The organism is Dyella acidisoli (assembly GCF_030160295.1).
GTDB lineage: Bacteria > Pseudomonadota > Gammaproteobacteria > Xanthomonadales > Rhodanobacteraceae > Dyella_B > Dyella_B acidisoli.
Genome location: NZ_BSOB01000004.1, coordinates 170,878 through 228,548 on the forward strand (window position 1 = coordinate 170,878; position 57,671 = coordinate 228,548).

Annotated in this window: 42 protein-coding genes and 1 riboswitch (2 of these 43 only partly in view); of the genes, 26 read left to right on the forward strand and 16 right to left on the reverse strand. The window is 60.6% G+C overall.

Annotated elements, in window-relative coordinates; genetic code table 11:
* The 6 genes from QQJ86_RS01715 to QQJ86_RS01740 form a co-directional block, all read left to right on the forward strand.
* Positions 1 to 155 carry the 3' portion of a YbhB/YbcL family Raf kinase inhibitor-like protein gene (locus QQJ86_RS01715; RefSeq protein ID WP_284319166.1) on the forward strand. It extends 469 nt beyond the left edge of the window, so the window shows 155 of its 624 coding nt (coding positions 470-624); the start codon falls outside the window, past its left edge; its stop codon occupies positions 153 to 155.
* Positions 156 to 254: 99 nt separating this feature from the next.
* Complete coding sequence (locus QQJ86_RS01720) at positions 255 to 410, forward strand: DUF1328 domain-containing protein (protein WP_284319167.1); 156 nt, start codon at positions 255 to 257, stop codon at positions 408 to 410.
* A 75-nt stretch (positions 411 to 485) separates the two neighbouring features.
* The gene (locus tag QQJ86_RS01725; RefSeq protein WP_284319168.1) at positions 486 to 848 is read left to right on the forward strand and encodes an ElaB/YgaM/YqjD family protein; all 363 of its coding nucleotides are present in this window, start codon (positions 486 to 488) and stop codon (positions 846 to 848) included.
* A gap of 25 nt (positions 849 to 873) precedes the next feature.
* Positions 874 to 1,344 (forward strand): ABC transporter ATP-binding protein, encoded by a 471-nt coding sequence (locus QQJ86_RS01730; protein WP_284319169.1) that lies wholly within the window; start codon positions 874 to 876, stop codon positions 1,342 to 1,344.
* Position 1,345: 1 nt separating this feature from the next.
* A complete protein-coding gene (locus QQJ86_RS01735; RefSeq protein ID WP_284319170.1) occupies positions 1,346 to 1,648 on the forward strand; it encodes a hypothetical protein in 303 nt (100 codons plus the stop codon).
* Positions 1,645 to 2,829: an AI-2E family transporter gene (locus QQJ86_RS01740; RefSeq protein ID WP_284319171.1), complete on the forward strand. Its 1,185-nt coding sequence runs from the start codon at positions 1,645 to 1,647 to the stop codon at positions 2,827 to 2,829. The genes QQJ86_RS01735 and QQJ86_RS01740 overlap by 4 nt, the downstream gene beginning before the upstream one ends.
* Before the next feature lie 59 nt (positions 2,830 to 2,888).
* Here QQJ86_RS01740 and QQJ86_RS01745 read toward each other — a convergent pair whose 3' ends face one another.
* From QQJ86_RS01745 to QQJ86_RS01755, 3 genes are all read right to left on the reverse strand, one after another.
* Positions 2,889 to 4,322 (reverse strand): efflux transporter outer membrane subunit, encoded by a 1,434-nt coding sequence (locus QQJ86_RS01745; RefSeq protein WP_284319172.1) that lies wholly within the window; start codon positions 4,320 to 4,322, stop codon positions 2,889 to 2,891.
* 1 nt (position 4,323) lies between these two features.
* Positions 4,324 to 7,509 carry an efflux RND transporter permease subunit gene (locus QQJ86_RS01750; RefSeq protein WP_284319173.1) on the reverse strand — a complete coding sequence of 1,062 codons (3,186 nt, stop codon included), beginning with the start codon at positions 7,507 to 7,509 and terminating at the stop codon, positions 4,324 to 4,326.
* Between the two features lie 191 nt (positions 7,510 to 7,700).
* Positions 7,701 to 8,963, reverse strand: a complete 1,263-nt coding sequence (locus QQJ86_RS01755) for an efflux RND transporter periplasmic adaptor subunit (protein WP_284319174.1) — start codon at positions 8,961 to 8,963, stop codon at positions 7,701 to 7,703.
* Between the two features lie 168 nt (positions 8,964 to 9,131).
* Between QQJ86_RS01755 and QQJ86_RS01760 the strand changes: the two genes are divergently transcribed.
* Positions 9,132 to 10,112, forward strand: a complete 981-nt coding sequence (locus QQJ86_RS01760) for a LysR family transcriptional regulator (RefSeq protein WP_284319175.1) — start codon at positions 9,132 to 9,134, stop codon at positions 10,110 to 10,112.
* Between the two features lie 161 nt (positions 10,113 to 10,273).
* On the opposite strand, the gene QQJ86_RS01765 is transcribed toward QQJ86_RS01760, so the two are convergent.
* Positions 10,274 to 11,071: an undecaprenyl-diphosphate phosphatase gene (locus QQJ86_RS01765; RefSeq protein WP_284319176.1), complete on the reverse strand. Its 798-nt coding sequence runs from the start codon at positions 11,069 to 11,071 to the stop codon at positions 10,274 to 10,276.
* Between the two features lie 274 nt (positions 11,072 to 11,345).
* On the opposite strand from QQJ86_RS01765, the gene glnA reads away from it, so the two are divergent.
* Positions 11,346 to 12,755, forward strand: a complete 1,410-nt coding sequence (gene glnA, locus QQJ86_RS01770) for a type I glutamate--ammonia ligase (RefSeq protein ID WP_284319177.1) — start codon at positions 11,346 to 11,348, stop codon at positions 12,753 to 12,755.
* A 73-nt stretch (positions 12,756 to 12,828) separates the two neighbouring features.
* On the opposite strand, the gene QQJ86_RS01775 is transcribed toward glnA, so the two are convergent.
* Positions 12,829 to 14,694: a M60 family metallopeptidase gene (locus QQJ86_RS01775; protein ID WP_284319178.1), complete on the reverse strand. Its 1,866-nt coding sequence runs from the start codon at positions 14,692 to 14,694 to the stop codon at positions 12,829 to 12,831.
* A gap of 461 nt (positions 14,695 to 15,155) precedes the next feature.
* Between QQJ86_RS01775 and QQJ86_RS01780 the strand changes: the two genes are divergently transcribed.
* Both QQJ86_RS01780 and QQJ86_RS01785 read left to right on the forward strand, forming a co-directional pair.
* Positions 15,156 to 16,901, forward strand: coding sequence for an alpha-L-fucosidase (locus QQJ86_RS01780; RefSeq protein ID WP_284319257.1), 1,746 nt, complete (start codon positions 15,156 to 15,158; stop codon positions 16,899 to 16,901).
* Between the two features lie 200 nt (positions 16,902 to 17,101).
* Complete coding sequence (locus QQJ86_RS01785; protein WP_284319179.1) at positions 17,102 to 17,674, forward strand: lipocalin-like domain-containing protein; 573 nt, start codon at positions 17,102 to 17,104, stop codon at positions 17,672 to 17,674.
* A gap of 27 nt (positions 17,675 to 17,701) precedes the next feature.
* Here QQJ86_RS01785 and QQJ86_RS01790 read toward each other — a convergent pair whose 3' ends face one another.
* Entirely contained in the window at positions 17,702 to 18,556 is an 855-nt protein-coding gene (locus QQJ86_RS01790) for a LysR family transcriptional regulator (RefSeq protein WP_284319180.1), read from the reverse strand.
* Between the two features lie 106 nt (positions 18,557 to 18,662).
* On the opposite strand from QQJ86_RS01790, the gene QQJ86_RS01795 reads away from it, so the two are divergent.
* From QQJ86_RS01795 to QQJ86_RS01840, 10 genes are all read left to right on the forward strand, one after another.
* A complete protein-coding gene (locus tag QQJ86_RS01795) occupies positions 18,663 to 19,199 on the forward strand; it encodes a lipocalin-like domain-containing protein (RefSeq protein ID WP_284319181.1) in 537 nt (178 codons plus the stop codon).
* 271 nt (positions 19,200 to 19,470) lie between these two features.
* A complete protein-coding gene (locus QQJ86_RS01800; RefSeq protein ID WP_284319182.1) occupies positions 19,471 to 21,117 on the forward strand; it encodes a multicopper oxidase family protein in 1,647 nt (548 codons plus the stop codon).
* A 207-nt stretch (positions 21,118 to 21,324) separates the two neighbouring features.
* Positions 21,325 to 23,346 carry an alkaline phosphatase family protein gene (locus QQJ86_RS01805; RefSeq protein ID WP_284319183.1) on the forward strand — a complete coding sequence of 674 codons (2,022 nt, stop codon included), beginning with the start codon at positions 21,325 to 21,327 and terminating at the stop codon, positions 23,344 to 23,346.
* A gap of 75 nt (positions 23,347 to 23,421) precedes the next feature.
* Entirely contained in the window at positions 23,422 to 23,880 is a 459-nt protein-coding gene (locus QQJ86_RS01810; protein WP_284319184.1) for a hypothetical protein, read from the forward strand.
* Between the two features lie 215 nt (positions 23,881 to 24,095).
* Complete coding sequence (locus tag QQJ86_RS01815; RefSeq protein ID WP_284319185.1) at positions 24,096 to 24,680, forward strand: GNAT family N-acetyltransferase; 585 nt, start codon at positions 24,096 to 24,098, stop codon at positions 24,678 to 24,680.
* A gap of 53 nt (positions 24,681 to 24,733) precedes the next feature.
* Positions 24,734 to 25,087, forward strand: a complete 354-nt coding sequence (locus QQJ86_RS01820) for a DUF6916 family protein (RefSeq protein WP_284319186.1) — start codon at positions 24,734 to 24,736, stop codon at positions 25,085 to 25,087.
* Positions 25,088 to 25,122: 35 nt separating this feature from the next.
* Positions 25,123 to 25,737 carry a phage tail protein gene (locus tag QQJ86_RS01825; protein WP_284319187.1) on the forward strand — a complete coding sequence of 205 codons (615 nt, stop codon included), beginning with the start codon at positions 25,123 to 25,125 and terminating at the stop codon, positions 25,735 to 25,737.
* 471 nt (positions 25,738 to 26,208) lie between these two features.
* Positions 26,209 to 34,095, forward strand: coding sequence for a YDG domain-containing protein (locus tag QQJ86_RS01830; RefSeq protein ID WP_284319188.1), 7,887 nt, complete (start codon positions 26,209 to 26,211; stop codon positions 34,093 to 34,095).
* Between the two features lie 43 nt (positions 34,096 to 34,138).
* A complete protein-coding gene (locus QQJ86_RS01835; RefSeq protein ID WP_284319189.1) occupies positions 34,139 to 35,815 on the forward strand; it encodes a ShlB/FhaC/HecB family hemolysin secretion/activation protein in 1,677 nt (558 codons plus the stop codon).
* A 1-nt stretch (position 35,816) separates the two neighbouring features.
* Positions 35,817 to 36,647 (forward strand): sulfotransferase family protein, encoded by an 831-nt coding sequence (locus tag QQJ86_RS01840; protein ID WP_284319190.1) that lies wholly within the window; start codon positions 35,817 to 35,819, stop codon positions 36,645 to 36,647.
* A gap of 69 nt (positions 36,648 to 36,716) precedes the next feature.
* Here QQJ86_RS01840 and QQJ86_RS01845 read toward each other — a convergent pair whose 3' ends face one another.
* Positions 36,717 to 37,706 carry a LysR substrate-binding domain-containing protein gene (locus QQJ86_RS01845; RefSeq protein WP_284319191.1) on the reverse strand — a complete coding sequence of 330 codons (990 nt, stop codon included), beginning with the start codon at positions 37,704 to 37,706 and terminating at the stop codon, positions 36,717 to 36,719.
* Positions 37,707 to 37,763: 57 nt separating this feature from the next.
* Between QQJ86_RS01845 and QQJ86_RS01850 the strand changes: the two genes are divergently transcribed.
* Positions 37,764 to 38,405 (forward strand): hypothetical protein, encoded by a 642-nt coding sequence (locus QQJ86_RS01850; RefSeq protein WP_284319192.1) that lies wholly within the window; start codon positions 37,764 to 37,766, stop codon positions 38,403 to 38,405.
* A gap of 127 nt (positions 38,406 to 38,532) precedes the next feature.
* On the opposite strand, the gene QQJ86_RS01855 is transcribed toward QQJ86_RS01850, so the two are convergent.
* The 7 genes from QQJ86_RS01855 to QQJ86_RS01885 all read right to left on the reverse strand — a co-directional run bounded on the left by QQJ86_RS01855 (position 38,533) and on the right by QQJ86_RS01885 (position 50,832).
* Positions 38,533 to 39,510: a glycoside hydrolase family 26 protein gene (locus QQJ86_RS01855; RefSeq protein ID WP_284319193.1), complete on the reverse strand. Its 978-nt coding sequence runs from the start codon at positions 39,508 to 39,510 to the stop codon at positions 38,533 to 38,535.
* Between the two features lie 198 nt (positions 39,511 to 39,708).
* Positions 39,709 to 42,897: an efflux RND transporter permease subunit gene (locus QQJ86_RS01860; RefSeq protein ID WP_284319194.1), complete on the reverse strand. Its 3,189-nt coding sequence runs from the start codon at positions 42,895 to 42,897 to the stop codon at positions 39,709 to 39,711.
* Positions 42,898 to 43,164: 267 nt separating this feature from the next.
* Positions 43,165 to 46,362 (reverse strand): efflux RND transporter permease subunit, encoded by a 3,198-nt coding sequence (locus QQJ86_RS01865; RefSeq protein WP_284319195.1) that lies wholly within the window; start codon positions 46,360 to 46,362, stop codon positions 43,165 to 43,167.
* A gap of 257 nt (positions 46,363 to 46,619) precedes the next feature.
* Positions 46,620 to 48,521 (reverse strand): TonB-dependent receptor domain-containing protein, encoded by a 1,902-nt coding sequence (locus QQJ86_RS01870; RefSeq protein ID WP_284319196.1) that lies wholly within the window; start codon positions 48,519 to 48,521, stop codon positions 46,620 to 46,622.
* 134 nt (positions 48,522 to 48,655) lie between these two features.
* A riboswitch (cobalamin riboswitch) is annotated at positions 48,656 to 48,882 on the reverse strand.
* A gap of 149 nt (positions 48,883 to 49,031) precedes the next feature.
* Positions 49,032 to 49,349, reverse strand: coding sequence for a type II toxin-antitoxin system RelE/ParE family toxin (locus QQJ86_RS01875; RefSeq protein WP_284319197.1), 318 nt, complete (start codon positions 49,347 to 49,349; stop codon positions 49,032 to 49,034).
* Positions 49,346 to 49,630, reverse strand: coding sequence for a type II toxin-antitoxin system ParD family antitoxin (locus QQJ86_RS01880; RefSeq protein ID WP_284319198.1), 285 nt, complete (start codon positions 49,628 to 49,630; stop codon positions 49,346 to 49,348). Before QQJ86_RS01880 ends, QQJ86_RS01875 begins: the two co-directional genes overlap by 4 nt.
* Before the next feature lie 449 nt (positions 49,631 to 50,079).
* A complete protein-coding gene (locus tag QQJ86_RS01885; RefSeq protein WP_284319199.1) occupies positions 50,080 to 50,832 on the reverse strand; it encodes a GntR family transcriptional regulator in 753 nt (250 codons plus the stop codon).
* A gap of 284 nt (positions 50,833 to 51,116) precedes the next feature.
* Here QQJ86_RS01885 and zwf point away from each other — a divergent pair, with 284 nt between their 5' ends.
* The 4 genes from zwf to eda all read left to right on the forward strand — a co-directional run bounded on the left by zwf (position 51,117) and on the right by eda (position 55,968).
* Complete coding sequence (zwf, locus tag QQJ86_RS01890; RefSeq protein ID WP_284319200.1) at positions 51,117 to 52,607, forward strand: glucose-6-phosphate dehydrogenase; 1,491 nt, start codon at positions 51,117 to 51,119, stop codon at positions 52,605 to 52,607.
* On the forward strand, positions 52,604 to 53,299 hold the full coding sequence (gene pgl, locus QQJ86_RS01895; protein WP_284319201.1) for a 6-phosphogluconolactonase: 696 nt from the start codon (positions 52,604 to 52,606) through the stop codon (positions 53,297 to 53,299). Before zwf ends, pgl begins: the two co-directional genes overlap by 4 nt.
* 139 nt (positions 53,300 to 53,438) lie before the next feature.
* Complete coding sequence (edd, locus tag QQJ86_RS01900) at positions 53,439 to 55,250, forward strand: phosphogluconate dehydratase (protein ID WP_284319202.1); 1,812 nt, start codon at positions 53,439 to 53,441, stop codon at positions 55,248 to 55,250.
* Between the two features lie 67 nt (positions 55,251 to 55,317).
* Positions 55,318 to 55,968 (forward strand): bifunctional 4-hydroxy-2-oxoglutarate aldolase/2-dehydro-3-deoxy-phosphogluconate aldolase, encoded by a 651-nt coding sequence (gene eda, locus QQJ86_RS01905; protein WP_284319203.1) that lies wholly within the window; start codon positions 55,318 to 55,320, stop codon positions 55,966 to 55,968.
* Positions 55,969 to 56,118: 150 nt separating this feature from the next.
* Here eda and QQJ86_RS01910 read toward each other — a convergent pair whose 3' ends face one another.
* Together QQJ86_RS01910 and QQJ86_RS01915 are read right to left on the reverse strand one after the other, a co-directional pair.
* Positions 56,119 to 56,571: a GNAT family N-acetyltransferase gene (locus QQJ86_RS01910; protein ID WP_284319204.1), complete on the reverse strand. Its 453-nt coding sequence runs from the start codon at positions 56,569 to 56,571 to the stop codon at positions 56,119 to 56,121.
* Between the two features lie 13 nt (positions 56,572 to 56,584).
* Positions 56,585 to 56,980 carry a rhodanese-like domain-containing protein gene (locus QQJ86_RS01915; protein WP_284319205.1) on the reverse strand — a complete coding sequence of 132 codons (396 nt, stop codon included), beginning with the start codon at positions 56,978 to 56,980 and terminating at the stop codon, positions 56,585 to 56,587.
* 79 nt (positions 56,981 to 57,059) lie between these two features.
* On the opposite strand from QQJ86_RS01915, the gene ftrA reads away from it, so the two are divergent.
* Positions 57,060 to 57,671, forward strand: partial view of a transcriptional regulator FtrA gene (ftrA, locus tag QQJ86_RS01920; protein ID WP_284319206.1) — the 5' portion only. 378 nt of this gene lie beyond the right edge of the window; only the first 612 of its 990 coding nucleotides appear in the window; the start codon lies at positions 57,060 to 57,062; its stop codon lies beyond the right edge, outside the window.

Below are 57,671 nucleotides of genomic sequence, written 5' to 3' on the forward strand. Positions count from 1 at the left end.
ACTATCACTTCCGTGTTTACGCGCTGGACGTGCCGCGCCTGCCGTTGGAAGAAGGGTTCTCGCTGGAAGAGTTGCGCGCGGCCATGGCCGGCCATGTGCTGTCGGAAGCGTTGCTCACCGGTACGTACAGTCTCAATCCCAACGTGCCGGCGTAAGACAACCTGGGCGAACCCTTCACGCCGGCACAGCGCGCTGTGTGGCACATGGAACCGAGGGCCGCGACGGGACGCCCTCGGTTTCGGAGGCATGCCGCCATGCTGCATTACGCCTTGGTCTTCCTGGTTATTGCTGTCATCGCTGCTCTGCTAGGTTTTACCGGCATTGCCGGTACCGCCGCGTGGATCGCCAAGGTGCTGTTCGTGCTGTTTCTGATCCTGGCTGTGATCGCATTTTTTCGCCGAACCAGCTGAACGACGCGAAGGTCTATTCAGCCAGCAGCCCGGCAAACCGTTAGAGTGAACATTCTTGAGTTCTCGGAGAACGTCATGAACAAAGAAGTCCAGGCGAACGAAAACACCGTGCACGAGCGCATCGATCACGGTGCGGAACGCATCAAGCAGGCCACTTCCGATGCCGTGGCCAGCAGCAAGGAAAAATTCGACCGCGCCGCCGACCGTGTCGAAGAGCGCGTGCATCACGCCACTGATCGCGCCGCGGATGCCGCCAATCGCGCCAGCGACAAAGTCAGCGAAGCCACTGAGCGTGGGCGCGCTGCTTACGACCAGGCCAGGGATCGCGCTGACGAGTGGCTGGAAGAAGTGCGCGAATACGTGCGCGAAAAACCTGTCCAGGCGGTAGCCATCGCACTTGGTGCTGGCTGGTTGCTCGGCCGCATCCTGCGTCGTTGATTAGATCCAGGCACGGGGGCGGGTGATGCACGATTCCGTGCACGACAACGAAACAGCGGAGCAGCCGGAGCCATCCGGCGAGCCGGCATCGGGCACGAACAATCTGCTCGACGACATCGGCCGACTCGCCCGTGGCGTACGCAGCCTGTTCGGCGCCCAACTTACTTTGTTGGCCGCCGAACTGGGGTTGGCACGTAGCGCGGTTTCCTGGCTGCTGGCAGCTGGCCTCGGCGCCACCGTCGCCGGCGTGGGTCTGGGTTTGACGCTGCTTGGCCTGATCGGCCTGGTGCTCGCCAAATGGTTCGATTCCTGGATCTGGGCCTTCGTGGTGCTTGCCGTGCTGGAAGCGCTGGCCTTGTTTGGCGCGATCTTCCTGTTCCGCCGTTGTATGCACTGGATGAGCCTGCCGGCCACACGCCAGGAGTGGCGTGCGATCATGCGCGACACGGTGCGGCGAGCCGAACAGGACATCGACGCCGGCAAGGGGGAAGTCTGAGATGAGTCTGTTCAAGCAACTCGAAAAGGTGCGCGTCGCGCGCGAGCGCGTGGCGCACCATCGCAACGAAGTGGCCGCGCCCGCCGCCGCGCTGCTGGAACGCGGTTACCACCATCCGCTGACAACGGTGGGTGCAGCTGCCGGCGCCGGTTTCGTGCTCGGCAGTCTCGGCGTCGGCCCATTGCGCGTGCCGGGACTGATTTCAACAGTAAGCGCCGGACTGGCGGAGGCGGTGGCGTACGGCACGCGCCTGATCGCCGAACTGGGCATCATGGAGGATGGTGATACCGGCGAAGCGCCATGACCGCCATCGAACCGACGGCGTTGCCGAGTACGACGCCCGTGGACGAAACACCGCACAAGACGACATCGACCTCCGCGACCTCGCCGCCCTCGACCTCGGCGGTCGCCGCACAGGTGAAAGAAGCGACGCGTGGTGTCTACCGGCTACGCGGCCATCTGCGCGCCATTCGCATGACGCTCAACGCGTTGCTGACGCTGGCCCTGCTCTACACCCTCACGCTCGTCAAAGCGCTGATCATTCCGCTGGTGCTGGCTGCATTCATCGGCTTGGCATTGAACCCCATCGTGGCGCGTGGCACTCGCCATCACATCCCGCGCTGGCTGGGCGCAAGCGTGTTGATGGCGAGCCTGATCGCGGGTATCGCGACCGGCATCAGCATGCTCACGGAGCCGGCCATCGGATGGCTGCATAGTGCGCCGTCGCAGATCCACAGTTTCGTCCCCAAGCTCCAACACTTCACTCGCCCGCTGGAAGCAGCCGGACGCGCCACGCAGACGCTGGTCAACGGCCATCCGGCGTTATCGGCCCAGAATCCCAGCGATGTCGCCATCAGCGTATGGGATGTGCTGGCGAACGCACCCAAAGTGCTTGCGGCGGTGTTGACCGTGCTGCTGCTGGTGTTCTTCTTCCTGGTCTACGGCGATCTGATCCTGCGCCGCCTGGTCGAGATCGCACCCAACTTCGGCTACAAGCGTCACGCAGTCAGCATCGTGCGCGGCATCCAGACCGAAGTATCGCGCTACATCCTCACCACCGTGCTGATCAATGCATCGCTCGGCATCACCACAGCGGTCATGCTGTATCTGCTGCACATGCCCGATCCGCTGCTGTGGGGAACGGTGGCGACGTTCGCCAATTTCATTCCTTATGTGGGTGCAATCGTCACGACTACGACGCTGCTGTTCGTCGGGTTGATCCACTTCGACGTCGTGCCCAACGCTTTGTTGCCTGCCCTATGTTTTGCCTGCATCACGGCGGTCGAAGGCAACTTGATCGCGCCAATGATTCTCGGTCGGCGCATGCGCGTTAGCCCCATCGCGATCCTGATCTGGTTGTTGATCTGGGGCTGGCTATGGGGTGTGCCCGGTGCGTTGCTGGCGGTGCCGATGCTCACCAGCGCGAAGTTGATTGCGGAGCGCGTGCGCGGGTGGGAGTGGTTTGCGCGGATGGTGGAGCGCTGATTCCTTGATCTTGCGCGGACCATTCCCTCCCCTACGTGTAGTAGGGGAGGGAGTCTGCATCACTGCGCTTGCGCAACATTCGAGCAATTCGCATCACCACAAGCCTGCCAGCCACCGCCAAGCGCCTTGTACAACGCCACCGCACGCGTATCGATCGCACTTTCCGACTGCGCCAACGCATCTTCCGCCGCCAACTGCACGCGCTCGGCATCCAGCAATTCCAGATAACCGGTCGCACCTTCCTGGTAGCGAATACGCGCAAGCTCCGCCGCACGACGGCTTTGCTCGGCCTGGGCGATCAACTGCTCCACGCGAGCATGCTCGGCGTTGTAGTTGGTGACGGCGTTGTCCACGTCTTCGATCGCCTCCAGCACAGTGCGTTGATAATTCGCTTCCGCGGCATCAGCACGTGCTTCGCTGGCGTGCAGATTCGACCGCACGCGTTCCACGTTCAAACCGTTCCAGGTGATGCTTGGCGTGAATGAAAAAGCACGCGATGCAGGACCGCCGAAGTCATTTGGACGTCCGGCCAGGAAACCCACGAAACCGCCGAGCGAGATATGCGGAAAGAAATCTGCCTTCGCCACACCAATGCGTGCGGTGGCCGCAGCGTATTGCCGTTCCGCGATGCGCACGTCAGGTCGACGCGACAGCACCTCACCCGAATCGCCGATCGGCAACACCGTAGCAATCGGCTTGAACGTGATGGGCGAAACGTCGACGTCCAGTTCGCCAGGACGCTCACCCAGCAATACCGCCAAACGGTATTCATAGCCGCGGGCGGCTGCATCGAGCACGGGCAGCTGAGCTTTGGCTGCGCTGAGCTGTGCGCTGGCGCTAGCCACATCCTGCTCGGACGCCGTACCGATCTCCGCACGCGCGCTGATTAGCTTTAATGAATCGGCCTGATTGGCGATATTGCGCTGGGCGATGGCCAAGCGATCCTGCGTGCCGCGCAATTCGAAGTAATTGCGCGCCACTTCCGCAAACAAGCTCACTTGCGCGTCATGCAGGGAAGCTTCGCTCGCGCCCAGGTCGCCCCGCGCGGCTTCCACCGAACGGCGGATGCCGCCGAACAGATCGAGTTCCCACGAAGCATCAAAGCCGGCCTGATACGTGTCGACGCCCACACGTTGCGTACCGAAGCCGGGTTGCTGCTCAAGCGATCGACTGGCAGAGATGGTGGTGTCGATAGTGGGAATCTGATCGGATTTTGCCGTGCCCAGCAGCGCACGCGATTCGGAAAGCCGCGCGCGTGCAATACGCAAATCGAGGCTGCCCTTCGCCGCGCGCTGAATCAGCGTATCCAGCACCGGATCGTTGAACTGCTTCCACCAATCGGCCTGGAACTGCGCATTGCTTTCGCGCGCGGCGTCGACGTTCTGCACCTTCGCCGGCGCCGCGTTCGGCGTTTTGTAGTCCGGCCCCACGCTGACGCAACCGGCCAGCGCGAGTGCGGCGAACAACGCGGTATTACGAAGAAAACGTGTCATCTCAATGGCCCTCCAAAGCGGGCATGTTGGATGCGTGCTGCTTCTTGCGCGCTTCGCGGCGTTCCACCACGGCACGGATCAGCACGTAGAACAGCGGGGTATAGATCAAGCCGAAGATGGTCACGCCCAGCATGCCGGAGAACACCGCCACGCCCATCGCATGACGCATTTCCGCACCGGCGCCGTGCGAAGTCACCAGCGGCACCACGCCCATGATGAAGGCGATCGACGTCATCAGGATCGGGCGCAGACGCAAGCGAGCTGCTTCCAGCACCGCGTCGTAGCGCGTCATGCCCTCATGCTGGCGTTCGCGCGCAAACTCCACGATCAGGATCGCGTTCTTGCACGCCAATCCCACCAGCACGATCAAACCGATCTGGGTGAAGATGTTGTTGTCGCCACCCGACAGCCACACACCGGCAATCGCGGACAGCAGCACCATCGGCACGATCAGGATGACCGCCAGCGGCAGCGACCAGCTCTCGTACAGCGAGGACAGCACCAGGAACACCAACAGCACGCACAAGGGGAACACGAGGATGGCGGTGTTGCCGGCCAGGATCTGCTGATACGTAAGCTCGGTCCATTCGTAGCTCATGCCGTTCGGCAGGTTGTCGTGTGCCAGCTTCTCCATCGCGGCCTGCGCCTGGCCCGAGCTGAAGCCCGGCGCCGGACCACCGTTGATTTCCGCGGTGATGTAGCCGTTGTAATGCTGCACGCGTTCCAGGCCAGCCGTGCGGCGCACGGTGACGAACGAACCGAGCGGCACCATGTCACCCTTGGCATTACGTGTCTTGAGCTGCGTGATGTCTTCCGGCTCATGACGGAACGACGGCTCCGCCGACACGTTCACCTGATACACGCGGCCGAAACGGTTGAAGTCGTTGACGTACAGCGAACCCAGATACGCCTGCAGCGTTTCGTTGGCGTCGTTGAGATCGATACCTTCCGCCTTCGCCTTCTCGCGATTCACGTCCGCGTCGATCTGCGGCACGCTTACCTGATAGCTGGAGAACAACCCAGCCAGCTCCGGCGTCTTGCGGCTCTGCATGACCAGGTTCTGCGTCTGCTTGAACAGCTCATCGAAACCGAGCTGGCCGCGATCTTCGATCTGGATGCGGAAACCGCCAATCGTGCCCAGACCCTGCACAGGCGGCGGCGGGAACGTCGCAATGTACGCATCCTGGATCGTCGCGAACTTCTGGTTCAACGCCATCGCAATCGCACCGGCGGACAGCGAGGGATCGCGACGCTCCTCGAACGGCTTCAGTGTCTCGAACACGATGCCTGCGTTAGTTGCATTGGTGAAACCGTTGATCGACAGGCCAGGGAATGCCACCGCGCTCTGCACGCCAGGTTGCTTCAGTGCGATTTCCGACATGCGGCGGATCACGTCTTCCGTGCGATCCAACGACGAGGCATCCGGCAGCTGCGCAAACGACACCAGGTACTGCTTGTCCTGCTGCGGTACGAAACCGGTCGGAACGTGAGAGAAACCGAAGCCGGCGAGTGCGATCAGACCAACGTACACCACCAACGCGGCCGGCCCCTTGCCCACGATGCGGCGCACGCCGCCGACGTAACGGTCCGCGCTGCGATGGAAAAAGGTGTTGAAGGGACGGAAGAGCCAACCCAGTGCCTTGTCCATCAGGATCGACACGCGATCCTTCGGCGCATCGTGGCCACGCAGCAGCACGGCGGCGAGCGCAGGGCTCAGGCTCAACGAGTTGAACGCGGAGATCACCGTGGAGATCGCGATGGTCAGCGCGAACTGGCGATAGAACTGGCCGGTGAGGCCGCTGATGAAGGCCGTCGGGATGAACACCGCGCACAGCACCAAGGCCGTGGCGATGATCGGTCCAGTCACTTCATTCATCGCGCGGCGAGTGGCCTCGCGCGGTGTGTAACCCAGTTCGATATTGCGCTCGACGTTCTCCACCACCACGATCGCGTCGTCCACCACGATGCCGATCGCCAGCACCAAGCCGAACAACGACAGCGCGTTGAGTGAGAAGCCTGCCAGATACATGACCGCGAACGTACCGACCAACGACACCGGCACGGCAACCAGCGGAATCACCGATGCACGCCAGGTCTGCAAGAACAGGATCACCACCAGCACGACCAGGAAGATCGCTTCCACCAGCGTGTGCGCCACCGCTTCGATCGAGCCGCGCACGAATACGGTCGGGTCGTACACGATGTGGTATTCAATGCCCTGCGGGAACTCCTTGCTGAGCTCCTTCATCGTGGCGCGTACTTCGTTGGAGATCTGAATGGCGTTGGAGCCCGGGCGCGCAAAGATCGGAATGGCCACTGCCGGCTGGTTGTCCAGCATGCTGCGCAGCGCATATTGATTCGAGCCCAGTTCGATACGCGCGATGTCACGCAGGTGCACCACGCTACCGTTGGCATCGGTGCGCACGATGATGTTGCCGAATTCATCGGTCGTGCTCAGGCGGCCCTGCGTGTGGATGTTGAGCTGAAAGTCGGTATTGCCTGGCACCGGCGGCGCATTCAGCGCACCGGCCGCCACCGCGACGTTCTGCTCCTGGATCGCGTGCACCACATCACCGGTGGTCATGTTGCGCTGAGCCAGCTTGTTCGGATCCAGCCACACACGCATGCTGTATTCGCCAGCGCCGAACAACTGCACGTCACCAACGCCGTCGAGTCGGGCGAGGATGTCCTTGATGTGCAGGCGCGCATAGTTCGACAGGTACAGCATGTCGTAGCGCTTATCCGGCGAAGTAAGGTGCACCACCATGGTGAGGTCGGGCGAACTCTTCTGCGTGGTCACACCCAGGCGCTGCACTTCTTCCGGCAGACGCGGCAAGGCTTGCGACACGCGGTTCTGTACTTCCACCTGTGCATTGTTGAGATCGGTACCCAGCGCGAAGGTGACGGTCAGCGTCATCTGGCCATCGCTGGTCGCCTGCGAGGACGAATACAGCATGCCTTCCACGCCATTGATCTGCTCTTCCAGCGGCGTGGCGACGGTTTCACCGATCACTTCCGGGCTGGCGCCTGGATAGTTGGCGCGCACCACCACGGTGGGCGGTACCACTTCGGGATATTCGCTGATCGGCAGCTTGAACACCGCGATGCTGCCGGCGATCACGAAGATCAGCGAAAGCACCGCGGCCATGATCGGCCGGTCGACGAAAAACTGTGCGATGTTTTTCATGGAAAGTTCTCTCTCATTCTTGCCGCAAAGTGCTCCCTCTCCCCTCCGGGGAGAGGGTTGGGGTGAGGGGAGCACACTCGCGAAGATGTAGATGTCAGGCCGCTCTTGACGTGACTTAGTCGCAAGATTGGCCCCTCACCTCAGTCCTCTCCCCCGTCCTCAATCAAAGACGGGGAGAGGAGGCAAAAGCTTCAACCCTGTGGCTTCTGCGGATTCCTGTTATCAGCCTGCGCCGTGCGCGAATCATTGCCATCCGGATTCGTCGCCGCCGCATCTACCAGCGCCTTGTCCTGCGCATCCAGGCGGTGTTCCATCGTCACTTGCTGCGGATTCACTTCCGCACCCGGACGCACGTGCTGGAGGCCATTCACCACCACCACATCACCGGCGGCGAGACCGTCATTGATCACACGCAAACCGTGGAACAGCGGACCCGGCGCCACCTTGCGGTACTGCACCTTGTGCTGGCCATCCACCACGTAGACGAACTGATTGCTTAGATCAGTGCCGAGCGCGCGATCGTCGATCAGCACGCGCGGACGCGGCTGTCCTGCTTGCAGATGCACGCGTGCATACAAGCCCGGTGTGAGCAGACCGTTTTCTTCATCGAACACGGCGCGCAAACGCATCGTGCCCGAGCCCACACGCACCTGGTTATCGACGAAGTCGATGCGGCCTTCATGTGGATAGCCTTGCTCGTCCGCCAAACCCATGGTGGCTTCGATGCGCGGCGCGTGACCGTTCTTGATGGTCTCGCGACGCAGGCGATCGAGCTTCAGCCAGGTCTGTTCGTCCACGTCGAAATACACGTAGACCGGATTCACCGACACCACGGTGGTGAGCACGTCCGCGCTGGAAACCAGGTTGCCCGGCTGGATGCGCGCATTGCTTACGCGGCCATCGATGGGTGCGCGCACGTCGGTCCACCCGAGATCGAGCTTGGCCGTAGCCAGCGCCGCGGTGGATGCCGCCAGGGTTGCCTTGGCACTTTGCTCGCCAGTGTTCTGGCTGTCGGCTTCTTCCTGCGAAATCGCATGCTGAGCCAGCAGTTTCCGTGCGCGCGCGGCATTGGCTTGCGCCAGGCCGAGTTGCGCCTGTGACTGCGCCACGTTGGCGGTCAGCCGATCGACCTCGGCCTGGAACGGACGCGGATCGATGCGAAACAACACGTCGCCCTTATGGACTTCAGTGCCTTCCTTGAACTGCACGGTTTCTACGTAACCGTTCACCCGCGGGCGTACGTCGACCGAATCGACCGCCTGCAGTTGGCCGGTGAAGTCCGCGCTGTCGCTAATGGGGCGCACCACCACTGTGGCGACGGTGACCTCGGGCGGGCCGCCTTGTCCGCCGCCGGCGCCTTGGGCTTGGGCGCTTCCGCCGTGGCTGCCCAGCAGCGCCCAACTGCCGGCAATAGCTGCTATGACCAGACTGGCCAAGATGGCTTTCTTTAACATCGTTCGCTCCCTTGGATCGTTCATTGCCGCATTGCAGCAAGATTTTCTAGGGAACGAATAATGGGTATACCGTACAGTTTAGAAAATCCGTTTCTTGCGCAAGCCACTCGTGACTCTCAATCACGAATGGGTGCATAATCACCAGCAGAACGTCTTTTGGAACGTGCTATGGAAGACTTTTCTGCCATTTCTGCTTTTGTCCGCGTCGTGGAAGCGAAGAGTTTTGCGTCCGCGGCGGCCCAGCTCGGCATGACCCCGTCCGGCGTCAGCCGCGCCGTCTCCCGGTTGGAGGAACACTTGGGCGTCCGCCTGCTGTTCCGCTCCACCCGCACCTTGCGCCTTACCGACGATGGCGCCTCGTTCTATACACGTTGCAAGGAGATCCTGACCGATCTCGCCGAAGCGACCGAATCCCTGGGCTATGCCCACCGCAAGCCGCAAGGCAAGCTGCGGGTGGGCATGTCGGCCTCGATCGGCCGTACCACGATCGTGCCCAAACTGAGTGAATTCCAGCATCGGTATCCGGAGATCCGCCTGGAATTGATGATGTGCGACTTCCCGTACGACCTGAACGAGGAAGGCGTGGACTGCGCCATCCGCATGGGCGAGCTGGAAGATTCCAGCCTGATCGCGCGCAAGATCGGCCACCTGCGCAACGTACTGCTGGCCTCACCGGAATACCTCGAACGCTACGGCACGCCGGCCAGCATCGACGAGCTCAAGAACCATCGCTGCATCAACTACGTCTACCAGAACGGCAAGCCGCGACAGTGGTCGTTCGACATGCCCGATGGCCGCATCGAAGTGGACGTCAACGCGCATTTGCTGATCAACGACGGCGAATCGGTAATCCAGGCAGCCATGGCGGGCTTGGGCATCATCCAGGCGCCGCACGTGATGGCGACGTGCGCGCTGGAGGTGGGCAAGCTCGAGCCGATCCTCACCAACACGGTGTCCACCGGCAAGAACGTGTGGATCGTGTATCCGCAGAAGAAACATCTGTCGGCGCGCGTGCAGGCCTTTATCGAGTGGGCGCGCGAGTTGTTTGAGCGGCCCTTCGAATCGGTGTGTCCGATTGCGCCGGTGGTGGAGGCGTTCAGGCCGCCGTTGCCGACGGCACGGAAAGAAAAGGCGGTACGTACGCAGTGACGCGCTTTAACCCCCTCTCCCCTTCGGGCAGAGGGCTGGGGTGAGGGGCCAACCTCGCCCGATGTACGTTAGTGCGAAGAGCAAAAAGCGTAACTCGCACGCACCACTGCGTTGCCATGCAAGCCTTGTCCCCTCACCCTAACCCTCTCCCCGCGGGGTGTTTAGGTGCCGGTCGGAACCAACAGCAACAGTGCAGCCCCAAGCGCAATGCGATACCACGCAAACCACGTGAAGCGATGCGTGCGGATGTAGCCGAGCAACCACTTCACCGCGGCGAAGGCCACCACCAGCGACACCACGAAGCCAACGATCAGTGCGCTCCAGTCTTCATGCGCGGCGCCGCCACTCTTGAGCACCTTCAATAGCTCATAGCCCGTCGCTGCATACATGGTCGGAATGCCGACCAGAAACGAAAATTCCGTGGCGGCGGGACGATTGCTTGTGCCCGCGAGCATCGCCGTGAAAATCGTCGCCCCGGAGCGCGACGTCCCAGGAAACACACCCGCCACGATCTGCGCAATGCCAACCAGGATTGCGACACGCCAAGTCACCTCACTGCGATCCACCTGCCGCGCGGCAATGGCCTCCGCGCCCAGAATCCAAAACCCGCCAATCAACAACGCCCACGCAATCGGCGTCACGGTTTCCGGCAGCTTGAAGCCGTAGTGCGTCACCACGAAGCCCAGCACGCAGGTGATCAGGAACGCCACGAACAGCTTCAGCAAGTACGCTCGGTTAGCCGGCTCTTGCCACTGCGTGAGCAACTGCCAGATGCGCTTCCAATAAATGAAGGTAATGGCGAGGATCGCGCCAGCCTGGATACCCACATTGAACAAGTCTGAGCGGGCGCCGAGGCCAAAGCTTTCCGCAATCAGCAGGTGTCCGGTACTGGAGACGGGCAGGAATTCGGTAATACCCTCGATGATGCCGAGCAGAATCACATGGACAAGATCATGCACGCGGAAAACTCCTTGGGGCAAAGCGGCAGGGCAGCTTGGTCGGTAAGAAAAACGGTATAGCTTAAGACTTAGTTCTTCCTTGCAGGCTGGTTAAATGAGCAGGCTTGTTTAGCACCAATAAGGTGCAAATACGCCATAAATTGGTGCAAAAGCTGTCTGCGCAAAATGTGCCTGCTTGTGCAATCCATTGAAGTAAAAAGTGTTTTAAAGTTGGTACGGTGCTTGCCTTAGTGCACGCGCGACCCCCATTCACGTACTCCTATCGAGGTTCTACATGTCCGCCAAGAAAGTGCTCGACCTGATCCAGGAAAAAGAGGTCGAGTTCGTCGACCTGCGTTTCGCCGACATGCTCGGCAAGCACCATCACGTCACCTTCCCGGCTCATGCCATCGACGAGTCCACTTTCGAAGACGGCAAGATGTTCGACGGTTCCTCGATCTCCGGTTGGAAGGGCATCAACGAGTCGGACATGGTGCTGCTGCCTGACCCGGCGACCGCCTACCTCGATCCGTTCAGCGCCCACACCCAGCTCGTCCTGCATTGCGATGTGCTGGAGCCGAGCACCATGCAGGCCTACGGCCGCGATCCGCGCTCCATCGCCAAGCGCGCCGAAGCGTTCCTGAAGTCCACGGGCGTGGCCGACACCGCTTTCTTTGGTCCGGAGCCGGAATTCTTCATCTTCGATTCCGTGCGTTGGCAGAACGACATGGGCCGCGTGTTCTACGAAATCGAATCGCAGGAAGCCGCGTGGAGTTCGCGCTTCAAGTACGACGAAGGCAACAGCGGCCATCGTCCGGGCGTGAAGGGTGGCTACTTCCCGGTCAGCCCGGTCGATTCGCTGGGCGATCTGCGCGCCGACATGTGCAAGGTGCTGGAATCGCTCGGCCAAGAAGTGGAAGTGCATCACCACGAAGTGGCCAATGCGGGCCAGTGCGAGATCGGCGTCAAGTTCAACACCCTGGTGCAGAAGGCCGACGAGCTGATGACGCTGAAGTACGTCATCAAGAACGTCGCGCACCAGAACGGCAAGACTGTCACCTTCATGCCCAAGCCGATCGTCGGCGACAACGGCAGCGGCATGCATGTGCATCAGTCGCTGAGCAAAGACGGCAAGAACCTGTTCTCCGGTGACCTTTACGGCGGCTTGTCGCAGCTCGCGCTGTGGTACATCGGCGGCATCTTCAAGCACGCCAAGGCCATCAACGCGTTTGCCAACTCCACCACCAACAGCTACAAGCGCCTGGTGCCGGGCTTCGAAGCGCCGGTGATGCTGGCCTATTCCGCGCGCAACCGCTCGGCGAGCTGCCGCATTCCGTTCGTGTCGAATCCGAAGGGCCGCCGCATCGAAGTGCGCTTCCCCGATCCGATGCAATCGGGCTACCTCACCTTCACCGCGCTGATGATGGCGGGTCTGGACGGCATCTTGAACAAGATCGATCCGGGTGCGCCGGCCGACAAGGATCTCTACGATCTGCCGCCCGAAGAAGAGAAGAACATCCCGCAGGTGTGCTCCAGCCTCGACGCTGCGCTGGAAGCGCTGGACAAGGATCGCGACTTCCTCAAGGCCGGTGGCGTATTCACCGACGACTTCATCGATGCCTACATCGAACTGAAGATGCAGGAAGTGACGCGCTACCGCGCCAGCACGCATCCGCTGGAATTCCAGATGTACTACGCGATCTGATCGCGATTGCGATGGATGCAAAAAACACCGGGCGCTTCGGCGCCCGTTGTTTTTTGTGCATGCAGCGTGTGTGTTACTGCCCGGCGCAATTGCGCACGAATAGCCATGGTGTGCCCAGCCCGTTATGCAGATGCGGCGGCATGTTGGTGTTATGGAAATTTTGATGGTAGATCTTGCCCTGGTCTTCCACTTGCTCACCATACGCCGCATAGGTTTTGCTGCTGTCCCAGGGCGGCACGCCATCGCAGCCGCCGCCACTACTGGCAGGTTCAACCAATACTTCGGCTTTGAAGGTCGATGATTGCTTGCCGTCGCTGACGTCCACGGACACGTCCATCGGTGTTGCGCTTTGCACGGAAGGCGCCGTCACCGTAAGCGTGTCGGTATTGCCCCCTTGGGGATTCTCAAACCTGCCGTGATTCCACCGATAGGAAAGCGCGTGTCCACCCGGGCTGCTGACATCGGCCACCGCAGAGAAGCGATCGCCGCTGTGCACTTCATTCGGCACCACGATGTCGCCAACCGGAGGCAGTTCTTCGTCGGGGCCGTAATAGGTATACGGCGCTGACATATCGGTGTTTTCCCAAATGGGTTTATCGAGCGTCGGCAAGTGCAAGTCCTCAACCGTCCGCCGTGTGGCGGCGGTGATCGGCATGCCCCATTTCTCATAGAAGGGAATCAGGTTACGACCGGCTACGCGGCTGGTTTCGATCACCACACGCGCCTGCTTTTCAGCCTTGGCACCGCCGGGATAGCCCTGCAAAGCGCGCGATTCGCGTGCATATCGAGGATAGAACGTAGGCCCGAATGCCAGCTGCAATTGCCAGAACATACCAAAGCGCATAAGCCGGGTTCTCTCGCTATCGAAAATCAAGTCATTCCAGTTTTTCGAACTCTGATCCAAGTAACGTTGGATGTGCGGCCAGACCCTTTCCTCCACGAGCAAACTTTCCATGTCAAAGAGATCGATTTGAACCACCTGAGAACTCAGCTCGACGACGGACTCGGCGTCGTTCGGGGGATCCATAGTCAAATCGTCGTGCTGAAGAACGTGCCCCAATTCGTGCCCTCTCAATGAATCCTCTTCGAGTAAGCGCCTGTTTACCGCGTACTTGATCGCATCATCCACATACGCCGTACGATATGGCCCCGCATACATAAAGCCGTCGCAGCGCACACACTCCACCATGTGATACGGTAACTGTGAAGCATCATGCGGAGGGGCGTTATCCAGTGCTAGACCATATTCGGCCTCGCTGAAATTGGTGATGCGATCCCAGTCTTCCAGCATGCCAACCGGATCGTCCACGTATTGCCTGGCGTGTGCCAGCGTCAACGTAATCATCGCGCGGCGGCTGATCAATTCGGCATACGGAGCGTTCCCATAGGCCTGCAACATGCTGGTCCAATCGGATGCCGTGTGCTCTCCCAATACGAAGCGGGGCATCGGATGCCCGCCGGAGATGATGTTGACGGTCATCGTCCCGCCAGTGGGCTGATTTTCGACTGCGATATAGACAGCCCCCTTCTTGCTTGCGCGGATGGTATTGATACCTTGGCGTAGACGAGCTCTCTGAGTCTCGTCGTATTCCCACGTATCCTCATCCAGCGAATGGATCCATACGCTGGGCATGGGCGATGGTGCAGAGCCGGTATACTGGAATTCAATTTCCAGCGTATCGCCAGAGCTGACCCAGTAACCCGTCGAACGCATCGGCGTCAACGGAAATTCAAAAAAAGTCCGCTGCCTTATCATGAATTGCTTATCGGGCAGTTTCGCTTGTACCAACGTGAAACGTCGCGACGGCAAAATATCCGTGTGCAATGTTGGATTATCGAGTGCCGCTATCCTTGCGCGGCTCTGCACGGGATGCTTGTGCGCGGGGATGGCTGGCACCCGCGATTTGGCAAGCGGCGCCCCTTCGCGCGGGAGTTTCATGCCCGCGAACTTATCATTCGCATGAGACGGCAGCGTCAGGCACGTTAGAACACAGAACAGGAAGCTCAAGAAAGAGGCTTTCACGACACGTCTCCGTGTACAAAGCACAGGCCGATCTCGGCGTTCACACCGGGGTATCCCATGCTCGATGGCATAGGTCAGGCGGCGTACTGAAGCGACCACATTGAAGCGATGGAGCCAAACCCCTTGCATATGGCGGCAGTCTGCATCGCCACCTTGGTACTACGGCGGCGTAATATTTTGGAAGCGCGATGAAGGTCCAGTGAAATCGGTAGACTCCAACCTGTCCCACTTTCATCCGACACGGTCAGATGCTTGTACAGACAAGAACGGGCGTGTTCCCCATCGAAACAACTAAGAGCACAAGCTGCATGAGCAAGGTTATGAGTGGGAAGCGCGCGATGGTCCTTTTGGCCGCTGGTATGGCGTGGTGGTCACCCATGCTCTTAACGACATCGTCGCTCGCACAAACAACACAAGCCGCCACTGCACTACGACGTCCGCTTGATCAGCCACAACCACGGCAAAACCCCGGTCCAAGCGCGGAGACGATCAAAGCTTGGCAAGACCGTAAGTTCGGCATGTTCATCCACTTCGGCCTGTACTCCATCGCAGGCGGCATGTGGAACGGCAAGCGCGTAGATAACGGCTATAGCGAACAGATTTTCGCGAACGGACCGATTCCTGCAAAGGACTACGAAGCGCTGGCCAAGCAATTCGATCCGGAGCAATTCGACCCCGATGCAATCGTGGCGCTGGCGAAAGCCGCGGGCATGAAGTTCATCGTGATCACTGCCAAACATCACGATGGCTTCAATTTGTTCCAGACCTCGCAAACTTCCTACAACGCGGTGGATGGCACGCCGTATCACCAAGACATCGTCAAGCAGCTTGCCGATGCTTGCGCACGCGGCGGTCTTAAGTTCGGCGTGTATTACTCGACGATCGACTGGCATCACCCAGGTGGCAACACGTACATCGAGGGCAACAGCAATCCAATCACTCCCGAGCAGGAAGCCTTCAACGCCGTACAGCTGAAAGAACTACTGAGCCACTACGGCCCCATCTCCGAAATCTGGTTCGACATGGGCAAGCCCACGCCGGCTCAAAGCGAGCACTTCGCGCATACGGTGCATGCGCTGCAGCCGCAAACCATGATCTCCGGGCGCGTGTGGAACCATTACGGCGACTTTGCCGTGATGGGCGACAACGCCGAACCCGACGTTGCCATGGAACTGCCCTGGCAAGCACCGGCTTCCATGTTCCCTGAAACCTGGGGTTATCGTTCATGGCAGGAAAGAAAAGATCTGCCGGGCAAAATCCGCGAGAACATCACGCGACTCGTGCGTGTCGTCAGCCAAGGCGGCAACTACATTCTCAACATCGGTCCGGAAGGCGATGGCTCGGTCGTGCCTTACGAGGCGCAGGTGCTGCGTGGTATCGGCGAGTGGCTCAAGCACAATGGTGAAGCCATCTATGGCACGCGCAAGCAGCCGTTTGCGCCGCTGGATTTTGGATACGCCACGGTGGGACCTCACGCGGTCTATCTGTTCGTCGCGAAATGGCCGGCGGATCATCAGCTGCATATTCCTGGTGTGGCCGACACCGTTTTCGGACATGCTTATCGACTTGGATCATCGCAGGTCACCACAAACGTTCAGCGCGATGGAGACGGTGTAACGGTCTCGCTGGATCGCTTAGGTATGAGGCAGTCGAGTGATAACGGCGACACCAACGTCGACGCATTCATGCCGGTAGTCGTGCTGCCTGTCAAAGGCCCGTTACGCGTTCGCCCTAGCATGGTAGCTGCGGCACCCGACGGCCGCATCCATTTGCAGCCGGAGCATGCCGAGCACTATCTCAACTACAACGGCGAAGGTTATGAAGCGCCCGCCACGCTCTACAAACTGAGCTGGCAGGTTGATGCGCAAGCTGCCGACTACATGCTTACCTTGCATTACAAAGCGGCAGCAGCGAGTGCGAAGGTGGATCTGTGGATCGACGGCCAACGCTATCCGCTTGGTTTGGGCGGACCTGATGCGACGAGCCAATCGCTGCGTGTTCATCGCAACCAGAAAACTCACCCTTACGCCATGCAAGTCGAGCTGACGCCTTCGGCACCTTTCAGAGAAGGCATGGCGCTTCCGGTGACCGTGCAATCAGTAGAGCTGTCGCCGACGCGATAAGGCATAGCCAGGCTGTCAACGTAGGCCGGGATGAAATCCCAGCATCGAGAAACCACAGAGCATGCTGGGATTAGCATCCCAGCCTACGCGCTACCGATCATTTTGATCCTGCAATCATAGAAATATCGTTTCGCCTCTGTTGATGGACATGCGGTGCACATAGGCTGCTCACACCTCACTTCCCCAACAAGAGGTTTCTCATGCATCGCTATAAAAACGCACTCGCTTTCATCACTCTGTTGCTCGCGTTGACCGCATCCATCGCTCAAGCCACGACCTCCGCACAGGATAAAGCTCAGCAAAAAGCCGACTCCGAAACCATGAGCGGCACCATGTCCATGCCGGCACCTTCCTGGCTGGTTGGCACATGGACACTGGTTCGTTGCGATAACGTCTACCCCGACGGCCATCGCGTCGAACTGTATGGTCACGATCCCAAGGGCTTATGGATGATTGATACCCATGGCCACTACATGATGCAGATCGTGCGTGCCCAGCGCATGCCGTTTGCGGCGGGCGACAAATCCAAGGGAACGCCGGAGGAATACCGCGCCGCATCGCTAGACAACAATGCACACTACGGCAGCGTCAGCATTCAAGGCGACAAGCTGGCCACGCATATCGAGCAGGCCTCCTTCCCCAACTGGAATGGCCATAAGGGCGCCACGAGTTACACCTTGAGCGGTAATCAGCTCAGCTACATCGTCGCCAAGCCCAGCAGTGGCGCCGCAGAAGGAGCCCACGGCGAAGTGGTCTGGCGGCGGGTGGATTGATCGAAGCCGTGCTCTGCGGTGGCAAGCTCAGGCCGTGGCAAGGCTTTCGAATGCTGCGGCCAATGAGCTCATGGCATGGCGCGAGCGGCGATCGTTGAGCGCGGTGTAGAGCACCACGTCCTGCCTGGGCAGTTTCGGTAGCGACAAAGCTGGGCCGATATCCACGGTGCCGCTTGGTGCCGTGCGCCGTGCAATGACGGCAACGGCGAGCCCGGCGGCTGCCGCGGCGCCCACGACCGCGGCGCCTTTGCCGATAAACACCTCGGTCCAGGGAATGCCGGCCTGATCCAGTGCGCGCACGGCTCCGGCGCGAATGCTGCACGAATCGCCCTGGGTCGATAACGGCAAAGGCTGGCCGGGCTGCAGTTTCCAGTTGGCTGCCGCGATCCAGGCGAAGTCTTCGCTAAAAAGCGCTTCGCCCTGGTCGCGGCGATTTTCCGGTTGCAAGACCAGCGCCGCATCCAGCGTGCCATCTTCGTAGGCCTGCATCACTTCGCGCGAACCCGCCACACGCATCTCGATCAGCAAGCTCGGGTCGTGCTCGTTCATGCGCCGCAGCAGCGCCGGCAATTCGCTGCCGACGATCTGATGGCTGATGCCGATGGTGAGCCGGCGTTGCTCGACCTGGAAGGATGTGACGGCGCGTTCATGCGCGCCGACCAGCGAGCGTGCCGCATCGAGAAACACCGCCCCTTCGGCCGACAAACGCACTTGCCGCGGCGTACGCTCCAGCAACCGGCGGCCAAGCTGGTCTTCCAGCCGCCGCAGCTTCAAGCTGATGGCCGATTGCGTGGTATCGAGCGCTTGCGCGGCACGCGTGAAGCTTTGCATATCGGCAATCAGGACGAAGGCTTTGACGGCATCGAGATCGAGCGCTTTCATGGTGTTCATCATGGGATTTTCGAATCGCTGAAATATATATCAGCTGCTGTAATCCCGGCGCGGCCGCGAACTAAGCTGCGTGTTCCCCGCCAAGGACACACCGCACATGAACACGCTACTTGCACGCATCGGTCGCCCTATTGCCGCATTGCTGGTTGCCGGCTTGATAGGGTCGTCTTCGACGCTTGCCGCTTCCCCTGCGAATACCTTTCCGTTGAGCGGCACCTGGACCCTGGTTGCCGCCGACGTGCTGCATGCGGATGGCTCGCGTACTTCTGACTTCGGTACGAATCCCAAGGGCGTGTTGCTCATCGACGATCAAGGGCGCTACTCGCTGCAAATTTTCCGAGCAGATCGGCCACGCTTCAGCACGGGCGACAAGGCGAAGGGCAGCGACGTCGAATACAAAGCTGCGGTGATGGGGTCCAGCACGCACTTCGGTACCGTGCGCGTGGATGCGGCGAGTGGGGAATTGATCTTCCATATCGATGGCGCATCGTTTCCCAATTGGGAAGGGCAAGAGCAGCATCGGCACTATGAATTGAAGGACGGGGTGCTGAGCTATCGCGTGCCGCCGCGTCCGAATGGCGATGTGCCTGTTTCGGTGTGGCGGCGTGTTGATGTGAGCGCGAGCCAGCATTGAAGGTGCTGCCACATTTCTGTCATTTCCGCCGCTTAGGGTGACTGGACGACTTAGCTATTGAATTCTTCACCCTCATGACGATGTCTCAATCCAGAGGCCGTCATTCCCGCGAAAGCGGGAATCCATGGCCGCGTCTGGCCAAGAGCAAAATGGATTCCTGCTTTCGCAGGAATGACGGCAAGGCAAGAGTGGCGCTCTCGGCGTTAGATGGGTTGCGATTTACCAGAGACGTACTGGTTAGTGCGCGACACCAACGCAACGTGGCCCGCGCATGACGATCACGCGGCGCGATTTTCTTCGGGGCGCTGGTGCTTTTGTCGGCATGTACACGCTCGCAGACGCATGGCACTCAGCTCGTGCATCCACACCGATGACCATGCCCGCGCGAACCAGCGCCGCCATGCTGGCGCCGCCCAAGGTGCCACTGATCAACCCGACCTCATTGGCGCGTTTTGTCGACGCACTACCTATTCCGTCGGTGGCACACGCCGAGAGTCAACGTACGCACCCTGCCTATCCGGGCCGTAAGCTGTCCTACCACCGCATGGAAATGCGCGAATGCAAAATATCCCTGCATCGCGACATTCCTGGCACGCGACTGTGGGGCTACAACGGCCAATTCCCCGGCCCCACCATCGAGGCGCGACGTGGCGAGCCTTTGCTGGTGGAATGGATCAACGCGCTCCCGTCAAAACATTTCCTGCCCATCGACCACAGCCTGCATGGCGCAGAACACGACAAACCGGAAGTGCGTGCCATAACGCACGTGCACGGCGCGCGCGTCTCCGCGAAAAACGATGGCTTTCCGGAGGACTGGTACACGCCTGGACACTCCACGCTGTATCACTATCCCAACGGTCAAGACGCCGCCACGCTGTGGTATCACGATCATGCCATGGGCATCACGCGGCTGAACATTTATGCCGGTTTGTTCGGCGCGTACATCGTGCGTGATGACGAGGAGCAGGCACTCAACCTGCCCTCCGGCGACTGCGACATACCGTTGATGCTGTGCGATCGCCTGGTAGCGCAGGACGGACAGCTCTACTACCCCGTGTCGGACGATCCCGCTGCGCCCTGGGTCATGCAGTGCAACGGCAACCTGGTGCTGTGCAACGGCAAGGTCTTTCCGTATTTCGATGTAGAGCCGCGGCGTTATCGCTTCCGCCTGATCAACACGGCCAACACGCGTTTCTTCGATCTTTCGCTCTCGCACGATCAACCGCTGCAACAGATCGCCAGCGACCAGGGATTGTTGCCTGTGCCATTGCAGCGCGCGCGCATCGAGCTGTATCCCGCCGAACGTGCCGACGTGGTGATCGATTTTTCCGCCTTCGCCGGCAAGGCCGTGCAACTGCGGCATCAGGCCGAAGGTATCCTGGAGTTTCGCGTACGCGATCACGGCCGTCGTGATTCATCCACGCTGCCGGCGGCGTTGCGCGGGGTGCCGCGCATCGATCCGCAAAGTGCGGTGCAAAACCGGATCCTCACGCTCAACGAAACCGATGACGCCAACGGCAACGCCATGACGATGTTGTTGGACGGCAAGCGCTGGTCCGATCCAGTGACGGAAAAGCCGCGGCAGAACAGCATCGAAACCTGGAGTTTCGTCAATCTCACCGGCGATGCGCATCCGATCCATCTGCATCTGGTGCGGTTCCAGATTCTGGATCGACGGCCATTCGATCTGTTCGCCTGGAATGCTCAGCGCAAGCTGCTGTTCACTGGCCCCGCTCAACCACCCGAACCGCAAGAACTTGGCTGGAAAGATACCGTGCGTGCCGATCCAGGCATGGTCACGCGCATCGCCATGCGCTTCGAGGGCGAGCCGGGCCGCTATGTGTGGCATTGCCATCTGCTCGAGCACGAAGACAACGAAATGATGCGCCCCTTCGACCTCTTGCCGGCGCATTCGTAAACGGAGTGTCAATGCAGCGTGCAGATCGTCACGTTTGTCGCAGCACTGTCATCACGCTGTGACGTGATGTCGCGCTTCTGCCAACGTTGCGTCATCTAAGCGGCGCAGACTTTTCGACGGCTTGCGGGGGACCTTTATGCGAACGCAAGCCGTAATCAGGGGGATTACTCGCAGGCACGTGCTATTTGCCAGCAGGAGACACCAGTTATGCCCACCCAGTTTGGCCGTACCCGGTTGAAACCCTTTGTACTCTGCGCGCTCATCACCAGCCTCGTAGGCTTGGCGAATGCGCAGGATGCATCCAATGACGCAAAGTTTCGCGCCAATGTACCCACCACCGCCGTCAAGCCCGTAAGCGGCCAACCCGGTGGCGCCATCACCCTCTACAGCCCGGATTCCGCGGACGCGAGCAATCGCACGCGCACGCCGATCAAGCACGTGATCCTGCTGATCGGTGAAAACCGTACCTTCGATCACGTGTACGCCACTTACACGCCGCCGAAGGGGCAGACCGTCGACAACCTGCTGTCCAAGGGCATCGTGAATGCCGATGGCACGCCTGGTCCGCACGCGGATCTCGCCAAGCAATGGCAGGCCAGCCAGACCGGTGACTTCCAGCTTGCGCCGACGCGCACCAGCGCATACGCCAACCTGCCGTCGATCAATACCGGCGGTGCGCCCACGCAGCCGTATCTTTCATCGGCGGCGCAAGCCATGGCGATCGAGCCAGGCTTGCCGACGAACTACTATCCTTACCTCGCCGAAGGCGGCACGGGCTTGCCGAACGGCGTGCTCGATACACGCTTCCCGACCACGCTGCCGAATGCGCCGGTCGATATGCACGCCTCGATCAGCTACAACGACTACGCCAACAGCCCGGTGCACCGCTTCTTCCAGATGTGGCAGCAGTTGGACTGCGACGCGAGCCACGCCACCCGGAAGAACCCCAGCGGCTGCAATGCGGACCTGTTTCCATGGGTAGAAGTGACCATGGGTGCCGGCAACAACGGCAACACGCAGCCGGCCAACTTCACGGATGAAAGCACCCACGAAGGTGCGACCTCCATGACCTTCCTCAACATGGCGCAGGGCGACGCAACGTACTTCAAGCACCTGGCCGAGCAGTACGCGCTCAGCGACAACTTCCACCAGTCGGTGATGGGTGGCACGGGTGCCAACCACATCATGCTGGGCTTTGGTGATCTTGTTTATTACGCCGACGCAAACGGCGAACCTGCCGTACCCCCGTCGAATCAGATCGAAAACCCGAACTCGCAGTCGGGCACCAACAATTGGTGGGTACAGGACGGCTACGGCGGCGGTTCCTACGTGAACTGCGAGGATGAAAGCCAGCCGGGCGTGGCTGAAGTGCGCAAGTACCTCAAGAGCCTGCCGTATCACGTGTTCAAGCACGGCGATTGCAAGAAGGGTGCGTACTACTTGGTGAACAACTACAACCCCGGTTACCTGGGCGATGGCACGCCCGCACCGCTGGGTTCTCAGCAGTTCACCATTCCGCCCACCAAGCAGCAAAACCTCGGTCTGCTGCTCTCGCGCCATCATGTGAGCTGGAAGTACTACGGTGAAGGCTGGGACGGCGGCAAGGAAGATGGCGAAGCCGGCACCTTCTGCAACATCTGCGATCCCTTCCTGTATTCCACGCAGATCATGACCAACCCGACCCTGCGTGCGCACAACCAGGACCTCAACAACCTGTACAGCGACATCCAGAACGGCACCCTGCCGGCGGTATCCATCGCCAAGCCGGATGGACTGCTGGACGGCCATCCGTCCTCGAGCAAGCTGGAGCTGTTCGAAGGCTACGCGCAGAAAATCGTCGACATGGTGAAGGCCAATCCGAAGCTGTGGGACAACACCGCCGTGATGATCACCTTCGATGAAGGCGGTGGCTACTACGACTCCGGTTATGTCCAGCCGGTCGACTTCTTCGGCGACGGCACGCGCATTCCGCTGCTGGTGGTGTCGAAGTACTCCAAGGGCGGTCGCGTAGTGCACACGTACTACGATCATGTGTCGTTCGACAAATTCGTGGAAGCTAACTGGGATCTGGACGAAACCATCTCCCATCGCAGCCGCGATAACCTGCCGAACCCGATCGCGTTGCCCAACAACCCGTATGTACCGGTCAATGCGCCGGCCATCGGTGACCTGATGGATATGTTCAACTTCCATCGTCACTGGGACGGCGACGACACCGCGCAAAACTGAGTAAGCCCCGATGCATACCCTGCCTGCGGAAGCAGGCAGGGTATGTTCTTTCTACCCACATGATTGACCATCACGATGACCTTGTTCGCACGCTCCACCATCCATCTGAGTCGCTGGTCCAATCCCATCGCTGCGCTGATGTTGATCGGCGCATCCGGTGCCATCAGCACCAATGCGCATGCCGATCCCGCCGATTTCCAGGCTATGCCAGGGTTGTGGAAGATCACGCTGCATACCATCAAGGATGGGCATGCGGAACAGGATCAGGTGAAGTGGAAATGCTTCTACGATGGCGCGGACCCGTGGACCACGTTTGCCGATGCCATGCAGCCGGACACCAGGTGCGAACGTAACGGCGAACACCGCACCAGCACTGCGCTGGCCTGGAAAGTGAGCTGTGGCGAACACGCCGGCAACGGCCGCATCGTGCTTGATTCACCGCAGCATTACAGCGGAGAAGTCGCGTTGAACGGACAGCCTTCGCTGCACGTTGAAGGTCAACGTTACGCAGCCTGCACCGGCCCCAGTGACTGATCGCTAGAAAATCTCATTCCCTTTCTCGATCGCCTGCTCTTTATTCCCATCCTGTAACCGAGATCGGTTACTCGCCAACGGATCGTGGAAGGCCATTCGGGCTAGCTGCAACAGGTGGTGATCACTTTGATCGCACCTTAACAGTCAGCAGCGTAGATTCCGGGCCTCAAAGGACAGGGGTGCAGCGTTCCGTGGGGATGGAGGGCCGCAAAATCTTGCTTGATCCATCTGCCGCCGAAAGCATGACGGCAGACGCCAGTGTGTGCGCTTCGCATGACGACATCACGTTACGCGCCGCCACGGATGCGGACATGGATTTTCTTCGCGATGTGTTTTCGTCCACGCGAATGCAGGAATTCGCAAGCGCCGGCATGCCAGTCGAACAAGCCGAACCTTTGCTTGCCAGCCAGTTCTCGATTCAACACGACTATTACCGCCGGCATTACCCACACGGCCGCTTCGACATCATCGTGCGCGGTGAGAAAAACGTCGGCCGGCTTTACCACGATTGGCATGGTGACGTCGCGCAGTTGATCGATATCGCGCTCTTGCCGGCTTATCGCGGTGCGGGCATCGGCACGCGCTTGATGCAGGCGATCGTGGCCGAAGCGGCGCGAAAGAATATGCCGATGCGGTTGTATGTGGAATTCAACAATCCGGTTCGCACGCTGTATCGCAGGCTTGGATTCGTGCCGGCCGGCGAAAACGGTGTCTACGAACTGATGCGTCGGGACGCCATGCCCTTTGAACACGAAGGGACGTGGGCGCCAATAAAAGGTTTAAGCAACCACTTTCAGTAGTCGACGTTTGCATGACGTTTGTGGTGTGTTCGCAAACGCAACAAGGGGGGCAAATGCAGGCTGTTCCAACTCATGAAGCGCTCATTGCATCGCTACATCGATTGTTCGTGCTGGAAACAGCCGATGGCCGTCGCATAGAGGCGCGCCTGGCCGCTGCGCCAGCCGGCATCGCGATGGATGCAGCGTATGTCAGTTATTCCGCGATCTTCGAACTGCCCGTTGGCATCGGGCTTCCCCAGGATACCTATCGCATTACGGCGCCTGATGGCGCGTCCTGGGATCTGCTTGCCACGCCGACTCAGCCCAGTGCCGATGGCCGGGCCAACCTGACTGCCGTCATGCATTACCTGCGTTCCAAAGACGCCGCCCAGCACGACACAGAACCGTCGTGCCAGGTGGTGACGTAATCACTCGATCCTTCACTCTTAAACAGGGGAACATCATGAGCGATCCGTTTCTTGGCGAAATTCGTATGGTTGGCTTCACCTTTGCACCGATCGGCTGGGCCATGTGCAACGGCAACCTGATGTCGATCAGCCAGAACAATGCGCTGTTCGCTTTGCTCGGCACCACCTATGGTGGCAATGGCACATCCACGTTCGGCTTGCCCGATCTGCAGGGACGCTCGCCGGTCGGTACGGGTAACGGTATTGGGCTTAGCCCGATACTACCTGGCGAAAAGGCTGGTACCGAGTCCACTGCGCTCTTGGTCACGCAGATGCCCGCGCATACGCATACGACAGGCGGCGCCAATGTGACGGTAACCGGCAGTGCATCTATTCCGGCCTGCTCGTCGCCAACCTCTGGCAGTCAGTCAGGAACACCCGGGCCAACTACGGTATTGGGGACGAGTGTCGCCGGCGGCCGACCTGGCGAGCTGTACACCACCACCGCGTCCAACACCAACCTCCTGCCTTTCAATGTGCAGTCGACCGGCACAGTTGCCGGTGGAACGACGGGTGCCACGGGTGGCAGTCAGCCGTTCTCGATACGCAATCCCTATCTCGGGCTGACCTGCATCATTGCGCTGCAGGGCATCTTCCCGAGCCGCGGCTAGTGAATGCCATCGCACGGTCAACACGCCTCGCCGTTCGCGTTTCGCGCAACGGCAGGCATAGGAATGGATTGGATCGTGCACGTTAAAGAACGGAGTGCGTCAGACCAGTGGCGCACATCACGCAATAAAGCGGTCGGGCGCTCGTATTCCCGGCCGCTTTCGTTTGGGTGAAGTGCGTCCCTGACGATGAGCCTATTGTGATGTACGTCACAAATAAGGCAGCATGCCGGCAGTCTGATTCGGGCTCTGAAGTGTTCGATTTTTGAGCAACCTCAGTAGCCGTTGACCACGCTGCGGCGCCACGCTGTTGCCAGCAGCGAACGCGAAGGCTGGCATAAACGCTGCTTGAAGTTTTTGGGGATCACCGCTCGAGAGGCCGCATGGATTGTGCGAATCGTGGGTGACGTCGGTTGCGTTATTACCGCATGAGGACTGGCGCTCAGCCACGGGCGCCTTACAGGGGACAATCGAATGAACCGCATCTTTCGGCTGGTCTGGAACCGCAAGCTGGGCGTGCTGCAGGTGGCGTCCGAATTCGCCCGTGGCCGTACCAAGGGTGGGCGCAGTGCGGAAGGTGGCATGCGCCGTGCCGCGTGGTTGGCGGGTATACCCCTGAGTCTGCCGCTTCTGGCGTTCGCGGCGGCACCTTCTCCCGGCGCTGTCACGACGAGCGCCGCGCTCACTAGCACTTCCGCCGTAGCGGCCAACGCACTACCCACCGGCGGTCAGGTCACCAACGGCGCCGGTCACCTTGCGCAACGTGGCGACACACTCACCATCACCCAGCAGAGCCAGAACCTCTCGCTCAACTGGCAGACCTTCAATATCGGCAGCCAGTCCACCGTGGACTTTGTGCAGCCTGATGCCAGCGCCATTGCGGTCAACCGCATCGCCGATACCAATGGCAGCCAGATCTTCGGCCACCTCAACGCCAACGGGCAGGTGTTCCTGATCAATCCCAACGGCGTTCTGTTTGGTCAGGGTGCGCAAGTGAACGTGGGCGGCCTCGTCGCCTCGACGCTGGATGTCAACGACAGCGCATTGGGTTCCGGCTCACTGAGCTTCAGTGGCACGGGCAAGGGCAGCGTGACCAATCTGGGCACGATCAACGTCACCGGCGGCGGCTACGCAGCCCTGCTCGGCAATCAGGTCAGCAACCAGGGCGCGATTCATGCCCAGCTGGGCAGCGTGGCGCTGGCCGGTGGCAGCGCCGTAACGCTCAACTTCGGCGGCGACAAGCTGGTGAGTGTGCGGGTGGACCAGAGCACGCTCAACGCGCTGGCGCAGAACGGCCAGTTGATCGAAGCGGATGGCGGCAATGTATGGATGACTGCCGGTGCACGCGAAAGCTTGCTCGCCAGTGCGGTGAATAACACCGGCACCATCGAGGCGCAGACCGTACAGAACCAGCATGGTCACATCATGCTGTTGGGCGGCATGGATGCGGGCACCGTCAGCGTGGGTGGCACGCTCGATGCCAGTGCTCCTAATGGTGGAAGCGGTGGCCAGATCGAAACGAGTGCGGCGAAAGTCCGCGTTGCGAATTCCGCAAAGATCACGACGGCGGCTCTACTTGGCCTGTCCGGAACGTGGTTGATCGACCCGAATGATTTCACTATCGCGCCCTCGGGTGGTGACATTACGGGCGCCGCACTCAGCACCGAGCTGAGCGGTGGCAATGTCGTTATCCAGTCCAGTGCGGGCAGTACCAGCGGCAGCGGCAACGTGAACGTGGATGACACGGTGAGCTGGGGCTCGAACACGCTGACGCTGGATGCGCAGAACAACATCAATATCAACAGGACGATGACTGCGAGCGGTTCAGCGGGTCTCGCACTGAACTACGGCGGCTACAACGGTACGACCGTTACCACTCCCGCAGCGGGCACCAGCGTCAACGTGGGATTGAGCGGCAGTGGGTTCGCTGGTCAGGTGAACTTTACGGGCAGCAGCACGCTGAGCATCAACGGACAGGGCTATACGTTGATCAGTAGCGCTACCGCACTGCAGAACAACGTGGGAACGAGCGGATTCTATGCGCTTGCTAGCAATCTGAATCTCACAAGCGGCTTTACGCCGATCGGAAACAGCACCACGGCGTTCTCGGGTGTGTTCGACGGACTGGGCCATACCATCAGCGGCCTTACCATTACGAGTTCTACGCTCCGCGACGTTGGTCTGTTTGGAGCGTCCTCCGGAACGATCCGCAACGTTGGTTTGCTAGGGGAGAGTGTTTCGGGTACAGCTTCAAACGGCGGCACTGGCATCGTGGCTATCGGTGGCCTGGTTGGCGATAACTCGGGCACCATCAGCAACGTTTTCATGACGGGAACGGTTAGCGGCTCGGGTGTTGCTGGTACATCTGGTCAAACGATCGGCGGACTGGTCGGCAACAACGAAGCTAGTGGCACTATCAGTAATGCTTATGCCACGGGGGCAGTCAGCGGGTCGACATACGCTCCCTTTGTCGGCGGTCTTGTCGGAAGCAACTACGGTTCGATTCTCAATGCGTACGCCACAGGTCCGGTGAGTGGCTCCTATGGCGGTCCGAAATCAGGATTTTACGATCTCGGTGGGCTGGTCGGTAATAACGTAGGCACCATCCAGAACGCCTATGCAACGGGCAGTGTGTCATGGACCTCAGGTGGGAGTAGCAACCAGAATGACATCGGCGGACTGGTAGGTTCCGACGGAGGATCGATTACCGATACCTATTCTACGGGCAATGTGTCAAGTGGAGATTCAAGCGATCGACTCGGCGGTCTGATTGGATACGCTTCCGGCGACACGATTACGGCCAGCTATTGGGATACGCAGACCAGCGGACAGACCAACGGCGCCAGCGGCGGCACCCCAACCGGGGTGAGTGGTGAGGTCACCTCCAGCATGATGCTGAAGAGCACTTTTTCCTCCTGGAGCATCTCAGACAGTGGCGGCAGCGCCAACACCTGGCGAATCTACGATGGTTACACCACACCCTTGATCGACAGCCTACTGATTCCGCTGACGATCAGCGCAAGCAATCAGACGGTGACGTATAACGGAACCAATCAAGACGCTGCAGTGTTGAGCTATTCGCTTCCATCGCCAAACGTTTCGGCGATCACGCTGGGGCTGACGACCGCACAGCACGCAGGCAGCTACAGCGAGAATGTCTCATTGGCGTATTCCACCAGTTACGACCTGAGCTTCGGCACGTCGAGCGCGACACTGACGATCAATCCGGCGACGCTGACGCCGACGCTGACCAACACCGGTGTGACCAAAACCTATAACGGCACCACCGCTGCACCGGTCGGCTTTACCCCGACGTACAGCTTCAGCGGGCTGGTCTCCGGCGATACCAGCGCCAGCCTGACCGACACCAGTGCGACGTACAACAGCGCGCACGTGGTCAACGCTGCCGACGTCACGGTATCGGGTCTGAGCATCAGCGGCATTACCGGCAGCAACGGCTCGCTGGCGAGCGATTACACCTTGGCGTCCACGAGTGAGAATGTGGCGGCGACCATCACACGCGCCATACTGACGCCGAGACTGACGAACAGCGGCGTGACCAAGGTCTATAACGGCACGACCAATGCACCGGTCGGCTTTACCCCGACATACAGCTACCTTGGCTTGGTCCCTGGCGACACCGGCGCCATCCTGACCAACACTGGCGTGGCCTACAACGGCGTGCACGCGGGCAGCGCCTCTCGGATTACCGTATCGGGTTTGCGCATCCTCCTCGTTACGGGCAGCAACGGTTCGCTGATCAGCGATTACACCTTGGCACCCAACAGCGCGAGCGTGGCGGCGACCATCACACCCGCGACGCTGACGGCGACACTGACCAACAGCGGCGTGACCAAAACCTATGACGGCACGACGAATGCGCCAGGCGGCTTTACGCCGACCTACAGCTACAGTGGCTTGATCTCCGGCGATACCGGCGCCAGCCTGTCCAACACCGGTGCGGCTTACAACAGCGCCCACGTGGTCAGTGCCACCAACCTCACGCTATCGGGTCTGAGCATCAGCAGCATAACCGGCAGCAACGGTTCGCTGGCCAGCGATTACACCTTGGCATCCAGCAATGCGAATGTGGCGGCGACCATCACGCCAGCACCGTTGACGGTATTGCTTTCCAATACCACCAACGTCACCAAGACCTACGACGGCACCACAGCGGCACCAAGCGGCTTCAGTCCGACATACAGCTTCGCGGGCCTGGTATCTGGCGACAGCGCCACGGCGAGTAGTTCGGCGACGCCGACATTCAATTCAGCTCACGTCGCTTCAGCAACGACGATCTCGCAAGGTGGCCTGTCGCTGGTGTCGATCACCGGTAACGGTACCGATAATTCCGTACTCGGCGATTACACCTTGGCGAGCACCACTGCTTCCACCGGAGCGGGCGTAGCGAGCATCTCGCCGCTAGTGTTGACGGCCACGGCCCCAACCATCGGCGGCATACTGACCAAGGTCTACGATGCCACCAGCGCGGCGAGCGGTGCCAGTTTGAACGGCGGCAGCGTCAGCGGCGCAATCAGCGGCGATAGCTTGGTGCTCGATACCACCGGCATCACGTTAGCTTACAACAGCAGTCATGTAGCCAATGCCAGCAGCATCAACGCCATCGGCAGTCTCGGGGTGAATATCGTCAGCAGCACGAACGGCAGTCAGAGCACGGACTACAGCCTGTCGGTGCCGGCGATCACTTCGGTGGCCGGGACCATCACGCCGGCGACGCTGACGTCCACGCTAACCAACAGCGGCGTGACCAAGATCTATGACGGCACGACCAATGCGCCGGCCGGTTTTACCCCGACGTACAGCTACAGTGGTTTTGTTTCCGGCGACACCGGCGCCAGCCTCACCGACACCAGTGCGGCTTACAACAGCGCCCACGTGGTCAGCGCCACCAGCCTCACGCTATCGGGTCTGAGCATCAGCAGCATTACCGGCAGCAACGGTTCGCAGGCCAGCGATTACACCTTGGCATCCAGCAGCGCGAATGTGGCGGCGACCATCACACCTGCCACGTTGACGGCGACACTGACCAACAGCGGCGTGACCAAAACCTATGATGGTTCGATCGCTGCGCCGGCTGGCTTTACCCCGACGTATAGCTATATCGGTTTGGCTGCCGGCGATACCGGCGCTAACCTGGCCGACACCAGCGTGGCTTACAACAGCACGCATGTGGCCAGCGCCACCGACGTCACGGTATCAGGGCTGAGCATCAGCAGCATTGTCGGCAGCAACGGCTCGCTGACCAGCGACTACACCTTGGCATCCAGCAGCGCGAATGTGGCGGCGACCATCACACCCGCGACACTGACGGCAACGCTGACGAACAGCGGCGTGACCAAAACCTATGACGGCACGACGAATGCGCCAGGCGGATTTACGCCGACGTACAGCTACAGTGGCTTGATCTCCGGCGATACCGGCGCCAGCCTGGCTGACACCGGCGTGGCTTACGACAGCGCGCACGTGGCCAGCGCCACCAGCGTCACGGTATCGGGGCTGAGCATCAGTGGTATTACCGGCAGCGACGGGTCGCAAGCCACCGATTACACCTTGGCATCCAGCAATGCGAGTGTGGCGGCGACGATCACGCCTGCACCGTTGACGGTATCGCTTTCCAATACCACCAACGTCACCAAGACCTACAACGGCACCACGGCGACACCAGGTGGATTCAGCCCGACTTACAGCATTTCGGGTCTGGTGTCGGGCGACAGCGCCACGGTGAGCAGTTCAGCGACGCCGATATTCAATTCAGCTCACGTCGCTTCAGCAACGACGATCTCTCAAGGTGGCCTGTCGCTGGCGTCGATCACCGGTAACGGTACCGATAATTCCGTGCTCAGTGATTACACCTTGGTGAGCACCACTGCTTCCACCGGTGCCGGCATTGCAAGCATCTCGCCGCTGGTGCTGACGGCCACGGCACCGACCATCGGCGGCGCGACGACCAAGGTCTACAACGGTACCATCGCAGCAACCGGCGCCACCTTGAATGGGGGCGGCGTCAGCGGTGCAATCAGCGGCGATAGCCTGTCGCTCGATACCAGCGGCATCGTGTTGGACTACAACAGCAGTCACGTAGCCAGTGCCAGCAGCATCAGCGCCAGCGGCAGTCTCGCGGTGGATATCCTTTCCAGCACAAACGGTAGCCAGAGCACCGACTACAGCGTGGCGCTGCCGACCATCGCTGCGGTGGCTGGAACCATCACGCCGGCACCACTGACGCCGACGTTGACCAACATCGGCGTGACCAAGATCTACGACGGCACAATCACTGCGCCGATCGGCTTTACCCCGACGTACAGCTACAGCGGTTTTGTTTCCGGCGATACCGGCGCCAGCCTCACCGACACAAGTGTGATCTACAACAGCGCGCACGTGGTCGCCGCTACCAATGTCACGGTATCGGGATTGAGCATCAGCGGCATCACCGGCAGCATCGGTTCGCAGGCCAGCGATTACAGCTTGGTATCCACCAGCGCGAATGTGGCGGCGACCATCACGCCCGCAACATTGACGGCGACACTGACCAACAGCGGCCTGACCAAAACCTATGACGGCACGACGAATGCGCCAGGTGGCTTTACGCCGACCTACAGCTACAGCGGGCTGGTCTCCGGCGATACAAGTGCCAACCTCTCCGACATCGGCGCGGCTTACAACAACGCCAACGTAGTTAACGCCACTAACGTCACGGTATCGGGTCTGAGCATCAGCGGCATTACCGGCAGCAACGGTTCGGTGGCGAGCGATTACACCTTGGCGTCCGGAAGCGCCAGTGTGGCGGCGACTATCACACCGGCCACGCTGACAGGCAGCCTTACCGGCTCGATCAGCAAGGTGTATGACGGCACCACTACTGCAACGCTCACACCGATCGATTACACGCTGAGCGGCTTTGTCACTGGCCAGGGCGCGACGGTGACGCAAAGCAGTGGTACCTACAACAGCCCCAACGTGGCTAACGCCACGACGGTCACGACGACATTGGGCGGTGGTGACTTTGTCGCCAACAGCGGCACGAGCCTGTCCAACTACACATTGCCCATCAGTGCGAGCGGCGCGGCGAGCATCACGCCGGCGTTACTTCTGGTGACGGCGAACAACGCCAACAAGACCTATAACGGCGCCGCCTACAGTGGCGGCAATGGCGTGGTCTACAGTGGCTTCGTGAATGGTGAAGGTGCATCGGTACTCGGTGGCACGCTGGCCTACAGTGGAGCTTCACAAGGCGCGGTCAACGCCGGGTTCTACACCATCACGCCGACAGGGCTGAGCTCGAGCAATTACACGATCAATTACGACAATGGCCTGCTGACGGTGAACCCGGCCACGTTGACGGCCAACCTCATTGGCGCGGTGAGCAAGGTGTACGACGGCACCACCGCGGCAACGCTGGCGTCGGGCAACTACACATTGACCGGCGTGTTCGGCAGCGATGTGGTGAACCTCAATAATCCGACGTCCGGTGTCTATGCCAGCGCCAATGCCGGTAGCGGCATCAACGTACAAGCGAGCGGACTGACGATCAGCGGCAGTGGCGCAAGCAATTACATACTGAGCAACAGCACAGCCACCGCTGCCATCGGCGTGATTACTCCGGCCCGACTCACCGTTACGGCCAATAACGCCAGCACCATCTACAACGCGCAGACGTACAGCGGTGGCAACGGCGTTATCTACAACGGCTTCGTTGATGGACAGACTTCGGCAGTGCTGGGTGGTGCGCTGGCCTACGGCGGCAATTCACAAGGCGCCTTGAACGTGGGCAGCTACACACTCATGCCCGGTGGCCTCGCGTCGAATAACTACGCCATCACCTACAACGGCGGTACGCTCACGGTAACGCCGGCCACATTGACCTACTTGGCGACACCGGCGCAGATATATGCCGGGCAAGCGATTCCGACGCTGAGCGGCATGGTCACCGGCTTCCAGGGAAGCGACACATTGGCCAATGCCACCACCGGTGGGCTGACCTTTACCACGCCGGCCACCGCACAGAGCCCGGCCGGGCAATACGCCATTAATGGCAGTGGCCTCGCCGCGAACGATGGCAATTACGTCTTCGTGCAGGCCGCAGGCAATGCGCTAGCGTTCAATGTGTTGGTCAACGGTGACGTGGCGTTACCAGGCGTGGCGTATCTGGACCAGGGATTGGGTCAGTCAGTGCCCACTGCCACCGAGCTACCGCAGGGCGGCTTGTTGGTGTCGGCGATGGATACATCGGATGGATCGGCGCCGTCCACCGTGCCGCTCCGGTCCGCTACTCCAGCGGCTGCATCGGATCTCTACACGCCGGATGTACGCGTAGTGGGCGGCGGTGTGCGCCTGCCATAACGACTCACACCATCTTCCTTCCTCGTCTTTCGGATGCTTGCCTGTGACCCGATCAACCGCGTTGCGTTTGTCGCCCCTCGCCATCGTCCTGTTGGCTGCTCCCGCGTTTGCGCAGCAGACGCCGCCCACCAGCGGTCAGCTACTGCAGCAGGCGCAGCCTCCGCAGCAACCGTTGCCCAAACGTGAGCCGGGGATACAGATTCAGACGCCCGTGACCGCTCACGTCACCGACAACACCCCTTTCGAGGTGAAGCAGATCGTCGTCAGCGGCAACACGACTTTCGATACCAATACGCTGCACGCATTGATCGCCGATGGCGAAGGCCACACGCAGACGCTCGCCACGCTCAACGTCCTCGCGCAGCGCATCACGGACTACTATCGCGCCCACGGTTATCCGTTGTCCCGCGCTGTTGTGCCGGCACAGGCGTTGAGTGATGGCGTGGTGCAGTTCAAAGTCATCGAGGCGCGCTATGACCAGGTTCAGTTGATCAACCACAGTCGTGTTCAGACGAGCCTGCTCAAAGCGACCCTCAGCCCGCTGCAAAGCGGTCAACTGGTCACGCAGGATGGACTGGATCGCCAGTTGTTGTTGATGAACGATCTGCCGGGAGTGCAAGGGCACGCAGTGCTGGGCCCTGGCAGTGCGCCCGGCACCAGCGATCTAAGTGTCGATGCTCAAGCGCTGCCGCCCGTGACTGGCAACCTTACGCTGGATGATGGGGGAGATCGCTACACCGGTCGCATCCGTTTGGGCGGCAACGTGACCGTGAACAATCTGACATGTCTCGGCGATCAGCTCAGCGTGGGGCTTTTGGCTTCCGACGAGCACATGCACTATGGCCACGCGGCTTATGACTTTGCGCTCAATGGTGCGGGTACCCGGTTCGGACTTGCGTACTCTGCGCTGTCCTACCAATTGGGCGATGGCTTGAAGGACTTGCATGCACGAGGGCATGCCACCGAAGCCAGTGCATGGTTGTCGCAATCCATCGTGCGCAGTCCCAATACGAACGTCAGTGCCCGGCTTGAAGTGGACAATCACCATTTGGCGGACGACACCGGCAGCACCGGTGTGCACGATGACCGCCACTCGTGGGACTGGACGGCCAGCGGCACATTCGATCACCGCGATAGCTGGGGCGGTGGTGGTGTGACGCAAGCGCAACTGTCGCTGACGCGCGGACAGCTGGGCTTTGATAACGCTGCAGCGAAAGCCAGCGATGCGGTGACAGCTCACACGCAGGGGCACGAGCTGCATTGGAATGGCAATGTAAGTCGTCTGCAGACGATCACTGCCACGACGCGCTTGTACGTCGCGCTCAGCGGCCAATACAGCCACCACAACCTGGACTCTTCCGAACAGTTCCTGCTGGGTGGCATGCAAAGCGTACGCGGCTATGAAGTGAGTACGCTGGCCGGTGCTTCGGGCTATCTGGCCACGGTGGAACTGCGCCATGACTTGCACCTGCCCGGCGGAGCTTGGCAAGGCAGCGTGTTTGCCGACAACGGTGGACTATGGATCAACCCGCATCAGTGGGCTGGTAGCACTGGCAGCAATCACGCCACGCTGAGCAGTGTGGGCGCTGGGCTGGCTTGGGCCGGTCCCGATCAATGGATAGCGCAAGTGCAAGTAGGCCAGCCAGTGGGCAGCACGCCGGAGCTTGCAGGTAAGCGCCCGTCCACGCGAGCATGGGTGCAGCTCAGCAAGGGATTCTGACGTGGCAACACCCACTTTCGTTGGTGTCACCGGCCTGCCGCGCGCAGGTTCCACACTGCTGTGCCAGCTACTCGCGCAGCATCCTGAAATTCAGTGCGAAGGACACAGCTCGCCGTTGTGCAACACGTTGCTCGGCATCCGGCGAATGATCAGTGACGATCAGTTTTTCCTGTCGCAGCTGGATGCATCGTTCGAGACAAGCTATGCGCATCTGGCCTCGGCCATGCGCGGATTCCTGCACGGCTGGTATCACGACAGTGGTGAGCACCGAGTAGTGATCGACAAGAACCGCGCCTGGTTGCATGCGGTCGAATTGCTGCTGCACATCGAGCCGGAAGCCAAATTGATCGTCTGCCTGCGGGAACTGGGGCAGATCTACGGATCGATTGAAGCGCAGCACCAGCGCACGATACTCGTGGACTTTATCGATCATCTGGCGGACTACGACCGCTTCGGCCGCGCGGATGCGCTGTTCGCGAAAGATCGGGTGATCGGCGCGCCGCTTATCGCGCTGCAGGCAGTGCTGGATTTGCCTGATACCGTGAAGCAACGTTTGTACTTCGTGCGTTTCGAAGACCTGATCGCACAGCCGGTGAAATGCATGTCACATCTGTACGCATGGTTGGGGCTGTCGCCATTCGAGATTGATCCGGATCGACTCACGGCGAGAAAACAGGAAAGCGACAGCCACTATCGGATGAAATACCCGCACCGGCAGTCCACTCGCATCGTGACACCCGCGCCGCATGCTGTGCCGGCACGAATACAGAAACAGATAGAGACGGTATGGGCGTGGTTCTATCGGCTTTACTATGGCGAGAGGATGTCCTGAGGAACGCGTCTCTTTTGGTAGCCAACGCCATGCGTGCTACTGCGCACCGAACAACGCCGCCGTTGAGCGTCAAACACTAGCCAAGCCCGACACCCTGCGAAGGTAATCGCGTGCAGCATGCATATCTTCATCGACTTCTTCGCATAACCATTCGCGAAAGCGGGCGATCTTCGGGCGACGTTCCTTCGCACTGGGAAAGACCATCCAGAACGCCCGTCCATCGGTGGCGACGAAATCGTGTGCTGGCACGAGTCTTCCTGCATTGATTTCAGCGCGGAACAGGATGGGTGATCCGATCGCGATACCCTGGCCTGCAACCGCTGCGGCAATATCGAGATATTCGGTGGGCAGGCTGGTGCCGAATTCGCCGGGGAGGGTGTCATCGTGGCAGCCTTGCGCGCGGTACCATGTCGCCCACCAATCTGGACGGCCAAGTAGTGGAACGTCTAGCCGCGCGCGCGGATTGGCGATGTTCTGCGCTGCATCTTTCAACGCAGGCGCGCAAAGCGGCATGAAGATGCTCGGAAAGAGTTTTATCGCGCGCAGTCCCGGCCAACGGCCGTGACCATTGCGAATGGCGGCATCGAAACGGCCTTCGGTCAGGTCCTGCGCAGGTACCGAGAGATCGAGCTCGAAGGTGATCTCTGGATGCCGAGCGCGAAATTTCCCCAGCCTTGGCGTAAGCCACGTCGTGCCGAATGTCGGTAGTGTGGTCAAGGTCAGGTGCGATTCGTCGGTGTCGACGGCCTTGATGAAGCTGGCGCGCAATGCGGCGAATGCCTGGGTGGCTTCGGTGGCTACCAACTGGCCCGGCACCGTCAGTTCAACCTTCTGTGCATGGCGCAAGAACAACTGCACGCCGATCTGCTGTTCGAGACGGCGCACGTGATAACTGACCGATGCAGACGTGGTGTCCAGTTCGCTTGCCGCTTTGGCAAAGCTGCCCAGCCGTGCGGCGGCCTCGAACGCGCGGATCGCCGTGAGCGAAGGCAGTCGGCAATCCTCGACCCCAAGTCGTGCTTGCCCTGCACGCCGATTCTTGAGTGGTGGACGGCTCATGGGGATGGCCAGAATGGTCTGGCCGCATCCTCTCATTGCCGACACTGGAGGTCCAGAATGACGCTGTCTACTTGCAAGCCGTACACCTACCTGCTGGTCATGTCGTTCGTTGTTGCAGCAACGGCGGCCGCATCTACGGACGATCCGCCTCAGGCCGATTCCGGAGCGATCCCCCCGGGTTACTCGACCACGGTCACCGGAACCACGCACGATTTCGATTACTTCATGGGCAGTGGCTGGCTCACCACGCAGCATCGCCTCAAGGAAACCGGTGTCGGCAGTAAAGAGTGGTACACCTATCCCGCCACGCTGTGCGCAACGCACTATCTCGGCGGCATGGCGACTGTGGATGAGATGTACGCCCCCACCAAAGGTACTTCAGGCTTGACCCTGCGGGCATTCGATCCGGCCAAGCGCCAGTGGTCGATCTACTGGGTGAGCAGCCGGGATGGATTGCTGGAAATGCCGCCAGTGGTCGGTGGTTTTCATGGTAACCAGGGCGAGTTCTATTCCGAGGATCACGACGCGCATGACCGGCCGGTCAAGGTGCGATACCTCTGGACGATACGCGATCAAGATCACGCGCGGTGGGAACAGGCGTTCTCTTACGACAACCGTACGTGGGAAACGAATTGGATAGGTGACTTCGTACGCGGCGATCGCGCCAAGTTGTGCGATGACGGACGTCCCAGGCGATAGCGCATAGAAAAAGGCACCAGGTCGACTTACGTGAACCTGGTGCCTTTTTCATGAGCGTGATCATGGCGGTGCCAACGTTGGCGATCTTATCTGCTGAGAAAAACGTGGCGCCGCCAAAGAGGGATGTTCAATGCGCCGGTGGGAACGCGTTGAAATAGCTGTCGGCACCCATCGCGCCGAAAGCGTCCACGCCGCCGCCAGTGCCCGTGCCTAGGATCCATTGGCAGGTTGTGTAGTTGCCTGCCGCATCGAAATACATGAAACCTTTCACCAGTGGGAAGTGGTAACCGTTAGGGTTCGGCTTGCCCTCGATCTCAGCCTGTGCCAGACCAAGATAAGTTGTTTGCTCGGCAGGACACTCGCCCGTTTCTCCTATCAGGATAGGTTTGCCCTTGCTCGCGAACTCGCTGTAGAACGGACTAAAGATCGGCCCGAAATCGTTGGTGTTCTGTTTGTCGTAGCCGTCGACACCGATCCAGTCGACCACATCGTCGCCGGGGTAATAAGGCATCGGATCTTCTGAAGTATTGTCCCCGCGGTTCGGATTCCATAGCCACGTCACATTGGTCACCTGCTCGTCCACGAAGATCTCGTGGATATGCCGCCATGCGTTGATATAACCCGCAGCGCCACTGGTGCCCAGGCAATTCTGATGGTTGGCTTGTGGCAGATTCATTTCCCAATACCAGCGAATAAAAACAGGATGCCCGAATGCCTTGATGGCATCAGCGGTGTTCTTGATCAAGGTATCGTCGAGCCCTGCCGTGACATTGTCGTCGGTATTGCCGCAGTGCCAAGTGATCACAGGCGTGCGGCCGTTCGCGACGTCGTCCTGCATCGCTGCGTCGGGAAAGCTGGGGGTAGTGGCGCTAGTGCTGGATCTCCACGGGTAGTAGTGCATGTGAAGCGCCAACGTGCGGCCGATGGCAACTTCCAGAGCCTTTGTAGCTTGGGGAACCTGGCTTACGTCACCGTTTGGATTGACCCAGGCACCAAAGTACGCGCCGTTGGCGGGTGGTGGGATGGCTTGAGCCATGGCATGGTTGGCAAACAAGGTGAGACACAGCGAACTGGCAGCAGCTAACACAGCGATACGGCTCGGCATGATCGAATCTCCAATCAGGGGGATGGATGCACACAGTTACGGCCGATATCAACGAAATGGCGTGCTTCTGCGTTGACTAGGGAAATCCCTAGTTCATGGACACCTAAACAAAAACAGTACGTAGGCTGGGATGAAATCCCAGCATCACGAAGCTGCAAAGAAAGCTGGGATTGTCATCCCAGCCAACGTCGCTTCATGTCACCCGGTCCTGCTTACTTCAGGCACGGCAATCGGCTTGCCCAATTGCCGCGAGCGTCGCTTCTCTTCTTTCCGCGCCTTGCGTACCGCTTTGCGCACACGCCGATCGTGTTGCCACAAATAAATCGCCGGTGTGCTGAGCAAGGTCAGCAACTGCGATACGAACAATCCACCAAGTATGGCGATACCCAGTGGCTGACGCATTTCCGAGCCGATGCCGAAGCCGACTGCCAGCGGCAGCGCTGCGCCCATTGCGACTAGTGTGGTCATGGTGATCGGGCGGAAACGCACGAGAGCTGCTTCGCGGATCGCTTCCGGTGGCGTCAGTCCGCCTTCGCGTTCGGCGACCAGTGCGAAATCCACCATCAGGATCGCGTTCTTCTTAACGATGCCGATCAGCATCAGCACCGCGATCACCGACATGGTGCTCAGCTGCGTATGCGTGACCAGCATGGCGAGGAACGCGCCCATGCCGGCGGCGGGCAGGGTCGAGAGAATGGTCAGCGGATGGATGAAGCTCTCGTAAAGAATGCCCAGCACGATATACATCGCGAGAATGACCGCGAGGAACATGACCGCCGCGTTGCCGGCCGCTTCCATCAGCTGCTGATTGTCGCCGGTGTATTTCCGCATCACGCCCGGAGGAAGTTGCGCGGCGAACATGGCTTGGTCGACGTATTTGAGGCCGTCGGTCTGGCTTAGGCCTTCCTGAAGGTTGTAATTGATCGTCGCCGATTCGAGCTGGTTGTAATGTTGGATATCGATCGGTTCGATGCGTGGGCGGATATGCGCTAGCGCGGACAGCGGCACCATTTTGTTGAGGTTGTTGCGCACGTAGATGTTCAGCAGCGTGGCGGGACTCAGCGAATAGGCATTGTCGGCAATCAACACCACCTGGTACTGGTCGATGTCGGAATAGATCACCGACGCCGGCGTCTGCCCGAAGGCATCGGCCAGGGCCTGATCGACCTGTCCCACGTTAACCTGCATCCGGGCTGCCGCGTTGCGGTCGATCTCCAGCAATTGCTGTTTGCCGATGCTGTCGAAGGTCGTGCTCACATCCTTGAACTGTTTCATTTTGCGCATCGTCTGCGCCAGTTGCAGCGTAGGCTTTTGCAGAGCCTGGCTGGTGGTGCTGGTGAGTTCGAAGGCGTACTGACCCTTCGCCTTGGTTTCATTGCCGCTGCTGAAAAAACCAAGGCTGGTCACGGCGACGTTTACGTCGGTCAGCTTCTTGTAGTGTTCGTTGAGCCGCTTGATCACTTTGTCTGCGGGATCGCGTCGCTGGCCAGGCCCATCACCACGCGGTTTGAGGTCGATGAAAAATGTCGCTTCGTTGCCGACCGCGCCGTTGGTGTTGTTACCGCCGAGGAACGACGCTACGTCGAGCACGGCGGGATCGGCCAGCATGACGGCTTCCACATCCTGGGTGCGTTTGCCGAGCAAGTCCGGCGAGATGTTCGCATCGGCGACCAGATCCGCCTCCAACATGCCAGTGTCGCCTTCTGGCATCAGCGTACCGCCGGCCGTTTTTGCCACCGCCATGCCCAAGCCGATGGTCAGCACAAGCAGAATCAGAGGCTGCCAACGCATGATGCGTCGATGGCGCATGGCCCAGTCCAGGCCGCGCTCGTAAATGTGCAGCAGCCAGCGGTCCAGGCGTTGCACAGCTACTTCGAGCTTGCCTGGTGCGGGCCGTTCGCGCGTTTCTTCGGTAAGAAAGCGGCCACACAACGCGGGCGTCAACGTCAGCGACACCACGGCGGAGATCACGACGGTGGCCATCAGCGTGACCGAGAATTCGCGCATCAACATCACCATGGCGTTGTTGCCGAACACCATTGGCGCGAATACGGCGACCAGCGATAGTGTGATCGAGATGACGGTAAAGCCGATCTCACGCACGCCGATGAGCGCGGCATCCAGCGGTTTCGCGCCCTTCTCCATATGGCGGAAGATGTTCTCGATCACCACGATCGCATCGTCCACCACGAAGCCGATGCACAGCACCAGCGCGATCAGTGACAGCATGTTGAGCGTGAAGCCGAGCGACCACATCAGCACAAACGCACCGGCCAGCGACAGCGGCACGCTGAACATGGCGATGATGGTCGGGCGCATGCGCCGCAGGAATAGCAGCATCACCAGTGCCACCATCACGATGCTTAGCAGCAAGGCCACTTCGACCTCATGCAAGGCGGACTTGGTGGATTGCGTCAGATCGAAAATCGGCGTGATCTGCACGTCGGCCGGCACCAGCTTCTGCAGCTTGGGCAGCGTGGCGCGGATATCCTCCACCACCTGCACCGAGTTGGCCTCGGAACGCTTCATCACCTGCATGATCGCGGCATGCTGATTGTTGAACCAGGCCGCCTGGGTCGAATCCGCTTGCCCGTTGCTAACGATGGCGACGTCGGAAAGGTGGATGGGAACGCCTTTTCTATTTGCGATGACCAACGCCCCGAAATCCGCCGGCGTGTGCAGCCCGTCGTTGGCCGTCACCGTCATCTGGGTCATGCCATCGCTGATGATGCCTTGCGGCGAGGCGACGTTGGCAGCGCGCAACGCATTCGCTACATCGTTGGAGGTCAGCCCTTTGGCGGTCAATGCGGCGCCGTTCAGCGACACACGCACGGCGTGCGGCGAACCGCCAATCAATTGTGCCTGCGCCACGCCGGTAATCTGCGACACGGCCGGTCGCATCAGGGTGTCGGCCAGATCGTAAAGCTTGTCCGGCGGCATGCTGGTCGACGTCATCGCAATCAGCAACACCGGAATCGTGGAGGTGTCAGCCTTGAAGTATTGCGGCGGGAACAGCGCCATTTCCGCCGGCAGATCCGGCGCGGCGGCGTTGATGGCCGCCTGCACGTCGCGCGCAGCCTGATCCGCATTGCGGGACATCTCGAACCGGATCTGGATCAGCGAGCCGCCGCCGGTCGAATCGGATTGCATCTGCTGGATGCCGGGAATGCGCGCAAGCTGCCGTTCCAGCGGAGCGGTGACCGTCGATGCGACCGTTTGCGCGCTGGCACCAGGTAACAAGGCAGTCACTGCCACGGCAGGAAACTGCACCGAAGGAAACGCAGCGATGCCCAGCACGAGATAGGCACAAAAGCCCGCCAGTACAAGGCCGATCGCTAGCAGCGAAGTGCCCGTAGGCCGGCGGATGATGGGCTCGAAGAGATTCATGCCGGCATCCGTACGGCCGCAATATGCGAGCCGCGTGATTGGCCCAAATGCGCGCAGAAGATTTTCATGCGTACTTCATACGCCGATATTTATGCGTGCAAATGTGCTTGAAGTCGGGCCGTGCCGGAAGGCATGGGATCGCCGTCATGACGTGGAGCCACGCGATCCCTCATGGTCGTCATTCCCGCGCAAGCGGGAATCCACTTTCGCCTTTTTGCATCAGAGCAAAATGGATTCCCGCTTGCGCGGGAATGACGACCATATGGATTACGTTGCCTCGTCGGCTACGGCTTTAATGGCTGGTGTTTGCTGCCCAAAGTGCCGCAAGCGCCGCTTCTCCTCACGCCGCGCCTTGCGCGCCGCTTTACGCACACCGCGGTCGTACGACCACAGATAGATCGCTGGCGTACTCAGCAGCGTGAGCAACTGCGACACCAGCAAGCCGCCCACGATCGCGATACCCAGCGGCTGGCGCATCTCCGAGCCGATGCCAAAGCCGATCGCCAGCGGCAGCGCCGCACCCATCGCCACCAGCGTGGTCATGGTGATGGGACGGAAGCGCACGAGCGCCGCTTCGCGAATCGCATCAGGCGGTGACATGCCGTGCTCGCGCTGTGCGACCAACGCGAAGTCGACCATCAGGATCGCGTTCTTCTTCACGATGCCGATCAGCATCAGGATCGCGATGATCACCATCAGCGACAGCGGCGTGTGCGTGACCAGCATGGCCAGGAACGCGCCCATGCCGGCAGCGGGCAAGGTGGAGAGAATGGTCAGTGGATGGCCGAGGCTTTCATAGAGAATGCCCAGCACGATGTACATGGCGACGATGGATGCGATCAGCAGAATCGTGCCGTTGGATTGCGCCTGCTGGAATTGCTGGTTGGTGCCGGTGAAATCCAGTTTGACGCCGGATGGAAGATGTTCTGTCAACGCGGCCTGTTCGATCAGCGCAATGCCCTCGCTTTGCTGCACTTCTTTGGCCAAGTTGTAGTTGATGGTGGCGACTTGCTGCTGATTGTGATGGCGGATGCCCATCGGGGCGATGTCCGGTGCCACTGAAGCGAGCGCGGACAGCGGAACCATCTCGCCTGTGCTGCTGCGCACGTAGAGATTGAGCAGCGCCTGAGCGCTCATCGATTCGGCACTGGATGAGGTAAGCACCACACGATATTGATTGATGTCCGAGTAAATCACGGACACCTGGTTTTGCCCGAACGAGTTGAGCAATACCGCGTCGATGTCACCGACGCTGACGTGCAGACGGCCGGCGGCCTGGCGGTTTATCTGGATCTGCTGTTGCTTGCCGACCTGATCGAAATTGCTGCTGATGTCGCTCAACTTCGAAATGGTGCGTAGCTTGCGCACCATGTTCAACGTGATCGGCTGCAGCTCCTGGCGGCCGGTGGTGTCGACGATCTGGAATTCGTACTGGCCGGCATTGTCGCCCGCACCGCCACCGCTAAAGAACTGGATCGGGTTGAAGTAAGCCTTCATACCCGGGATCGGATCGAATTTCTTCTGCAGTCGCTTGATCACCTCTTTGATGTCGTCGCGACGCTCGCCAGGACCATTACCGCGTGGCTTGAGGTCCGCATACATGCTGGCCGTGTTACCCACCGCGGCACCGCTGCCCTGATTCTCGCCACCTAGAATGGTGAGTACATCCAGCGTGGCTGGATCGTCCTTCAATAGCTTGTTGGCTTGCTCGACACGCTTGGTGAGTGCGACGGGCGAGATGTTGGCATCCGAGCGAAGCATCACGGCAAGCTGTCCGGTGTCCTGGTCCGGCATGAAAGTGCCGCCCGCGGTTTTCACCACGGCAATGGCCAGCCCGACGGTAAGGAGCAGCAGAATCAGTGGTTGCCAACGCATCACACGGCGGTGATGCATGGCCCAGTCCAGCGCGCGCTCGTAGTGGCTGTGCAGCCAGCGATCGAAACGCACCAGCGCTTGTTCGATACGTGAAGGTGGCTTGGCGGAAGCCTTCTCCAGTTTCAGGAAGCGGCCACACAGCGCCGGGGTAAGCGTCAGCGAAACGATCGCCGAGATCACCACGGCCGCCGTCAACGTGACCGAAAATTCACGCAGCAGGATGATCAGCATGTTGTTGCCGAATATCAACGGCGCAAATACGGCAATCAGCGACAGCGTGATGGAAATGACCGTGAAACCGATCTCGCCCACCCCGCGCAGCGACGCATTCAACGCCGTCTCGCCCTGCTCCATGTGGCGCACGATGTTTTCGATCACCACGATCGCATCGTCCACCACGAAACCGATGCACAGCACCAGCGCCACCAGCGACAGCGTGTTGAGCGTATAGCCGAGGGACCACATCACCACGAATGCGCCTGCCAGAGAAAGCGGCACGCTCAGTGCGGCGATCAGCGTGGGTCCCAGTTTGCGCAGAAACACCAGCATCACCAGCGCCACCAGGACCATGCTGATCAGCAATGCCACTTCCACCTCGTGCAAGGCGGATTTGGTGCCTTCCGTGAAGTCGAAGATCGGTGTCATCTGCACGTCGGCGGGCAGATAGTGCCGCAGCATCGGCAACTTGGCGCGAACGGCCTCGGCGGTTGCCACGGCATTGGCGTCCGGTCGCTTGTTGATCTGGACGCCGACCGTGCGTTCGCCGTTGAACCAGGCTGCCTGATATTTGTCCTGCTCACCGCCGGTGACCTTGGCGACGTCGGACAAATGCACAGGCACGCCCTTGCGTGTGGCGATGACCAGATTGGCGAAGTCTTGCGGGGTATGCAGTGCGTCGTTGGCAGTGACCGTCATCTGCGTTCGACCGTCGCTCAGCGTGCCTTGTGGCGAGGTCACGTTGGCGGCGATCAAAGCATTGCGAACGTCGTTGGCCGTCACGCCCATGGCCGAGAGCGCGGATGTATTCATATCCACGCGCACTGCATGCGGGGTGCCACCGAATACCTGCACCTGCGACACGCCCGTGATCTGTGCAAACACGGGGCTAAGCAAGGTATCGGTGAGGTCGTAGAGCTTGTCAGGCGGCAGGCTGCTGGAAGTCAGCGCCAGATGCAGGATGGGAATCTGCGAGGTATCGCGCTTGAAATACACCGGTGGGCTCGGCAACGCAGGCAGATCAGGCTGCGCGGCATTGAGTGCCGTCTGCACGTCGGTCGCAGCTTTGTCCACATTGACGCCGAAATCGAAGCGCACAACGATCGTAGCGCTGCCCTGGGTCGCGTTGCCGTACAGCTCCTGCACGCCGGGAATGCGACCCAGATGCCGCTCCAGCGGCGCCAGCACCGTGTTGGCCATGGTTTCCGGGCTGGCGCCTGGTTGGGCGGCAACAACGAACACACCGGGAAAATCGAACGTAGGCAGCGCCGCCACGCCCAGCATCAGATAGGCGCAGAAGCCGGCGATGGTCAGCCCGATCGCCAGCAGGGATGTGCCGATGGGGCGGCGGATGATGGGCGCGAAGATATTCATCGTCTCACCCCCGCAGACGCGTCAGGGAAACGCAAGCTACGGACGCGCAAATCCCGCGCGGACCGTGGCGCAAGCAAAAAGAAGGGCACATTCATGGGCACCTTTATGCCGTGGGGGGCCAGCCCCGCAAATGTGCCTGAAGTCGGGCCGTGCCGGAAGGCATGGCATTCAGCTATCGCGCGTTCGTGGGCGTCTCACCCTTGCCGGAAACGTTCCCTCCCCTACGTGTAGTAGGGGAGGGAGCTAGAGCTGCATGCCTACAGCCCGTACCGCACCGTCAAATACCAGGTACGACCCAGCTGGTTGTAGTAGTACGCCGTCTCATAGTTGTGATCGAACACATTCGCCAGCTTGGCCTCCACCTGCCAGCCGGGCGCGAAGGCGTAGCTGGCACGCAGATCGGTGGTGGCGTAGCCGCCCATGCGGCGGGTGTTGGCGGTGTCATCGTAACGCTGGCTGGCTGCGAAGAAGGTGGCGCCGACGTTGAATACACCCAGCTTGCGATCGATATCCACGCGTCCCGTGCGCTGCGCGCGACGCGGCAGCAGTTTGCCGTTGTTTGCGCCGCCGTCGTCGTTCTTCGGCTGCATCAGCGTGAGATAGCTCTGCACGCGCCAGTCGTCGAGGTTGAAGCCGAATTGGCCTTCCAGGCCACGGATGCGCGCGCGGCTCAGGTTTTGCGGAACGAAATTGCTATCGAAGACGATCAGGTTATTGATGTTCGTCTGGTACGCATTTACGCCCCAGTTCCAGTGATCGAGCTGTTGCGTAAGCCCGATTTCGGCACTGCGCGAGGTTTCCGGCCGCAGATTGGGATTGGCAGTAGGCACGCCACCGAATGCCGGGAAATACAGGTCATCGAACGTCGGCGCATGGAACGCCGTGCCGTAGCTCACCGACAGCACCGGGCCGTTCTGGAAGTGATAACCCCACGCGGCCGAACCGGTGTTGTGATTGCCGAACTGATCGTTGTGATCGTGACGCGCCGAAAGTTGCACCTCGTTCTGGCCGAAAGTGCCCTGGTATTGCGCAAAGGTGCCGGTATCGCCGCGCGTGGTCTGCTGGAAGGCGGTATCGCTGGCGATGTGTTCCTGCTGGTAATCCACACCGACGGTGAGCAATTGATTCGCCGCCAGCGTGATGTCGTTCTGCCACGACGCCTGGTTGCGGCGCGAATTGAAATAACCCGTCGCCATGCGTGGGTAATACTGGCCGTAATAGCTGCCCTGGTAGAAGGTCGCGTTGTCGTCGCGGCTCCGGCCCGCGTTGAGCGTGACTTTCCAGATCGACAGCGGCGAGAAGCTCAAGCGCGCGCCGGCCACGTACTGTTCTTCGATGCCGTCGTTGCCGCTGTAAGGGCTGCCGGCATATTCCGCGTTGCTCTTGCTGCGCAGCCAGTCGAAAGCGAGTTCGGTGCCGTTGTCCCAGCGATAGCCGAAATTGGCGAAGCCATTCCAGTTGCGATAGGCGTCATTGCGCGGATCATCGACGAAACACGCCACGCCCAGCTCCGCCGCGCCCATGCGGCAAGCCGGAGTGCCGCCAGTGTATTCGCCGCCGAGGCTGGCGTTGTACCAAAGATGCGCATCGCCGCCGGAAATGCCGGCTTGCCCGTTGACGAAACCATGGCTGCCGCCGGTCACGCTCACCGAAGGTGCAATGCCGCCGTTCGGCTGCCCGTGCTTGGTGAAAATCTGGATCACGCCGCCGAGCGCGTCAGAACCGTAAAGACTGGCGCGCGGACCGCGCACGATCTCGATGCGATCGATCGCCTGCACCGGAATTTGCTCCAGCGCCGGCAAGCCGATGCTGACCGAGCCGATGCGCACGCCATCAATCAGCACCAGCACGTGCGTGGCATTGGTGCCCCGCAGATACAGTGACGTTTGCTGCCCGATGCCGCCAGTCTGACCGATCGACACGCCGGGCAGGCCGGTGAGCAGGTCGGCGATGGACACCGGCTGCAGCCGGTCGATGTCCTCGCGCGTGATCACGGTTACCGACGAAAGCGCCTCATTGGCGGTGATGGCGGTGCGCGTGGCGGTGACGATCACCGTTTCCAGCGTACCGTTCTGATCGGGCGTGGATTCGGCGTAAGTCGCCTGTGCAGCCAGCGAAAGCAGCAAAGCGGCTGCAAGAGAGTGCTTCTTCAACAACATGGATGTTCCCCTGCCGCACGTCCCCGTGCGGCTCAAGCATTGAGCGAGCAGGCACCTGGAACGGAAGATGGGAACGGAAGGGCGACAGACGCTGGACGCGCCGACGCTTTTATCCGTGCCCCGCCCGCCGCGAGTGCCAGAACCTGTTCCGGGCCGGTCTCCGGACTTACGAGTGGCGCGCGTCAGTGCATGCCTTCGAACGATGCCTTCCCATGCAAAGCACAGTGGCGTGTGATCGTTCGAAACGTTCTCGCTTACCGTTGCGGGGGCAGTGCCGGTCTTGCTGTGCGAACAGCGCACCGGCTTCCCGTTTCATCCCCTTGGAACTGGCCGTGGGGACACCTGGAACGGGCGGAACTTTAGCGGGTGGGGGCGGTGAGGGCAATTTGGGGGAATCTGCGCGACTCGCAGCAGCGTCTGTCCATCCTTCCGGCGAAGGCCGGAATTCAGTCTAGGGGCACAATAAAGCCCTGTGGCGGCAGAGCTGGGGATGACGTTCGGTTGGGCGGATCAGTCTTTCGCCCGCAGATCGCTCTCATAGTCTTGGCCACCGTGATAGACGCCCAAGATCTCGACGCGACGTGCCGCGGGGTCGATCGTGAAGGCTACGATGGTCTTACTTTGGTGGTTGGTGATGCGTAGCTCGGGTCGGATATCGTCGCGACGCACACCGCGTTCGGGATACAAGTCCAGGCTGTCGCAATAGCGTTTTACGCCGGCAATGAAAGATTCCGCGACTGCCACGCCGGCATTCGTAGCCACGTACCACAGCAAGGCTTCGAGCTGGGCGCTGGCTTCGGGCGCGTAGCCCACGGCGTAGCGGATCACGCTGCGTTTGCGTTGGTGCGCAAGCGTTGCAGTTGCTTCACCAGGCGTGCCTGGACTTCGTCGGGACTCAACAGGCGCGAAGGATCGGCTTTGGTTGCGTCGTACGCCGCAGCCACCTCCGAACGCAGCCACGCTTCCACGGCTTGGTCACGGGCCTGCAAGGCACGCAACCCGTCGCGCACCACTTCACTTTCGGAGCCGTATTCACCGGAGGCCACCTTGCGTTCGACGTAGTCGGCCATTTCAGCCGGGAGCGTGATGCTCCGTTTCTTGGCAGTCATAGGGCGCCTCCTTCAGAGGGGTTTGGTAGGATTTTATCCTACCATGAGGCCATGACCCAACAATGGCCGCACGTACATGCCGGTCATCTTGGCTAAAACCACCCCACGCCCAGCCACTAGGGACAATGGCAGGGTCCCTCAAGGTACGCACGAACGAATGATGCTGTGGGCTCCTGCCTGCGAAGCTCGCTGCCCTCCGTGCTGACGGTTCGTCGGCTTTCCCTAACCTAACCTTCCACGTGAATGGCTTTCGCTTGTCGGTCCCAGCCCGAACCCGTCTATGTACTAACGATCTCGAACGACCCCACATGGCCTTCTATCACGGCTGGCTCAATGGCTCAAAACAAGTCGTGCACAGCACACAACTTAAAAACGTTCGGTGTGCTTCGCATGGCGTACCAAACTGGATTCTGATCTTCGCCGGAAAGATCGCAAGGTAACCGGGACAATTAGTCGGTCTGCAGCTCAGCTACGAAATCGTAGATATCCCCGCGGTACCACGACGTGGTGAACTCCACCACGCGTCCATCGTCGAGAAACCCACGTCGCTCGATGTGCAAACCCGCACTGCCGGCGCTCACGTGCAACAGCCGCGCTTGCCGCGCACCAAGCAACACCGCGCGCAAACGCTGCAATGCGCGCACGGGGCGGCAGTTGTATTTCTCCAGCGCTTCGTACAGCGAATCGTGCACTTCATGCGGATCCGGCAGCACGCTGGCCGGCACCACGCTGCGCTCGATCGCCAGCGGCTCGTCCTCGGCATAACGCACGCGGTGAAGGCGCGCCACCAGCACGCCAGGCGAGAGATTGAGCGCCATCGATTCCTCCGGCGTCACCTCGCCCACACTGCGCTCGAAGAATTCGGAGCGCGGATGCAGGCCGCGTGCGCGCAGGTCTTCGGTGAAGCTGGTCAGGCGCGACATCGGCTTGATGATGCGCTCGGCCACGAAGGTGCCGGCGCCGTGCCGCTGCGTGAGCAGGCCTTCCTCAACCAGTCCTGAAATCGCCTTGCGCACGGTCACGCGGGACAGACCCAGGGCCTGCGATAAATCGCGTTCGCTCGGCAGGGTTTGGCCTGGCTCGATGTCGCGATGCTGGATGACGTTGCGAATAGCCCGCCGTAGCCGCAGGTAAGCCAGCGGCTGGTGGGTGGTGGTATCGCGGCTTAACCGCCGGTATTCCTCGGCCAGGGCATTCTGCATAGTTGCAAACCATACCAATGCGTAACCACTGAGACAACCGGTGTGTGAAGTAGGGGTCGTCCATTGGGAATCGCGATGGCAGGCATGCCGTAGGCCTCTCAAATCCAACTCCCACGCCGTTTTTTACGATTTTCGATTCCCGGCTTACGATTCCTGGCCTTATGAAAACAATGCATACGTTTGCACTGCACAAGGGACTGGTATTGCCTGGTACGGCATTGGTACCATCGAGCTTCCCCGGCGGCCGCACTGTCGCGGTTGCCCGCATTTCAAAGAGGTGAGTTGTGACTGCACCCGCGCTACCGGTCGATCTGTTCGATCTGGTGATTTTCGGCGGCACTGGCGATCTGGCCGTACGCAAATTGCTCCCTGCCCTCTTCCACCGTTTTGTCGACGGCCAGATCCAGCCAGGCAGCCGCATCATTGGTGTGGCTCGCGAAGGCCTGGACGATGACGGCTACCGCGCGCAGATCCGTAGCGCGCTCAATGGCGCGGCGTCCAAGCAGGGCGACCAGCTCGATACCTTCCTCAAGCTGGTGCATTACCGTCCGCTCGATGCGCGCAAAGACGCCGGCTGGGACGACTTCGCCAAGCTGATGGGCGAATACCCCGACAACGTGCGCGTGTTCTATCTGTCCACGTCGCCCGACCTGTTTGTGGACATCTGCCAGCGTCTGGGCGGCTACGGCCTCAACCAGGGCAAGTCGCGCGTGGTGCTGGAAAAGCCGATCGGCAAAGATCTGGCCAGCGCCAATCGCATCAACGACGACGTCGGTCGTGTCTTTGCCGAATCGCAGACCTATCGCATCGACCACTACCTCGGCAAGGAAACCGTGCAGAACCTGCTGGCATTGCGCTTCGGCAATGCGCTGTTCGAGCCGCTATGGAACGCTGGCCACATCGACCACGTGCAGATCACTGTGGCGGAAACGCTGGGTGTGGAACGCCGTGGCCCGTATTACGACCATGCTGGCGCGCTGCGCGACATGGTGCAGAACCATATGCTGCAGCTCTTGTGCATGGTGGCGATGGAGCCGCCGTCCTCGCTGTCGCCCGATGCGGTGCGCGATGAAAAGTTGAAAGTGCTGCATGCGCTCAAACCGATCAACGAAACCAACGCCTCTCAGCTCACCGTGCGCGGCCAGTACCGCGCTGGCGTCGGCGAAGGGCAGAGCGTGCCCGGCTATATCGAAGACTTGAACAGCAGCAGCAAATCGAAGGTCGAGCACTCCAGCACCGAAACCTTCGTGGCGCTCAAGGCGGAAATCGCCAATTGGCGCTGGTCTGGTGTGCCGTTCTATCTGCGTACGGGCAAGCGTCTGGCCGAGCGCGTGTCGGAAATCGTGGTGGCGTTCAAGCCGGTGCCGCACTCCATCTTCACCGCATCCGCAGGCCCGTTGGCGCAGAACCGCCTGGTGCTGCGCTTGCAGCCCGATGAAGGCGTGAAGTTGTGGCTCACCATCAAGCATCCTGGCCCAGGCGGTTTGCGTCTGCGTCACGTGCCGCTGGATATGAGCTTTGCCGAAGCCTTCGGCGTGCAACAGCCGGATGCATACGAGCGCTTGCTGCTCGATGTGGTGCGCGGCAATCCCACACTGTTCATGCGTCGCGACGAAGTGGAAGCCGCATGGCGTTGGGCCGATCCGATCCTGGCCGCGTGGGCCGCAGGCGGTGAATCGCCACGGCCGTATACCTCCGGCACCTGGGGTCCGAGCGCCGCCGTGGCATTGATCGAACGCGACGGTCGCACCTGGGACGAGGATTTCGAACAGTGAGCGAGCAACACGCCCTGCACGCCTTCGATGGCGGCGAGGCCTTGGCCAAGGCCTTGTCGGCCAGCATTGCAGGCAAGCTGCGCGAAGCCATCGATGCGCGCGGTGAAGCGTTGATCGCAGTCTCCGGCGGAAGCACACCCAAGCGCCTGTTTGAAGCACTGTCGAACGAAACGCTGGACTGGTCGCGCGTTACCGTCACCTTGGTGGACGAACGCTGGGTGCCGGATAGCGACGAACGTTCCAACGCACGGCTGGTGGAATCATTGTTGTTGCAATACAAAGCCGCCGATGCCGAATTCATGCCGCTTTATGTGGAAACCCCCACGCCGGAAGCAGGCATCGGCGAAGTGCGTGCGCGTGTGGCGGCATTGAAGCAGCCGTTCGACGTGATCGTGCTCGGTATGGGGCCGGATGGACACACCGCTTCGTTCTTTCCCGGCGGTGATCGCTTGAGTGAAGCGTTGGATGTGTCAAACACCGCGCTGGTGCTGCCGATGCGTGCGCCGGGTGCGGGCGAACCACGCATCACCTTCACCTTGCCGGTGCTGCTGCAGGCGCGGTCGCTGTATCTGCACATTCAAGGCAACGACAAACGCGACGTGCTGGCGCAGGCCGAGCAGCCTGGCAGCACGTTGCCGGTTGCCAGTGTGCTGCAAGCGAAGCGGTCATTGGATATCTATTGGTGTCCGTGATGCGCCAACTCGCATCCCCTTATGGCCGTCATTCCCGCTTTCGCGGGAATGACGCCGAGGAAGGATGGCGCATTGTCGAAAACGCCAACCTTCCGCTGGAAAAAGCATCAACGCCGAGCCCGCTCGGCCGGAGCATGAAATGAGTTTGCATCCCGTCGTTGCCGAAGTCACCGAGCGCCTGCGCGAACGCAGCCGCGCCACGCGCGCCGCGTATCTGGAGCGCATCAACAATGCCGTCATCGACGGCCCGCATCGCGCGCGGCTTTCCTGCGGCAACCTCGCCCACGGCTTTGCGGCGTGCAACACGCACGACAAGGCGGCGCTGCGCGAAGGCCACGCGCCGAACGTCGCCATCGTCACCGCGTACAACGACATGCTCTCGGCGCACCAGCCGTACGAGCGCTATCCGGATTTCATCCGCGAAGTGGCGCGGCAAGCAGGCTTTACCGCTCAAGTGGCGGGCGGCGTACCGGCGATGTGCGATGGCGTGACGCAAGGCCGCGCCGGCATGGAGCTGTCGCTGTTCTCACGCGATCTGATCGCGATGACCACGGCCATTGCCTTGTCGCATGACATGTTCGACAGCGCGCTGTACCTCGGGATCTGCGACAAAATCGTGCCAGGTCTCTTGATCGGTGCATTGAGTTTCGGCCACCTGCCCGGCGTGTTCGTGCCGAGCGGCCCGATGCCCAGCGGCATCAGCAACGAGCAGAAATCGAAAGTTCGCCAGGCGTATACGGAAGGCAAAGCCAGCCGTGACGAACTGCTCGAAGCCGAAGCGGCGTCGTATCACTCGGCCGGCACCTGCACGTTCTACGGCACCGCCAACTCCAACCAGATGCTGATGGAGATCATGGGCTTGCATCTGCCAGGTGCCAGCTTCGTTGCGCCGGAAACGCCGCTGCGCGATGCGCTTACCGCTGAAGCCGTGCGTCGTTGTGCAGCACTCGGCAAGGCGGGCGAACATTTGCCGATCGGTCACATCGTCGATGAACGTGCCATCGTCAACGGCGTAGTCGGCCTGCATGCAACGGGTGGTTCCACCAATCATCTGTTGCACCTGGTGGCGATCGCACAGGCCGCCGGCATCGCCTTGCGCTGGGAAGATTTCGACGCCTTGTCATCGGTCGCCCCGCTGCTGGCGCGTGTGTATCCGAATGGCTATGCCGACGTGAACCATTTCCACGAAGCCGGCGGCATGAGCTTCCTGATCGATCAGTTGCTGAGCGCCGGTCTGTTGCACGGCGATGCGCGCACGATCGCCGGTACTGATCTTTCCGGCTACGCCAAAGTGCCGGAACTGGATGAAGCGGGCCAGCTCATTTGGAAGCCGGTCTCGAAGGAAAGCGGCAATCGCGGCGTGTTGCGCGCCATGAACGAACCCTTCCGCGCCGACGGTGGCCTGCGCATGCTCAACGGCAATCTCGGCCGTTCGGTGATCAAGGTGTCGTCGGTGCCGGACGATCGTCTGGTGATCGAAGCGCCTGCGGTGGTGTTCCACGATCAGGATGACATCAAGCGCGCATTCGATCGCGGCGAGCTCAACCGCGACTTCATCGCCGTGGTGCGCTTCCAGGGCCCGCGCGCGATCGGCATGCCGGAATTGCACAAGCTCACGCCGACGCTGGCCGTATTGCAGGATCGGGGCCATCGCATTGCATTGGTAACGGATGGTCGCATGTCGGGTGCCAGCGGGCGCGTGCCAGCGGCGATCCATGTGACGCCGGAAGCGGACGACTGTGGCCCGATCGCCAAGGTGCGCGACGGCGACATCATTCGCCTGGATGCCGCGAAGGGCACGCTCGACGTGCTGGTGGATGCCGCGGAATTCGCAGCGCGTACGCCGGCGGTTGAAGATCTTTCCAGGCATCAACATGGCATGGGCCGCGAATTGTTCGGCATCTTCCGTCGCAATGCGGTGGCGGCTGACCTTGGTGCCGGAGTGCTGTGACCTTCACATAACCATGTGGCCGTCAATTCCGCTTTCGCGGGAATGACGGCCACAGAGAACTCGCGGAATGACTATGAACATCGAAACCAAACAACAACACGTTGAAGCCACCATGCGCCTGGCACCGGTCATTCCGGTGGTGATCATCGAAGATGCCAAGCACGCTGTGCCGATGGCGCGCGCACTGGTGGCCGGCGGCATTCCGGCTATCGAAGTGACGCTACGCACACCGGCCGCGCTCGATGCCATCCGCGCCATCGCTGCGGAAGTGGAAGGTGCGGTGATCGGTGTTGGCACCGTGCTTACTGCCAATGATCTGGCTGCAGCAGAAAGGGCCGGTGCACGTTTTGCCGTTTCGCCCGGCATGTCGCCTAAGTTGCTCGCCGCGGCGGATGACAGCGCCCTACCCTTGCTGCCCGGCATCGCCACCGCCAGCGAAGCCATGGCGCTGCTTGAACGTGGCTATCGCCACCTGAAATTCTTCCCGGCTGTTCCTGCTGGCGGCGCGAAACTGCTCGGCGCATGGGCAAGCCCGCTGCCACAGATCCGCTTCTGTCCGACCGGCGGCATTTCGCTGGCTACTGCGAAGGATTTCCTCTCGCTACCAAACGTGTTGTGCGTGGGCGGTTCGTGGCTTACGCCGAACGACAAGTTGAAGGCTGGTGATTGGGCGGGCATCGAACAGCTTGCGCGCGAAGCTGCAGCACTGCGCGCTTGATCCTTACACTCGGCGACACCCCTCTCCTTTCGGGAGAGGGGCCGGGGGTGAGGGTTCGGGCGAAGCGCGGAACTGATTCCTTCTGCAAGTCTTCATCATCGCGCTTTGATCGCACCCTCACCCCAACCCCTCTCCCGAGGGGGGAGGGGCTCAAGCGGTCTCTATCGGCAACACATATCGCCGCTTGATCATCTCTGTCGCACCCAAACGCAAATAAAATCGCGCCGCATCCACGTTCCATTCCGGTGTTTGCCACTGCACGGTTCGACAGCCGCGCGCGCGGGCGAACGCATGTACCGCGCTCCATAACTGCTGCCCAATGCCTCGGCCGCGCCAACCATCACGCACGAACAAGCAGTCCATATGCAAATACGTTGCGTGATCGAGCGTGGAGAAATCCACTGTGGCGCTGGCGTAACCGATCGCTGACTCGTTTGCCATCGCGATCCATGCAAACAGCAACGGTGGTTCAGCAGTAAGTGCCCGCACAAGCTCTTCCATACCGCCGTCTGGGGAGTAAGTCAGTCGTTCATACGCCGCATGCTCGGCGCAGAGCGGCAGCCATTGTTCGAGATCGGCTGCAGCAATGCGACGAATGTGCACGGACGCCTGCATTTCAGCCACGCTCCAGGCCGAAGCCTTCGTCGATCCAGCCAGTCAGTCCACCGATCATTTCCTTCACCGGCCGGCCGAGTTGCGCAAGCTTCACCGCCGACTTGTTGGCACCGTTGCAATGCGGTCCTGCGCAATACACCACGAACACCGTATCCGGCGGATAGTCCGCCAGGCGCTGTTCGCTGATCGTGCGCGTCGGCATGTTGATGGCGCCGGGCACGTGGCCTGCCGCATAAAGCGTCGGCGTACGCACGTCCAGCAACACGAAGTCTTTCGTTTCATGCTGCGTGGCGTACCACACATCGGCGCAATCGGTTTCGAACGTAAGGCGCGCTTCGAAATGCGCCAATGCTTGGGGACTTGGGGCGGCAGGAATGCGCGTGACAACCGTGCTCATGGGCGTTGCTCCGTGTTGGACATGGCAACAGTCTGGGCACTGGCGTGCCTGCGCGACATTGGCAAGAATGCCTATCACCATGAAAAAACCGCCAAAACGTTCACGCGCCGGCCAAGGTCCAGCCAACCCTCGCGTCGTCGCCCTGGTCTACGACGGCCTGTGCACGTTCGAATACGGTATTGCCGTGGAAATGTTTGGTCTGGCGCGGCCGGAATTCGAGCGCTGGTACAGCTTCGCCTCGTGCGCGGTGGAGCGTGGACCATTGCGCGCGGCGGGCGGATTGCGCGTGCAGGCGGATGGCGGGCTGGAACTGCTGGCGAAAGCCGGCACCGTGATCGTACCGGGCTGGCGCGGCGCCGACGCCATGCCACCTCCGGCGCTACTCGATGCGTTGCGTGCCGCACACAAACGCGGTGCGCGGCTGCTTTCATTCTGTTCCGGCGTATTCGTGTTGGCGGCTGCCGGTGTATTGGATGGTCGTGCCGCGACCACGCACTGGCGCTACGCGCAGGCTTTGGCAGAGCGTTATCCGCGCATTCGTATCCAACCCGATGTGCTGTACGTCGACGAAGGCCATGTATTGACCTCGGCGGGCAGTGCTGCCGCCATCGATCTTTCGCTGCATCTGATCCGCCGCGACTACGGTCCGCGCGTCGCCAACCAGGTGGCGCGCCGCGCAGTGGTACCCACG

Coding starts and splice junctions, on each gene's coding strand:
- QQJ86_RS01735 (WP_284319170.1), top strand. CDS start 1,346: ATGAGTCTGTTCAAGCAACTCGAAAAGGTGCGCGTCGCGCGCGAGCGC.
- QQJ86_RS01790 (WP_284319180.1), bottom strand. CDS start 18,556: ATGAAAGCGCTCGATCTCGATGCCGTCAAAGCCTTCGTCCTGATTGCC.
- QQJ86_RS01730 (WP_284319169.1), top strand. CDS start 874: ATGCACGATTCCGTGCACGACAACGAAACAGCGGAGCAGCCGGAGCCA.
- QQJ86_RS01785 (WP_284319179.1), top strand. CDS start 17,102: ATGCATCGCTATAAAAACGCACTCGCTTTCATCACTCTGTTGCTCGCG.
- QQJ86_RS01760 (WP_284319175.1), top strand. CDS start 9,132: ATGGAAGACTTTTCTGCCATTTCTGCTTTTGTCCGCGTCGTGGAAGCG.
- QQJ86_RS01915 (WP_284319205.1), bottom strand. CDS start 56,980: ATGAGCACGGTTGTCACGCGCATTCCTGCCGCCCCAAGTCCCCAAGCA.
- QQJ86_RS01810 (WP_284319184.1), top strand. CDS start 23,422: ATGACCTTGTTCGCACGCTCCACCATCCATCTGAGTCGCTGGTCCAAT.
- edd (WP_284319202.1), top strand. CDS start 53,439: ATGAGTTTGCATCCCGTCGTTGCCGAAGTCACCGAGCGCCTGCGCGAA.
- QQJ86_RS01795 (WP_284319181.1), top strand. CDS start 18,663: ATGAACACGCTACTTGCACGCATCGGTCGCCCTATTGCCGCATTGCTG.
- eda (WP_284319203.1), top strand. CDS start 55,318: ATGACTATGAACATCGAAACCAAACAACAACACGTTGAAGCCACCATG.
- QQJ86_RS01885 (WP_284319199.1), bottom strand. CDS start 50,832: ATGCAGAATGCCCTGGCCGAGGAATACCGGCGGTTAAGCCGCGATACC.
- QQJ86_RS01755 (WP_284319174.1), bottom strand. CDS start 8,963: ATGTTAAAGAAAGCCATCTTGGCCAGTCTGGTCATAGCAGCTATTGCC.
- QQJ86_RS01745 (WP_284319172.1), bottom strand. CDS start 4,322: ATGACACGTTTTCTTCGTAATACCGCGTTGTTCGCCGCACTCGCGCTG.
- QQJ86_RS01825 (WP_284319187.1), top strand. CDS start 25,123: ATGAGCGATCCGTTTCTTGGCGAAATTCGTATGGTTGGCTTCACCTTT.
- QQJ86_RS01845 (WP_284319191.1), bottom strand. CDS start 37,706: ATGAGCCGTCCACCACTCAAGAATCGGCGTGCAGGGCAAGCACGACTT.
- QQJ86_RS01750 (WP_284319173.1), bottom strand. CDS start 7,509: ATGAAAAACATCGCACAGTTTTTCGTCGACCGGCCGATCATGGCCGCG.
- QQJ86_RS01880 (WP_284319198.1), bottom strand. CDS start 49,630: ATGACTGCCAAGAAACGGAGCATCACGCTCCCGGCTGAAATGGCCGAC.
- QQJ86_RS01800 (WP_284319182.1), top strand. CDS start 19,471: ATGACGATCACGCGGCGCGATTTTCTTCGGGGCGCTGGTGCTTTTGTC.
- QQJ86_RS01720 (WP_284319167.1), top strand. CDS start 255: ATGCTGCATTACGCCTTGGTCTTCCTGGTTATTGCTGTCATCGCTGCT.
- QQJ86_RS01870 (WP_284319196.1), bottom strand. CDS start 48,521: ATGTTGTTGAAGAAGCACTCTCTTGCAGCCGCTTTGCTGCTTTCGCTG.
- QQJ86_RS01820 (WP_284319186.1), top strand. CDS start 24,734: ATGCAGGCTGTTCCAACTCATGAAGCGCTCATTGCATCGCTACATCGA.
- QQJ86_RS01780 (WP_284319257.1), top strand. CDS start 15,156: ATGCTCTTAACGACATCGTCGCTCGCACAAACAACACAAGCCGCCACT.
- QQJ86_RS01855 (WP_284319193.1), bottom strand. CDS start 39,510: ATGCCGAGCCGTATCGCTGTGTTAGCTGCTGCCAGTTCGCTGTGTCTC.
- QQJ86_RS01860 (WP_284319194.1), bottom strand. CDS start 42,897: ATGAATCTCTTCGAGCCCATCATCCGCCGGCCTACGGGCACTTCGCTG.
- QQJ86_RS01865 (WP_284319195.1), bottom strand. CDS start 46,362: ATGAATATCTTCGCGCCCATCATCCGCCGCCCCATCGGCACATCCCTG.
- QQJ86_RS01725 (WP_284319168.1), top strand. CDS start 486: ATGAACAAAGAAGTCCAGGCGAACGAAAACACCGTGCACGAGCGCATC.
- QQJ86_RS01775 (WP_284319178.1), bottom strand. CDS start 14,694: ATGAAACTCCCGCGCGAAGGGGCGCCGCTTGCCAAATCGCGGGTGCCA.
- QQJ86_RS01850 (WP_284319192.1), top strand. CDS start 37,764: ATGACGCTGTCTACTTGCAAGCCGTACACCTACCTGCTGGTCATGTCG.
- QQJ86_RS01805 (WP_284319183.1), top strand. CDS start 21,325: ATGCCCACCCAGTTTGGCCGTACCCGGTTGAAACCCTTTGTACTCTGC.
- glnA (WP_284319177.1), top strand. CDS start 11,346: ATGTCCGCCAAGAAAGTGCTCGACCTGATCCAGGAAAAAGAGGTCGAG.
- QQJ86_RS01830 (WP_284319188.1), top strand. CDS start 26,209: ATGAACCGCATCTTTCGGCTGGTCTGGAACCGCAAGCTGGGCGTGCTG.
- QQJ86_RS01740 (WP_284319171.1), top strand. CDS start 1,645: ATGACCGCCATCGAACCGACGGCGTTGCCGAGTACGACGCCCGTGGAC.